The organism is Anaeromyxobacter diazotrophicus, from assembly GCF_013340205.1.
In the GTDB taxonomy this organism is placed as follows: domain Bacteria; phylum Myxococcota; class Myxococcia; order Myxococcales; family Anaeromyxobacteraceae; genus Anaeromyxobacter_A; species Anaeromyxobacter_A diazotrophicus.
This window is the reverse complement of record NZ_BJTG01000002.1, coordinates 335,609-392,290: the sequence shown is the minus strand read 5'-3', so window position 1 is coordinate 392,290 and position 56,682 is coordinate 335,609. Positions and strand designations below refer to the sequence as shown.

Annotated in this window: 48 protein-coding genes and 1 pseudogene (2 of these 49 only partly in view); 7 read left to right on the top strand and 42 right to left on the bottom strand. The window is 75.7% G+C overall.

Annotation, left to right across the window (positions count from 1 at the left end; genetic code table 11):
- The 3 genes from dprA to pgeF all read right to left on the bottom strand — a co-directional run.
- Positions 1–581, bottom strand: the 5' portion of a protein-coding gene (dprA, locus tag HWY08_RS04785; protein ID WP_176063472.1) for a DNA-processing protein DprA. It extends 289 nt beyond the left edge of the window; 581 of the gene's 870 nt are visible here — the first part of the coding sequence; it begins with the start codon at positions 579–581; the stop codon falls past the left edge of the window.
- Between the two features lie 195 nt (positions 582–776).
- The gene (locus HWY08_RS04780) at positions 777–2,033 is read right to left on the bottom strand and encodes a LysM peptidoglycan-binding domain-containing protein (RefSeq protein WP_176063470.1); all 1,257 of its coding nucleotides are present in this window, start codon (positions 2,031–2,033) and stop codon (positions 777–779) included.
- Between the two features lie 94 nt (positions 2,034–2,127).
- Positions 2,128–2,874: a peptidoglycan editing factor PgeF gene (gene pgeF / locus HWY08_RS04775; protein WP_176063468.1), complete on the bottom strand. Its 747-nt coding sequence runs from the start codon at positions 2,872–2,874 to the stop codon at positions 2,128–2,130.
- Positions 2,875–3,007: 133 nt separating this feature from the next.
- On the opposite strand from pgeF, the gene HWY08_RS04770 reads away from it, so the two are divergent.
- Positions 3,008–4,543: a sensor domain-containing diguanylate cyclase gene (locus HWY08_RS04770; protein WP_176063466.1), complete on the top strand. Its 1,536-nt coding sequence runs from the start codon at positions 3,008–3,010 to the stop codon at positions 4,541–4,543.
- Positions 4,544–4,898: 355 nt separating this feature from the next.
- On the opposite strand, the gene HWY08_RS04765 is transcribed toward HWY08_RS04770, so the two are convergent.
- From HWY08_RS04765 to HWY08_RS04745, 5 genes are all read right to left on the bottom strand, one after another.
- Positions 4,899–8,888 (bottom strand): response regulator, encoded by a 3,990-nt coding sequence (locus HWY08_RS04765; RefSeq protein ID WP_176063464.1) that lies wholly within the window; start codon positions 8,886–8,888, stop codon positions 4,899–4,901.
- 171 nt (positions 8,889–9,059) lie between these two features.
- Complete coding sequence (locus tag HWY08_RS04760; protein ID WP_176063462.1) at positions 9,060–9,977, bottom strand: AAA family ATPase; 918 nt, start codon at positions 9,975–9,977, stop codon at positions 9,060–9,062.
- A 494-nt stretch (positions 9,978–10,471) separates the two neighbouring features.
- Complete coding sequence (locus HWY08_RS04755; RefSeq protein WP_176063459.1) at positions 10,472–11,779, bottom strand: MFS transporter; 1,308 nt, start codon at positions 11,777–11,779, stop codon at positions 10,472–10,474.
- An 81-nt stretch (positions 11,780–11,860) separates the two neighbouring features.
- Positions 11,861–14,035 carry an amylo-alpha-1,6-glucosidase gene (locus HWY08_RS04750; protein WP_255499535.1) on the bottom strand — a complete coding sequence of 725 codons (2,175 nt, stop codon included), beginning with the start codon at positions 14,033–14,035 and terminating at the stop codon, positions 11,861–11,863.
- A 49-nt stretch (positions 14,036–14,084) separates the two neighbouring features.
- A complete protein-coding gene (locus tag HWY08_RS04745) occupies positions 14,085–15,134 on the bottom strand; it encodes a glycosyltransferase family 4 protein (RefSeq protein WP_176063457.1) in 1,050 nt (349 codons plus the stop codon).
- Between the two features lie 127 nt (positions 15,135–15,261).
- Here HWY08_RS04745 and HWY08_RS04740 point away from each other — a divergent pair, with 127 nt between their 5' ends.
- Complete coding sequence (locus HWY08_RS04740; RefSeq protein WP_176063455.1) at positions 15,262–16,383, top strand: type IV pilus twitching motility protein PilT; 1,122 nt, start codon at positions 15,262–15,264, stop codon at positions 16,381–16,383.
- Positions 16,380–17,273, top strand: a complete 894-nt coding sequence (locus HWY08_RS04735) for a PilZ domain-containing protein (protein WP_176063452.1) — start codon at positions 16,380–16,382, stop codon at positions 17,271–17,273. The genes HWY08_RS04740 and HWY08_RS04735 overlap by 4 nt, the downstream gene beginning before the upstream one ends.
- A 7-nt stretch (positions 17,274–17,280) precedes the next feature.
- On the opposite strand, the gene prfB is transcribed toward HWY08_RS04735, so the two are convergent.
- From prfB to HWY08_RS04700, 7 genes are all read right to left on the bottom strand, one after another.
- Positions 17,281–18,400 (bottom strand): peptide chain release factor 2 gene (prfB, locus tag HWY08_RS04730; protein ID WP_235969458.1). Its coding sequence is split into 2 segments (ribosomal slippage): positions 17,281–18,330 and positions 18,332–18,400, totalling 1,119 coding nucleotides; the frame shifts between segments, so codons are not numbered across the junction.
- 5 nt (positions 18,401–18,405) lie between these two features.
- Positions 18,406–20,190, bottom strand: a complete 1,785-nt coding sequence (gene lnt, locus HWY08_RS04725; protein WP_176063450.1) for an apolipoprotein N-acyltransferase — start codon at positions 20,188–20,190, stop codon at positions 18,406–18,408.
- A complete protein-coding gene (gene ybeY / locus HWY08_RS04720) occupies positions 20,187–20,756 on the bottom strand; it encodes an rRNA maturation RNase YbeY (RefSeq protein WP_176063448.1) in 570 nt (189 codons plus the stop codon). Before ybeY ends, lnt begins: the two co-directional genes overlap by 4 nt.
- Positions 20,753–23,113, bottom strand: a complete 2,361-nt coding sequence (locus HWY08_RS04715) for an HD family phosphohydrolase (protein WP_176063446.1) — start codon at positions 23,111–23,113, stop codon at positions 20,753–20,755. Before HWY08_RS04715 ends, ybeY begins: the two co-directional genes overlap by 4 nt.
- Before the next feature lie 68 nt (positions 23,114–23,181).
- A complete protein-coding gene (locus HWY08_RS04710; RefSeq protein WP_176063444.1) occupies positions 23,182–24,243 on the bottom strand; it encodes a PhoH family protein in 1,062 nt (353 codons plus the stop codon).
- A 96-nt stretch (positions 24,244–24,339) separates the two neighbouring features.
- Positions 24,340–25,443: a DUF4388 domain-containing protein gene (locus HWY08_RS04705; RefSeq protein WP_176063442.1), complete on the bottom strand. Its 1,104-nt coding sequence runs from the start codon at positions 25,441–25,443 to the stop codon at positions 24,340–24,342.
- A 7-nt stretch (positions 25,444–25,450) separates the two neighbouring features.
- On the bottom strand, positions 25,451–27,484 hold the full coding sequence (locus HWY08_RS04700) for a hypothetical protein (RefSeq protein ID WP_235969457.1): 2,034 nt from the start codon (positions 27,482–27,484) through the stop codon (positions 25,451–25,453).
- A 49-nt stretch (positions 27,485–27,533) separates the two neighbouring features.
- Between HWY08_RS04700 and mazG the strand changes: the two genes are divergently transcribed.
- Entirely contained in the window at positions 27,534–28,343 is an 810-nt protein-coding gene (gene mazG, locus HWY08_RS04695) for a nucleoside triphosphate pyrophosphohydrolase (protein ID WP_176063438.1), read from the top strand.
- Between the two features lie 505 nt (positions 28,344–28,848).
- Positions 28,849–29,127 carry a 30S ribosomal protein S20 gene (gene rpsT / locus HWY08_RS04690; protein ID WP_176063436.1) on the top strand — a complete coding sequence of 93 codons (279 nt, stop codon included), beginning with the start codon at positions 28,849–28,851 and terminating at the stop codon, positions 29,125–29,127.
- Positions 29,128–29,154: 27 nt separating this feature from the next.
- On the opposite strand, the gene lptE is transcribed toward rpsT, so the two are convergent.
- The gene (lptE, locus tag HWY08_RS04685) at positions 29,155–29,688 is read right to left on the bottom strand and encodes an LPS assembly lipoprotein LptE (RefSeq protein ID WP_176063434.1); all 534 of its coding nucleotides are present in this window, start codon (positions 29,686–29,688) and stop codon (positions 29,155–29,157) included.
- 1 nt (position 29,689) lies between these two features.
- Positions 29,690–32,197 (bottom strand): leucine--tRNA ligase, encoded by a 2,508-nt coding sequence (gene leuS, locus HWY08_RS04680; protein WP_176063432.1) that lies wholly within the window; start codon positions 32,195–32,197, stop codon positions 29,690–29,692.
- A gap of 126 nt (positions 32,198–32,323) precedes the next feature.
- On the opposite strand from leuS, the gene asnS reads away from it, so the two are divergent.
- A complete protein-coding gene (gene asnS, locus HWY08_RS04675; RefSeq protein ID WP_176063430.1) occupies positions 32,324–33,628 on the top strand; it encodes an asparagine--tRNA ligase in 1,305 nt (434 codons plus the stop codon).
- Between the two features lie 19 nt (positions 33,629–33,647).
- On the opposite strand, the gene HWY08_RS04670 is transcribed toward asnS, so the two are convergent.
- The 12 genes from HWY08_RS04670 to HWY08_RS04615 form a co-directional block, all read right to left on the bottom strand.
- The gene (locus HWY08_RS04670) at positions 33,648–34,031 is read right to left on the bottom strand and encodes a response regulator (RefSeq protein WP_371869294.1); all 384 of its coding nucleotides are present in this window, start codon (positions 34,029–34,031) and stop codon (positions 33,648–33,650) included.
- Between the two features lie 2 nt (positions 34,032–34,033).
- Positions 34,034–35,146 carry a chemotaxis protein CheB gene (locus HWY08_RS04665; protein ID WP_176063425.1) on the bottom strand — a complete coding sequence of 371 codons (1,113 nt, stop codon included), beginning with the start codon at positions 35,144–35,146 and terminating at the stop codon, positions 34,034–34,036.
- The gene (locus HWY08_RS04660; RefSeq protein ID WP_235969456.1) at positions 35,143–35,994 is read right to left on the bottom strand and encodes a CheR family methyltransferase; all 852 of its coding nucleotides are present in this window, start codon (positions 35,992–35,994) and stop codon (positions 35,143–35,145) included. Before HWY08_RS04660 ends, HWY08_RS04665 begins: the two co-directional genes overlap by 4 nt.
- A gap of 2 nt (positions 35,995–35,996) precedes the next feature.
- Complete coding sequence (locus HWY08_RS04655) at positions 35,997–38,081, bottom strand: HEAT repeat domain-containing protein (protein WP_176063423.1); 2,085 nt, start codon at positions 38,079–38,081, stop codon at positions 35,997–35,999.
- Complete coding sequence (locus HWY08_RS04650; protein ID WP_176063421.1) at positions 38,078–38,641, bottom strand: chemotaxis protein CheW; 564 nt, start codon at positions 38,639–38,641, stop codon at positions 38,078–38,080. The genes HWY08_RS04655 and HWY08_RS04650 overlap by 4 nt, the downstream gene beginning before the upstream one ends.
- Positions 38,638–39,306 (bottom strand): chemotaxis protein CheW, encoded by a 669-nt coding sequence (locus HWY08_RS04645; RefSeq protein ID WP_176063419.1) that lies wholly within the window; start codon positions 39,304–39,306, stop codon positions 38,638–38,640. Before HWY08_RS04645 ends, HWY08_RS04650 begins: the two co-directional genes overlap by 4 nt.
- 123 nt (positions 39,307–39,429) lie before the next feature.
- Positions 39,430–41,685 carry a chemotaxis protein CheA gene (locus HWY08_RS04640; protein WP_176063417.1) on the bottom strand — a complete coding sequence of 752 codons (2,256 nt, stop codon included), beginning with the start codon at positions 41,683–41,685 and terminating at the stop codon, positions 39,430–39,432.
- A gap of 40 nt (positions 41,686–41,725) precedes the next feature.
- Positions 41,726–42,307 carry a peptidase M17 gene (locus HWY08_RS04635; protein WP_176063415.1) on the bottom strand — a complete coding sequence of 194 codons (582 nt, stop codon included), beginning with the start codon at positions 42,305–42,307 and terminating at the stop codon, positions 41,726–41,728.
- A 2-nt stretch (positions 42,308–42,309) separates the two neighbouring features.
- Entirely contained in the window at positions 42,310–42,744 is a 435-nt protein-coding gene (gene nusB / locus HWY08_RS04630) for a transcription antitermination factor NusB (protein ID WP_176063413.1), read from the bottom strand.
- On the bottom strand, positions 42,745–43,233 hold the full coding sequence (gene ribH, locus HWY08_RS04625) for a 6,7-dimethyl-8-ribityllumazine synthase (RefSeq protein ID WP_176063411.1): 489 nt from the start codon (positions 43,231–43,233) through the stop codon (positions 42,745–42,747).
- The gene (locus HWY08_RS04620) at positions 43,230–44,534 is read right to left on the bottom strand and encodes a bifunctional 3,4-dihydroxy-2-butanone-4-phosphate synthase/GTP cyclohydrolase II (protein WP_255499499.1); all 1,305 of its coding nucleotides are present in this window, start codon (positions 44,532–44,534) and stop codon (positions 43,230–43,232) included. The genes ribH and HWY08_RS04620 overlap by 4 nt, the downstream gene beginning before the upstream one ends.
- Positions 44,531–45,187 (bottom strand): riboflavin synthase, encoded by a 657-nt coding sequence (locus tag HWY08_RS04615; protein WP_176063409.1) that lies wholly within the window; start codon positions 45,185–45,187, stop codon positions 44,531–44,533. Before HWY08_RS04615 ends, HWY08_RS04620 begins: the two co-directional genes overlap by 4 nt.
- 248 nt (positions 45,188–45,435) lie before the next feature.
- Between HWY08_RS04615 and HWY08_RS22010 the strand changes: the two are divergent.
- Positions 45,436–46,317: pseudogene (locus HWY08_RS22010) on the top strand (C45 family peptidase); the annotation flags it as partial.
- Positions 46,318–46,375: 58 nt separating this feature from the next.
- Here HWY08_RS22010 and ribD read toward each other — a convergent pair.
- From ribD to HWY08_RS04550, 13 genes are all read right to left on the bottom strand, one after another.
- Positions 46,376–47,557, bottom strand: a complete 1,182-nt coding sequence (gene ribD, locus HWY08_RS04610) for a bifunctional diaminohydroxyphosphoribosylaminopyrimidine deaminase/5-amino-6-(5-phosphoribosylamino)uracil reductase RibD (RefSeq protein WP_176063407.1) — start codon at positions 47,555–47,557, stop codon at positions 46,376–46,378.
- The gene (gene nrdR / locus HWY08_RS04605) at positions 47,554–48,024 is read right to left on the bottom strand and encodes a transcriptional regulator NrdR (protein ID WP_176063405.1); all 471 of its coding nucleotides are present in this window, start codon (positions 48,022–48,024) and stop codon (positions 47,554–47,556) included. The genes ribD and nrdR overlap by 4 nt, the downstream gene beginning before the upstream one ends.
- A gap of 31 nt (positions 48,025–48,055) precedes the next feature.
- The gene (gene glyA, locus HWY08_RS04600) at positions 48,056–49,309 is read right to left on the bottom strand and encodes a serine hydroxymethyltransferase (RefSeq protein ID WP_176063403.1); all 1,254 of its coding nucleotides are present in this window, start codon (positions 49,307–49,309) and stop codon (positions 48,056–48,058) included.
- Between the two features lie 43 nt (positions 49,310–49,352).
- Positions 49,353–49,796 (bottom strand): ribose 5-phosphate isomerase B, encoded by a 444-nt coding sequence (gene rpiB, locus HWY08_RS04595; protein ID WP_176063401.1) that lies wholly within the window; start codon positions 49,794–49,796, stop codon positions 49,353–49,355.
- A gap of 78 nt (positions 49,797–49,874) precedes the next feature.
- On the bottom strand, positions 49,875–51,116 hold the full coding sequence (gene fabF / locus HWY08_RS04590; protein WP_176063399.1) for a beta-ketoacyl-ACP synthase II: 1,242 nt from the start codon (positions 51,114–51,116) through the stop codon (positions 49,875–49,877).
- 91 nt (positions 51,117–51,207) lie between these two features.
- Positions 51,208–51,450, bottom strand: coding sequence for an acyl carrier protein (gene acpP, locus HWY08_RS04585; protein WP_176063397.1), 243 nt, complete (start codon positions 51,448–51,450; stop codon positions 51,208–51,210).
- 44 nt (positions 51,451–51,494) lie between these two features.
- The gene (gene fabG / locus HWY08_RS04580; RefSeq protein WP_371869300.1) at positions 51,495–52,244 is read right to left on the bottom strand and encodes a 3-oxoacyl-[acyl-carrier-protein] reductase; all 750 of its coding nucleotides are present in this window, start codon (positions 52,242–52,244) and stop codon (positions 51,495–51,497) included.
- A gap of 5 nt (positions 52,245–52,249) precedes the next feature.
- Positions 52,250–53,191 (bottom strand): ACP S-malonyltransferase, encoded by a 942-nt coding sequence (gene fabD, locus HWY08_RS04575; RefSeq protein ID WP_176063393.1) that lies wholly within the window; start codon positions 53,189–53,191, stop codon positions 52,250–52,252.
- Between the two features lie 13 nt (positions 53,192–53,204).
- On the bottom strand, positions 53,205–54,185 hold the full coding sequence (locus HWY08_RS04570; protein ID WP_176063391.1) for a beta-ketoacyl-ACP synthase III: 981 nt from the start codon (positions 54,183–54,185) through the stop codon (positions 53,205–53,207).
- Positions 54,186–54,212: 27 nt separating this feature from the next.
- Positions 54,213–55,280, bottom strand: coding sequence for a phosphate acyltransferase PlsX (gene plsX, locus HWY08_RS04565; RefSeq protein ID WP_371869299.1), 1,068 nt, complete (start codon positions 55,278–55,280; stop codon positions 54,213–54,215).
- Positions 55,281–55,307: 27 nt separating this feature from the next.
- Positions 55,308–55,487, bottom strand: a complete 180-nt coding sequence (rpmF, locus tag HWY08_RS04560) for a 50S ribosomal protein L32 (RefSeq protein WP_176063387.1) — start codon at positions 55,485–55,487, stop codon at positions 55,308–55,310.
- A 16-nt stretch (positions 55,488–55,503) separates the two neighbouring features.
- Positions 55,504–55,998 carry a YceD family protein gene (locus tag HWY08_RS04555; protein ID WP_235969455.1) on the bottom strand — a complete coding sequence of 165 codons (495 nt, stop codon included), beginning with the start codon at positions 55,996–55,998 and terminating at the stop codon, positions 55,504–55,506.
- Between the two features lie 222 nt (positions 55,999–56,220).
- Positions 56,221–56,682, bottom strand: the 3' portion of a protein-coding gene (locus tag HWY08_RS04550; RefSeq protein ID WP_176063383.1) for a response regulator. 180 nt of this gene lie beyond the right edge of the window; 462 of the gene's 642 nt are visible here — the last part of the coding sequence; its start codon lies beyond the right edge, outside the window — the gene reads right to left on this strand; its stop codon occupies positions 56,221–56,223.

Below are 56,682 nucleotides of genomic sequence, written 5' to 3'. Positions count from 1 at the left end.
GGCCCGGCGGAGCCCTCGAGCCGCACGTCGCCCGGTACCGCGAACACCGGCACGCCCTGGCGGCGGGCCCAGGCCGCGGTGATGAGCGCGCCGCTCCGTTCCCCGGCGCGGACCACCAGCACCGCCTCGGAGAGGCCGCTCACGAGCCGGTTGCGCTTGGGGAACGTCCACCGATCCCCCCGCTGCCCGTCCTCGTACTCGGAGACGAGCGCGCCGCCGGAGGCGACGATGCGCTCGAAGAGCGGCCGGTGCCCCGCCGGGTAGGCGACGTCGAGGCCGGTGCCCAGCACGGCCAGCGTCCGCCCGCCCGCGTCGAGGGCGGCCTCGTGGGCGGCCCCGTCGATGCCCTCCGCCCCGCCGGACACGACGCAGACCCCGGCCCGGGCCAGGTCGCGCGCGATCTCGCGCGCCAGCTCGAGGCCGTACGGGTCGGGGTGGCGCATGCCGACCAGGGCGACGCGCCGCTCGGTGGGCGGCCCGAGGGAGCCGCGGACGCGCAGCCGCTCCGGCGGCTCGGGGATCGCGGCGAGCCGCGGCGGAAAGCCGTCGTCGCTCCGGTGCAGGGTCCACGCCGCGTCCATAGGGCGGGTCCCTATACTCGCCACCCCCGGTACGGTCAAGCGCGGCTCCCGGCGCCGCACCGGCAAAGCGCTGAAAATCTCGGGGAGTACGCGATCGCCTCGCGCGCGCGTCCGCGCGCACGCGAGGCGGCGAGGTCCTCACCTTCACGCGGAGCGGGCGAGCGCCCGCCCGGTGCCCGGCGGCGCGCGGGCCGGCTAGTCGCCGCCCGCGCCGGCCAGCGGGGCGGCCGCGGCGGCAGCGCGCATCTCGACGTGGTCGCCGACGTAGAGCTCGCGCAGGCTCCGCACCACCAGCGCCGACGACGAGGTCTGCTGGGCGTCCACCACCACCAGCGTGCCCACGTCCTCCACCGGCAGCGCCGCGTCGCGCGTGGGCGCGTTCGGGTCGCGGCCGTAGGGGTCGCCGGAGCGGACGACGGTGAAGACGTTCCCCTCCTCCACCCCGTCCTGGCGCCCCTTGTCGAGGAACACCATGTGGTGCTCGCCGATCTCGGAGACGAGCTGCTGCTGGGTGGCGACGATGACGCCGTCGAGCGCGTGCTGGTTCGGGCGCCGCTGCACCTGCTTCACGAACTTCTGGCTGAAGGGCGCGAGGAGCGCGCCGCGCTCGATCGGCTCGAAGGCCTGCGCGACCTCGAGCGTGACCGCCTTGTCGTCCACCGCCACCACCTTGCCGGCGCCCAGGATCACCGACTGGTAGCCGAAGAGCTCGCCCGTCTCCGGGTGGCGCACCGGGCGCTCGGTCCGGTAGAGGACGTAGGTCTCGCCGCGCTTCACCGGGGCCGCGGTGTTGAACCGTGCGTAGGCGCGGTCCTGCAGGCTGAGGAGCATCTTCTCCTCGAACGCGGCCACGATCGTGCCCGACTCGGCCAGCTCGCGGGGCGTGACGAAGCTGTCGCGGCGCGCGATGAGCCCCTTCGGCGGCACGTAGCCGATCTTGTACGGCCCCACCACGGCCACCTCGTCGCCCTCGCCGAGCTCCTGCGGCTTCTTCATGTCGGCGCGGGAGAGGTCCTCGAGCTCGCGCGGCGCCTCCAGGTCCTCCTCCGCCGGGGCCGGCGCGGCCTTCGCGACGTCGACGGGCTCGACCCGGCCGGGCGCCTGCTCCGCGGACGGGTAGAAGCGGAGCACGTTGCCCGGGTAGATGAAGTGCGGGTTCGTGATCTCCGGGTTGTAGGACCAGACCTTGGGCCAGTACCACGGGTTGTTGAGGAAGCGGCCGGAGAGGTCCCAGAGCGTGTCGCCCGGCTTCACCGTGTACGCGTCGTCCAGCGACGAGCGCGGCGCCGCGGCGGGCGCGGGCGCCGCGGCCACCGGCGCCGCCGGATCGCCCTCGAGCTGCGCCGCGGCCCGGCCCAGGTCGACGCCGGCCGGTTCGACGGGGTCGGCGGGAGGCTCGGCCAGCGCGGCGACCGGCAGCAGCACGGCGAGGAGGAGTCGAGAGGCGCTCATGGGGTACGGCTCCTGCCCCGGGCTCTGGCGCGCGCGCGAGCCGCGCGGCGTCCCGGGGAGACGCACCGGATGTTCCGGCACCGCTGCGGGCGAGTCAAGAAACACAGGGCGGTGAAGGTGCGATGAAGCCCACCTGCCGCCCGGTCCGCCCACGCTCGCGGCGGTGCGAGAAGAACGCGTCCGGCTCGCACGCCGTGCAGCGCCCGAGGACCTCGATCCGCTCGCGGCACAGCCCCGCCTGGCGCAGGACGATCTCGTTCGCGAGCCACAGGTCGAGCCGGGAGCCGCCCCCGCGCGGCTCGGCGACCCGGGCCCCCAGGTCCGCGCGGAACACCTGCGCCAGGTCCGGCGAGACCTCGTAGCAGCAGGGCCCGATCGCCGGGCCGATGGCGGCGAGCAGGTCGCCCGGCTGCGCGCCCGCCTCGCGCCCCAGCGCCGCGACGGCGCGCGCCGCCACGCGCGCGAGCGTCCCCCGCCAGCCGGCGTGGACCGCCACCACCGCCCCGGAGCGCGGGTCCCCGATGAGCACCGGCACGCAGTCCGCCACCGCCACGCAGGCGGCCAGCCCGGGCCGGACCGACACCACCGCGTCGGCCTCCTCGAGCGGCGGCCCGGGCTCGCGGGCCACGACGACGCGGTCGCCGTGCACCTGGCGGACGCGCGCGAACTCGAGGCCGGTGGCCTCCCGCAGCGCGCGCCAGTTCGCCTCGACCGCGGGCTCGGCGTCGCCCACCGCGCCGCCCAGGTTGAGGCTCTCCCATGGGGCGCCGGAGGTGCCGCCGCGCCGGGTCGTGAAGCCGTGCGGGAAGGCGGCGAGGAGCGCGCTCGACAGGAGTTCCATGCGAGTCCCTCCCATGCCGCCGGCGGCGCGCCGATGCAACCTCCACCCGCGCCGGCGCGGGGCCCGCGGGCGGGGCGGCGCCGGCCGCCCCTTGTGGCCGGGCCGCGGCCCCACTACGCTCCTGCGCTCCGCGATGCCCCACCCCCTCCGCTCCCGCATCGGCCGCAAGCTGCTCCTGGCGGTCGGGGTCCCCTCGCTGGCCGTCTCGCTCCTGGGCGTGCTCTGGGTGCGCTTCGAGACGCGCGAGGCGGCGCCGGGTCTGTGGGGGTTCGCCCTCGCGTTCCTGGGGCTGGTCGCGCTCGTCACGACGGTGGTGCACCTCGTCTCGGTGCGGCTCCTGGTGGAGCGGCCGCTGGCGCGCATCGTCGCGTCGCTGAAGCGCGCCGAGCAGGGGGACTTCCTCCTCCGGGCGCCGGTCGAGACGGAGGACGAGCTCGGCGAGCTCGCCAAGAGCTTCAACACCGCGCTCGCCGCCATCACCGACCTCCACTCGCAGCGCATCGAGGACGCGCGGTCGATGGAGTCCCTGCAGCGCGAGCTCGCGCTCAAGGCGCAGGTGGAGTCCCAGGCGCGGCTCCTCGACCAGGCGAACCAGCGGCTCGAGGTGCGCCTGCGCGAGCTGACGCTCCTCGCCGAGCTGGCGCGCGCCAGCGGCTCCACGCTCCGGCTCGACGACCTGCTCGCGCAGATCACCGCCCGCGTCGGCGGCGCGCTCGGATACGAGTCGTTCGCCCTCTTCCTGGCCGACGAGCGGACCGGCGAGCTGGTGGTGACGAGCACCTTCGGCGTGGACGCCCAGGTGAAGGGGACCCGCGTCCCTCCCGGCGAGGGGCTGGCGGGCCTCGCCGCCAGCGAGCGGCGGCTGGTGCTCGTCCGCGACACCCACGGCGACCCGCGCTTCCCGGTGCAGCGCTGGACCGGGGGCCAGCACGGCTCGGTGGCGGCGGTGCCGATGATCGCGCAGGACGCCTGCGTGGGCGCGCTCGACTTCTTCCGGCCCGCCCCGGACGCCTTCGGCGAGGACGAGCTCCGCTTCCTCGAGTCGGTCGCGGGCCAGCTCGCCATGGCGATCGCGAACGCCCGCCTCCACGAGCGGACGGTGGCGCTGTCCTTGACCGACTCGCTCACCGGGCTCCACAACCGCCGCAGCCTCTTCCAGCGGCTGGAGATGGAGCTCGAGCGGTCGCGCCGCTTCGGCCACGGCTGCGCCGTGGTCATGATCGACGTGGATCGGTTCCGGGAGCTCAACGAGGCGCGCGGGCGGCTCGCCGGCGATACCACCCTCAAGGCGGTGGGCGAGCTCCTGGCGGGGGCGCTGCGGCGCGTGGACGTGCTGGCGCGCGCCGGCGGCGAGGAGTTCGCGGCCGTGCTGCCGCGCGCCGACCGGGCGGCGGCGCTGGAGGTGGCGGAGAAGCTGCGGCGGCTGGTGGAGGAGGCGCCGCTCGAGCACCGCGCCGCCCTCCCCGGCGGCCGCGTCACGCTCTCGCTCGGCCTGGCGGTCTTCCCGGACGACGCCGACGACCTGGCGGCGCTCCTCGACTGCGCGGACGCGGCGCTCTTCGCCGCCAAGCAGGCCGGCCGCGACGCCGTGGTGGCCTACGCCCCCGGCATGCGCGACCGACCCGGCCGCCGGCGCGACGTGCGGGTCACGGGCCGCGTCGGGCCCTGAGGGTCTCGCTCCGCGCAGGCCAGGGCGCCATCGTCTTCATCCCCGCCGACAACCTGAGAGTGGCTTGCTGGGATCTCGACGCGGGCGCCGCGACGGCGCGGTACCGGCTCGTGAGCCGATCTCACGGACGGCGCCGCGGACGTGGGGTCGGCGCCTCGCCGGCGCCGCTCGCCGGACGGTGCCCTGGCTCATCGAGGCGGCGACTGCAGGACGGCCACGCACCTCTCGGCCGGCTGGGACGTGCCTAGGGCGACTTGTGGTGAATCATGAGGCGCAGCGGAGAGAGGGGTTGGGGAGAGGGGCCTCGCAACCCCGGCCGAGGCCCGGCCACGAGCCCCGCCCGCCCCGCGGGTGGTCACTTCCCCTCGCTCTCGCGCGCCTCGGCGGCGGCGACGGGCGCCGGCGTGAGCCGCGCCACGTTGCCCGCCTTGAGGCGCTGGAGCTCGAGCTCCGCCACCCGGAGCAGGCGCGAGCGCTCCTGCAGCGCCGCCTGGAGCCGCTGCGCCTCCTGGCCGCGCAGCTCGTCGCGGCGCGCCAGCTCCTCCTGGTAGCGCGCCTGCGCCTCCGCGAGCGCCCGGAGCGCGCGGGCGTCGGCCTCCTTGCGCTCGAGCTGCAGCTGCGCCCTCGCGCGCGCGGCCTCCTCGACCCGCGCCTCGGCCGCGCTCACCCGCTGGGCGGCGTCGCGCTCGGCGCGCGCCCTCCCCTCCTGCGCCTCGCGCAGCGCGGCCTCCAGGGCGCGCGCCCGGTCGAGGTGCTGCGCCTCGGCCGCCGCGAGCCGCCGCCCGGCCTCCTCGGCCGCGCCGGCCTGCTCGCCGGCGCGCGCCAGCGCAGCGTCGGCCGCGGCGCGCAGCGCCTGCTCCGCCTCGGCGCGCTCGCGCCCGGCCGCGGAGAGCGCCGCCTCCAGCTCCGCCGCGCGGCGCGCCAGGGCCTCGCCCCGCTGAGCCGCCTCGGCCCGCTCGGCCGCGCGCGCCGCCTGGGCGTCGCCCAGCCGCGCGTTCGCCTCGCCCAGCCGCGCCTCCAGCCGCTCGCGCGCTTCGCGCTGCCGCCCGAGCTCCGCCTCCAGCGCCTCGAGCCGCTTCTCGCGCGCCTCGAGCTCGGCCGCGTGCTGCTCGGCCGCGCCCTGCTCCCGCCGCTCGGACGAGGAGAGCGCCTCGGCCCGGGCCGCCAGCTCCTTCTGCAGCGCCTCCTCGCGGCGGGCGCGCTCGGCGGCGGCGGCCGCGAAGCGCCGGTCGAGCTCGGCGGCGGCCTCCGTCTTGCGCGCCAGCTCCTCCAGCAGCTCGCCCTCGCGGCGATCGCGCTCGGCCCCGAGCGCCTCGAGCTGCCGGCGCCAGCCCGCCTCGGCGTCGGCGCGCGCCTGGATCTCCTCGGTCAGCTCCGCCTCGACCCGCGCCCGCTCCAGCTCGCGCGCGGAGACGAGCGCGCGCGCCTGCTCGACCTCCGCCACCCGCGCACGGCCGTCGGCCAGCGCGTGCTCGAGCTCGCCCGAGAGCGCCTGCACCTGCTCGCGCAGCTCCGCCCCCGCGCGCTCCGCCTCGCCGAGCGAGGCCGACAGCGCCTCCGCGCGGCCGGCCGCCTCGGCCTGCCCCGCGGTCAGCGCGGCCTCGCGGGCGGCGGCGGCCGCGAGCACCTCCGCGTGGCCCGCCGCCGCGCGCTCCGCCCCGGCGCGCGCCTCGCCCAGCTCGGCCTCGGCCCGCCGCGCGCGCTCGTCGAGCTCCGCCACGCGCCGCTCGGCCTCGCGCGACAGGGCGTCGAGCGCCACGCGGGCGTCGTCGAGGTCGCGCGCCAGCGCCTCGCGCTGCCCGGTCAGGGCCGCCTCGCGCTCCGCCGCCGCCTGCGCGGCCGCAGCGGCCGCGCGGCCAGCGCGCTCGCCCGACTCCAGCGCGGCCGCGAGCTGCGCGGACAGCTCGCCCTCGCGGGCGCGCCCGAGTCGCTGCACCTCGGCCAGCGCCGCGCCGGTGCTCGCCGCCTCGGCCCGCGCCTGGTCGCGCTCGCCGGTGAGCCGCGCCTCGCGCTCGGCCGCCCCGCCGCGCGCCGCGGCGAGCTCCTCCTCGAGCCCGGCCGTCCGCGCCGCCGCCGCCTCCAGGGCGCGGGAGCGCTCCTCCTCCACCCGCGCCGCGTCCGCCCGCGCCTGGTCGAGGAGCTGGGTGAGGCTCGACATCTCGGCCCGGGCGCCCTCCACCGTCTCGGCCAGCCCGCGCGCGCGCGCCGCGCTCTCCTCGGCCTCGGCCGCGAGCCGCTCGCGCTCGGCGAGCGCCGCCCCGAGCTGCCCCGCCAGGTCCTCGCCCCGCGCCTCCGCGGCGGCGAGCCGCTCGGCGCGCTCCCGCGCCTGCGCCTCCAGCCCGTCGATGAAGGCCGCCCGCTCGGCCAGCCGCGCCTCGCGCTCCTCCACCGCCCGGCGGAGCGCCCCGCCGTCGGCCCGCGCGCGCTCCAGCTCCTCGCGCGTCCCAGCGAGCGCCCCGGCGGCGTCGTCCAGGCGCCGCGCCAGCGCCGCCTCGGCCTCCGCGGCGCGCCGGCGCTCGTCGGCCAGCCCCGCCTCGAGCGCGTCGGCCCGGCCTCGCGCCGCCGCCAGCTCCGCCGCGCGCCGCTCGCCGTCGGCCCGGGCCTCCTCGGCGGCGGCCGCCCGCGCGGCGGCGGCCTCGGCCAGCTCCGCCCGCAGCGCCGCGCCCTCCTCGGCGCGGGCCGCGGCGGCGGCCTCCAGCTCGCCCTCGAGCGCGCCCTGCCGCTCGAGCCGCTCCTGCAGCTCGCGCGAGAGCTCGTCCTCGCGCGCGCGCGCGACGTCCCGGAACCCGCGGTACTCGCCGTCGAGGAGCGCGAGCCGGCCGTCGCGCTCCGCCAGCGCCGCCTCGCCCTCGGCGAGCCGGGCGCCGAGCGCCGCGGCCGCCTCGCTCGCGGCCCTGCGCGCGTCCTCGAGCTCCCGGGCCGCGGCGCCGAGCTGCTGCTCGAGCCCGCGCCGCGCCTCGGCCGCCTCCTCCGCGGCGGCGCGGCCGCGCTCCTCGGCCGCCGCCAGGCGATCCGCGAGCTCCGCCGCCCGCGCCTCGGCCCCGGAGAGCTGGGCCGCGTGATCCGCCGCCGCGCGCTGCGCCGCGGCGCGGGCCTCCTCGAGCTCGGCCGCGAGCGCGCGCTGCGCCGCCCCCGCCGCCTCCAGCGCGGCCTGGTGCCGGCGCGCGTCGGCCTCGGCCGCGTCGAGCTCGGCGGCGCGGCGCCGCTCCAGCTCGGAGAGCGCGGCCTCGCGCCCCGACGCCAGCTCCTGCAGCTCCTGCTCGCGCGCGTCGAACCGCTCCGCCTCCGCCTGGAGCCGCCGCTCCAGCCGCGCGATCTCCTCCGAGGCGCCGTCGAGCGCCCGGCGGCGCTTCCCCAGATCCTCGTCGCGCAGGCGCAGCTCGCGCTCGAGCTCGTGGATCTTGCGCTCGTGGGCCGCCACCACCTCGATGAGGTCCTTCTCCTGGCCGAACTTCTCCAGCAGGAGCCCTTCGATGGAGGCGCCGTGCTCGCGCTCCTTCTCCACGAAGAGGTCGCGCGCCTCCGCCAGGCGGCGCAGGAGGTCCTCCACCTGCAGGCGGACGCCCTGGAGCTCCACGTCCTTCTCGTGGAGCCGGTCGTCGGCCTGGGCGAGGTCGCGCTCACGCGCCTCCCACAGCTCCGCCACGCGGGCGATCTGCGCCTCGCGCGCGCGGAGGTCCTCGCGCAGCACCTCCAGCTTGCCCTCGGGGGTCGCGAGGAGCTGGCGCGAGGGCGGCGGCCGCGGCCGGCGCGCCTCGGCGAGGAGGTCGGCGCGGCGCTCCGAGATGGAGCGGAAGGTGCGCTCGAGGAAGAGCCGGTCCTCGTCCCCCACCGCGCTCCGGCGCGCGCGGCGCGGCACGGGGGGCGGCGCGGGGGCGGCCGGCGCCGAGGCGAGCGGCGCGGGGGGCTCGCCCGGCCGCACCTCGGTCGGACCCTCGTCCACGATGGCGTCGTCCGCCGACTCGAGGGACGCGCTCATGACGAGCAGGTTCGACACGAGCTGGCGGAGCGCCCCGGTGTCGAGCGGCATGCCCAGGTAGCCGTTCGCCGCGGCGGGGGTGCGCGCGTGCTCCTCCAGGGCCTCGTGCGAGGCGTCGGACGAGTAGAGCACCACCGGCAGGCCGGGCCGATCGCGGCGCAGGCGCCCGCACAGCGCGAAGCCCGAGGCGTCCGGGAGCTCAGCCCGGGTGAGCACGAGGTCGGGCCGCCGCGCGGCGATCTCCCGCGCCCCGTCCGCGGCGCTCGCGGCGACGGAGGTCTGGTGCCCGTCGTCGTGGAAGAGCGAGGCGAGCGAGAGCGCGAAGCTGCTGTCCGGCTCGACGATGAGGACGCGCTTGGGTTCCATGAGGGGCCTGGGGCGGGGAGTCTAACCCCCATCTCCCGCGGCAATCTAGGCACGGAGGCGCACCGTCACCTTCCCGCCGAGCAGCCGCTCCATGCGGCGCGCCCGGCCGGGGTCGAGCAGCCCGGGATCACGCGCTCCGACATCCCCGCCGCCCCGCGCGGGTCGCGCCGATCACACCCCCGCGCCCGCGAGGACGTCCGCGAGGCGCGGCCGCGCCTTCTCGAGATCCGCCTCGTGCTTCAGCACGAGCGCGAGCGTCTCCGACACGACCCGCTCGTCGAGGGTCTCGGCCCCGAGCAGCGCGAGCGCCCGCGCCCAGTCGAGCGTCTCGGCGATGGAGGGCGCCTTCTTCAGGTCGAGCTGGCGCAGCTTCGCCACCGCCGCCACGGCCTGGCGCGCCAGCGCCTCGCCCACCTCTGGCGCGCGCGCCCGCACGATGGCGAGCTCGCGCGCCTGGGTCGGGAAGTCGAGGTGCAGGTGCAGGCAGCGCCGCCGCAGGGCGTCGGACAGCTCGCGCGCCGCGTTGGAGGTCAGCACCACCCGCGGCGGCGCCGCCGCGCGGAAGGTGCCGAGCTCGGGGATCGTGACCGCGTAGTCCGACAGCACCTCGAGCAGGAACGCCTCCAGCTCGGGATCGGCCTTGTCGATCTCGTCCACCAGGAGCAGCGCCGGGTCGGCGCTCGTCACCGCCTCGAGGATGGGGCGGGGCAAGAGGAAGCGCCGGCTGAAGAAGACGTCCCCCTGGGCGGCGATGCGGTCGGCGGCCTCGGCGAGCGTCGTCGCGCCCTGGAGCGCCGCCCCCACCTGATCGCGGAGGAGCTGGGTGTAGAGGAGCTGCTTCGCGTACTCCCACTCGTAGATGGCCTGGGTGGCGTCGAGCCCCTCGTAGCACTGCAGCCGGATGAGGCGCCGCCCCGAGGCGGCCGCGAAGGCGCGGGCGAGCTCGGTCTTGCCGACGCCCGCCGGGCCCTCGACCAGGATCGGCTTCGCCAGCCGCTCGGCGAGGAAGACCGCGCCCGCGATCTCGCGCGAGGGGAGGTAGCCCGCCGCCGTCAGCGCCTGCGCGACCTCGTCCGGGGTGTGGAACATCGCGCCAATGTAATGGGAGCGGGAGCGGGTGGGCACGCCGCCGGAGAGCCGAAGTGCGTCGACATGCCGCACCCTTACGCGATACGTCAGAAACCTGACACCGTCCGAGATGGGTCACGGACGGCGGGTGCATGCAGACCCCGGTCTCGGCGATGACCCATGATTTACAGCCTCGTCCCGAGAGTGAAACGAGCAAGCGGCCGATTTTTCTCACAGGCGAATCGACCAGGGTTTCGGCACGCCACTTGAAGAGTACCCGAGACGAGTCCTACCGGAGACCGACCAAGGTGACCCCGCCTCGAAACTCCAGCCTCAAACTCGATTCGCGGGACGCCAGCTCCTCCTTCACTTCCAAGTCGATCGTGGTCGGATGATCGACTCCCCCCACCGTGGGGAGCCCCAGCGAGGGCAAGCCACGGAGTTCAAATAGGGCGCCCCGCGCCCAGAGCTGATGAGGCCGCGAAAGCGGCCTCTCGCTTTTTGTGGGGAGCGCGCTACGCCGCGGCGCGGACGGGCTCGTCCGCGACCGGCGCCGAGGCCGGCGCGGCCGCGGCACCGTCGACCGGCAGCGCCCAGGCCGCGGCGACCGCGCCGAGGCGGAGCACCGCGCCCCCCACCAGCAGCGAGCGGAGCGGCCAGCCGCCCGCCGCGTCGGCGAGCGCGCCCCCGGCCGCCGAGGTGAGGGCGAAGGCGGCGCCGCCCGCCCCGGCGACGGCGGCCAGGTAGAACGGGCGCTCGCGCGCCGGCGCGACCTGGAGCGGCAGCGCGAAGCTCGCCACGCCCTGCCCGCCCAGCAGCACGCCGCCGAGCGCGGTCTCGAGCGCGAGCGGCCAGAGCCGCCCCGGCCCGCTCGCGATCCACGCCCACGGCGAGACCGCCAGGCCCGCCGAACAGACGAGCAGCACCCGGCGCGCGCCCGCACGGTCGACGAGGCGGCCCCAGCCGGCGGCGCTCGCGATCTTGGCCGCCGCGAGGCCGGCGCCCTGCGCGGCCAGGAGCGCGTAGCCGGTGCCGAGGTCGCGGAGCAGGTAGAGCCCGAAGAACGGGGCCGAGAGCCCGCAGGCGCCGTTCCAGGCGACGGCATAGGCGAGCACGCGGCGCGCCCTGGGGTCGCGGAGCGGGCGCACCGCCGCGGCGAACATCCAGCGCGCCGGCTCGCGCCGGGCCGGGCCGGCGTGCTGCCGCGCCATGAGCGCCACGCTGGCGGCGCCGGCCACGCAGGCGAGGAGCGCCAGGAGCTGCAGCACCAGCCCGGCCCCGTCGCCCCGGCCGCCGCGGTCGAGCGCGAGGCCGGCCAGGAGCGCGCACGCGCCGCCCGCCACCGTGCAGAGGGCGGTGCGCCGCCCGAAGTAGCGGCCCCGCGCCCGGGCCGGCACGAGCTCGCCCATCCAGGCGTTCCAGGCGTTGTTGGCGACGATGCCCAGCCCGTGGTGCGCGCCGGCCGCGACGAGCAGGAGCGCGCGGCGGCCGTCCGGGCCGAGCGGCAGGAGCGGCAGGAGCGCCAGCGGGAGGAAGGCCTGGCGCGAGAGGGCGATCGCCGCGAGCGCGGTGCGGCGGTGGCCGAAGCGCGCGGTGAGGAAGGCGCCGGCGAGCTGGAGCACCTGCGCCACCACCGGCAGCGCGCCGACGAGCCCCACCAGCTTCGCGCTCATGCCGAGGTGGAGCGCCCACCCGGTGAGCGCCGCCCCGCCGCAGCAGGCGCTCACCACCTCGGCCGCAGCGCCCTCGGCGGTGCAGGCCGCGAGCGAGGTGCGCAGCCGGGAGGGCGGGCGGTGGTGGAGGGACCGATGAGGGGAGGCCACGGCGTCTCGCCGCGGAACTTACCAGCGGCCGGGACGGCGCCTCAACGTGGGGAGATATCGCCGGACGGGCCCCGGGGTCGGTCAGCGGCGCAGGTCGATGCGGACGTGCAGCGGGCCGCCCTCCACCTCGCCGACCGAGACGTAGGTGCCGCTCGCTGTGCGCGTGAACTGCAAGGTCGCGCGCGCCGGGCCGATCGCGAGCCGGTGGAGCGTGAGGTGGTCGAGCCAGTCCGGCAGCGCCGGCGAGGCGATGTGCAGGGTCCGCCGCGGCGCGTCGGGGAAGATCCCGAGGCAGGCGCGGACGAGCAGGAAGATCGCGCCGCTCGACCACGCCTGGGGCGAGCAGGCGACCGGGTAGTGCACGGGGAACTGCCCCGCGTCGCGCTCGAGCCCGCAGAAGAGCTCCGGCAGCCGGAGGTGGCGGAAGTGCTGGAGGGCCGCCCAGAGCCCGTCCAGCACCTGGCCGGCGCCGCGCGTCTCGCCGTAGCAGGCCATGCCCATGGCGGCGAGCGAGTTGTCGTGCGGCCAGACCGTGCCGTCGTGGTAGCTGAGCGGGTTGTAGGCGCCCTGGCCCTTGGCGAGCGTCCGGATGCCCCAGCCGCTCCACATGGCGGGCGCGAGGAGCGAGGCCGTCACCTGGTGCGCCCGCCCCGCGGGCGCGGCCCGGGAGAAGAGGAGGTGGCCGGGGTTGGAGGTGACCGCGTCCACCTGCCGGCCGGCGCCGTCGAGCGCGAGGGCGTAGGTCTCGGGGCCCGGCATCCAGAACCGTGCGTCGACCTGCGCCGCGAGCGCGTCGGCCGCGGCGCGGAGCCGCTCCGCCTCGCCCTCCCGTCCGGCCGCCGCGAGCAGGTCCGCCATCCGGCGGCGCGCGTCGACGGCGTACCCCTGGACCTCCACCAGCGCGATGGGAGGATCGGCCGGGCGCCCGCTCGCGAACGGGACGCCGTCGTGGCTGTCCTTCCAGCCCTGGTTGCGCAGCCCCTTGCGCGTCCGCCGCTCGTAGGCGAGCAGGCCGTCCGGCCCGGACTGGCGCTCCAGCCAGCCGAGCGCCCGCTCGGCGGCGGGGAGGAGCTCGGCCAGCGTCTGCTGGTCGTCCGTCCAGAGCACGTACTCGGAGAGCAGGACGAGGAAGAGCGGCGTCGCGTCGACGGAGCCGTAGTAGGGCGTGTGCGGCACCTCGCCCGCCCGCGCCATCTCGCCGAACCGGATCTCGTGCGGGATCTTGCCCGGCTCCTCGTCGCGCTCGGGGTCGTCCTGCGTGCCCTGCAGCCGCGCCAGGAACCGGAGCGCCTGCCGCGCGACCTCCGGCGTCGAGAGCAGCGCCTGGAAGCCGGTGATGAGGGCGTCGCGGCCGAAGGGGCAGGTGTACCAGGGGATGCCGGCCGAGATGACCGGCTGGTCGTCGTGGAAGACCTGCAGCGCCTTCAGATCCGCCACCGCCTGCACCAGCGCGCGGTCGAAGACCGCGTTGCTGGAGCTGAACCCGGTGCAGCGCTCGGCCCACTCGGCGTAGGCGCGGTGGGCGGTGGTCGCCCGCTCGCCGAAGGGCCTCGGCGGGCGGGGGCGCGCCCCGTCCACGCCCGCGAACACGCTGAAGGCGAGCGCGCCCGACTCGCCGGGCTCGAGCCGCAGCGCCAGCCGCGCTCCGCCGCCGTCGAACCGGTCCACCTCGATGCGCCGATCCGCCTCGCCGTCCAGGTCGAGCCGGACCTCGGTCAGGTATTCGCGCCCGTCGAGGCCCTGGTAACGGAGGAGCACGCGCCGGCCGTCCACCTCGGGCGCGTGGTACCGCCCCCGCCGCGGGCGCCGGGCCCCGCGGACCTCGAAGGCGTCGGCGAAGTCGGCCGCCCACTCCACCTCGAGCCACTGGCGGATGGGCCGCCCCTGGAAGTTCGTCAGCACGAGCCGGTCGACGAAGACGTCGTCGATGAGCTGGTCGCGCCGCAGGTGGACGTAGTTGACCGGCTCCTTCCCGAGCAGGTCGCCCTCGTGCAGCCCGGTGATGGTGAAGTCGATCTGCGAGACGTAGTCGGTCGAGACCTGGGAGGAGAGGCAGAGCGGCGGCCCGCCCTGCACGAGCAGCTGCCAGCCGGAGAGGTGCCGCGTGTCGGTGAGGAAGAGCCCGAGGTCGCGCGCGCCGGCCGGCGACACGTCGCCGAGCCGGTTCGCGACCAGGAAGAGGTTGCTCCGCTTCAGGACGAGCTTGTCGACGCCCGTCGCCTCGGGCTGCTGCGACGGATCGGCGTATCCGAACAGCCGCTCCGGATCGGCGAACCCCGCCGCTCCCGCGAGCGCGCTCCGCGCGTCAGCTGGCGTAGCTCGCCTCCTCCGGCCCGGCGCCGCCGTGGCGCACGGCGGCCGCGCGCCGGTAGAGCCGCTCGTAATCGCGGACCATCCGCCGCGCCGAGAAGCGCGCTTGCGCCCGCCGCCGGCACGCCTCGCGGTCGAACCGCCCGAGGCCCGCCAGCACGGCCGCCATCTCCTCCTCCCCGTCCACCAGGAATCCGGTCACGCCCTCCTCCACCACCTCCGGCGCGGCGCCGCGCGGGAAGGCGATCACCGGCGTGCCGCACAGCATCGCCTCGATCATGACCAGGCCGAACGGCTCCTCCCACCGCAGCGGCATGAGCAGCGCGCGGGCGCCGGCGAGCAGCTCGAGCTTCCGCTCCCCGGCCACCGTCCCCAGGTGCAGCACGCCCGGGCGGGCGAGCGCGCGCGCGAGCACGGCGTGCCAGGCCGGGGTGGCGTCGCCGGCGTGCACCGCGCCCGCCAGCCGGATGGGCAGCCCGGCGCGCCGGGCGGCGGCCACCGCCACGTCGGGCGCCTTGCAGGGCACCAGCCGCCCCAGGAACACGGCGTCGTCCCGCTCGCCCCGGCCCGCCGGGTAGCGGGCAGGGTCGAGCCCGTGGTGGACGACCTGGCAGGCGAGCTCGGGATGGAGCTGCGCCTGCCGCGCCGAGATGGCGACGAACTCGACCTCCGGGTGGCCGGCGTAGGCGGCGGCCAGCCGCTCGTCGCGCGCGTGGTGCAACGTGTAGACGAGCGGGGCGCCGAGCGCGCCGCCGAGCGGCAACAGGGCGGGCGCGTGGGCGTGCACCACGTCGAAGGGCTCCTCCGCGATGGCGCGCGCGGCCGCGGCGCAGTGGCGCAGCTCCGCCTGCGGCTCGGGCGGCCAGACGGCGCGCGGGAAGAGGAAGCGCACATCCGGCCCGCGGGAGTCGCCGGTGGCGAAGAGGGTGACCTGGTGGCCGGCGGCGGCGAGCCCGCGCGAGAGCTCGTGCACGACGAGCTCCGTGCCTCCGTAGCCGCGCGGGGGTACCGCCACGAAGGGAGTCGAGACGAGGGCGATCCGCACGTGGGTGAAGGTAGGGACGACGCGCCGCGCGATCACGGGGCAGGCGGCGCGGCGCGGCCCGGGCGGCCGGGCCGCGGCCGCGCGCTCATCCGCCCGCCGGGCGTGTTCCTGCGCTAGACTCCGCGCCATGGAAGGTCAGACGACGGGCCCCATCAGCGAGGAGATGTTCCACTCGTTCCTGCAGCTGGCGGTGAAGCGGCAGGCGAGCGACGTCCACTTCGAGGTCGGCTACCCGCCCACGTACCGCGTCTTCGGCGAGCTGCTGGCGGCGAAGTATCCGCCGCTCACGCACGAGGACACGGAGGCCATCGCCAACTTCGTGCTGCAGGCGCCGGGCTCCGGCTTCACCCCGCTCGACTTCCGCGAGGTGGACCGCAGCTACTCCCTGCCGGGCGTGTCGCGGTTCCGCGCCAGCATCTTCAAGCAGCGCGGGAGCTGGGGCGCGGTCATGCGCACCATCCCGTTCGCCATCCCCGACTTCGCCTCGCTCAACCTGCCCGAGGTCGTGCAGACCATCGCCGAGGCGCGGCGGGGGCTCGTCCTCGTCACCGGCGCCACCGGCAACGGGAAGTCCACCACCATCGCCGCCATCATCAACCACATCATCCAGCAGGAGCGGCTGCACGTGGTGACGGTGGAGGATCCGATCGAGTTCATCTTCCAGGCCGGGAAGGGGCTCATCATCCAGCGCGAGGTAGGGGCCGACACGGCCAGCTACTCCGACGCGCTGCGCGCCGCGCTCCGCCAGGACCCGGACGTCATCATGGTGGGCGAGCTGCGCGACCGAGAGGCGGCCGACATCTGCCTCAAGGCGGCCGAGACCGGCCACCTCGTCATCACCTCCCTCCACACCCCCGACGTGACGCGCTCCATCGGCCGGGTGGTGGGGCTCTTCCCCGCCGACGAGCAGGACACGGTGCGGGCGCGCTTCGCCGACAACCTGCAGGCCATCGTGTCGCTCCGGCTCTTGCTCCGGGCCGACGCGGCCGGGCTCATCCCCGCGGTCGAGGCGCTCCTCGCCACCTCCACGGTGCGGGAGGCGATCCGCGAGGGCGGCGCGCGCGTCCAGGACCTCCGCAACTACATGGACACCGCCGGCGCCGACCTCGGGATGCACAGCTTCGACCAGTACCTCTACAAGCTGCACGAGGCCAAGCGCATCTCGCTCGACACCGCCCTCGGGAACGCGACCTTCCGCGCCGACCTCGAGCGCCGCATCCTCATCGAGACCGGGGGCCGCAGCGCGTGACGCCGGCCGGCCCGCTCCCCTCGCGCGCGCTCGTCGTCGGCCAGGACGCCGATGTCTGCGCCGCGCTGCACCTGCACCTCGACCGCGCGGGGTGGCAGCTCTTCTGCGTGCCCTCGCAGGAGCTGCTCGAGCCCCTGCTCCGGACGGTGGCGCCGCACGCCCTCATCCTGCTCCTCCCCGCCTCGCCCGACGCGTCGTGGGGCGGCGCCCTGACGGCCGCCGCCAGCGCGGCGCGGGTGGGGGTGCGGGTGGTGGTGGTGGCCCCCTCGCGCGACGTGGTCGAGCCGCTCGCCGCCGTGGCCGGCGCCGAGCGGGCCCTCGCCCGCGCGGAGGTGCTTTCGCGGCCGCTGTCGGTGATCGAGCGGCTGCCCGGCGCCGCGCCGGCCGCGGCCTCACCCTACGCCGCCCCGGCCGCCCGCCCTCCGCCGCCACCCCCGCCCGCCCGCGCCCCCGCCGCGCTGGCCGACGTGGTGCCGCCGGCGCCGCGCCCGCCCGCGCGCCCGAACGTGGACCTCATGGCGCTCATCGACGAGGAGCTGGTCGACGAGCCCCGCAGCCGGCCCAAGCAGACCCGCGTCGAGGTGAACGTGAGCCTCGTCTCGGAGCACAACTTCTACGTGGGGGCGACGCGCCGGGTGGACTCCGGCGGCGTCTTCATCTCCACCATGCTCCCGCCGCCGCTCGGCACGATGCTCCAGGTGCGGCTCGGCCTCGCCGACGGGCGGCGGCTCGAGGTGGAGGGGGTGGTGACCTTCATCCGCGAGAAGAGCGCGATCAGCGGCCGGCAGCCGGCCGGCTGCGGGGTGAAGCTCCACAACCTCCCGGGCTGGGCCGTGGACGCGATCGACCGCTTCCTGCTGGCGCGGCCGCCGATCGTCTACTCGGCCTAGCGCCGGCTCAGTCGTCCACCGCTCGATCCGTCCGGCGGACGCCGAGCAGGTAGGGCTCGACGAACTGGTCGAGGTCGCCGTCGAGCACCTCGTCCACCTTGCCCGTCTCCACCCCGGTGCGGAGGTCCTTCACGAGCCGGTAAGGCGCGAGGACGTAGCTGCGGATCTGCGAGCCGAAGTTGATGTCCTTCTTCTGCGCCTCGGCCGCGTCGAGCACCGCCTGCCGCTTCTTCTCCTCGTACTCGTAGAGGCGGGCGCGCAGGATCTTCCACGCCATCGAGCGGTTCTTCTGCTGGCTGCGCTCGTTCTGCATCGCCACGACGATGCCGGTGGCGAGGTGGGTGATGCGCACCGCCGAGTCGGTCTTGTTGACCTTCTGCCCGCCGGCGCCGGAGGAGCGGTAGGTGTCGATGCGGACGTCGGACTCCTTGATGTCGATGACGATGTCGTCCTCGATCTCCGGCGTCACGTCCACCGCGGCGAAGCTGGTCTGGCGGCGCGCGGCCGCGTCGAAGGGGCTCATCCGGACCAGCCGGTGCACGCCCTTCTCGGCCTTGAGGAAGCCGTAGGCGAACTCGCCGCGCACGAAGAAGGAGGCGGAGGAGATGCCGGCCTCCTCGCCCGCCACCAGGTCGGCGGGCTCGACCTCCCAGCCCTTCCGCTCGCAGTAGCGCGTGTACATCCGGTACAGCATGGCGGCCCAGTCCATCGCCTCCACGCCGCCCGCGCCGCTCTTCACCTCGACGATGGCGCCGGCGCGGTCGTGGGGCCCGGAGAGCATCCGCTCGAACTCGAGCTTCTCGACCAGCTGCGCCGCCGCGCCCGCGTGCTGCGCCGCCTCGGCGCGGGTGGCGTCGTCCTTCGCCTCCTCGCCGAGCTCGTGCAGGACCCGGGCGTCGTCCACCGCCCGCGCGGCGCGGTCGAACCCGGAGACGCTCGCCTCGAGCTGCGCCTTCTCCTTCAGCAGCCCCTGCGCGCGGGCGTTGTCGCCCCAGAAGCCGCCGTCCTCGGACAGCCGCGCGATCTCCGCGGCGCGGTTCCGCTTCCGATCGACGTCAAAGAGACCCCCGCAGCGCCTCCAGGCGCCGGGTCAGATCTTCGAGCAGCTGGTCGGTCGGTGCAGCCATCTGATTCACCCGGTGGAGTCGCGCCGCTTGCGTGGCCCGCGGACCGCCAGCGCCAGCGCGGCGGCGGCCCACGCGCTCGCGGCGTACGCGAAGAGGTCGCCGACTCTAGTGTAGAGGGTACGGCCTCGCAAGAGCGGGACCGACCCCACCAGGAGCCGTGGCGGCTCGGCCGGATCCGGCGCCAGGTCGGGGTCGACCGGCCCGACCGGCAGCGCGCCCGGCTGCACCTCGCCCGTCGGCTCGATGAGCGCGCTCACCCCGGCGTATGCCGGCCGCGCCACGGCCTTGCCCGCCTCGATGGCGCGCAGCTGCACCATGGCGAGGAACTGGTACGGGCCGGACGAGTAGCCGTACCAGGCGTCGTTGGTGGGGTTCACGAGCAGGTCCGGATCCTCCGCGGCGAACGCGACGTTCACCTCCGGGAAGATGGCGTCGAAGCAGATCATGGGCGCGAGCCGCACCTCCCCCGCGAGCGCCGAGGTCGAGGTCGGCACCCCGGTCGCGGTCGCGGTCGGCACCCCGGTCGCGGTCGTGCTCGCGGTCGTGCTCGCGGCCGAGGTCGAGGTCGCGGTCGAGGTCGCGGTCGAGGTCGCGGTCGGCGCGAAGCTGAGCACCCGCAGCGCCGCCCCCGGCCGCTGCGGCACCATCTGCGGCACCACCGACCGCAGCACCGACCCGAGCAGGTCCTGCAGCGGCACGTACTCGCCGAACGGCACGAGGTGGTGCTTCGCGTACCGCCCCTGGACCTCCAGGTCGGGGCGCAGCAGGAACACGCTGTTCGAGCCCTCCGCCACCGGCTTGCCGTCGCGCCCCATCCGCTCGTCGTAGGTGCCGGCGCCGAGGAGCAGCCACGCGTGCTGGAGCGCGGGGAGCCCGGAGCGGCGGTCGGCGAGCGAGTCGGGATCCGGCGGGAGGAGCAGCGGGTAGGCCGCCTCCGGCCAGGCGATGAGGTCGACCCCGCGGCGATCGGCCTCGAGCGTGAGGGGCAGGTAGCGCTCGAGGATGAACGCGCCGTAGCTCATGCGCTCGTTCTTCACCGCCTGGTTCACGTTGCCCTGCACGAGCGCCACCGAGAGCCGGCGCGCCGCCGCGGCGCGGGCGCGGACGGCGCCGAGGTGCGCGGTCCCCCAGGCGGTCACCGCCGCGACGAGGAGCGCGGTCCCGGCGGCCAGCCGCCACGGAGGCCGCCGCCCGTCCAGGCGCGCGCGGACGAGCGCGTGCACGGCGCAGTTCACGAGGACGACCAGCGCCGCGATCCCGTACACGCCGGTGAGGGCGGCGAGCTGCGCCACCGCGAGGTGCCGCGCCTGCAGGTAGCCGAGGTTCGCCCACGGGAACCCGGTGAAGAGGTAGTTCCGGGAGAGCTCGGCGGCGGTCCAGGTGGCGGGGAGGTGCGTCCACCACGGCCAGTTGAGCCGCCAGCGGATGAACCAGGAGGCCGTGAGGGCGGCGGCCCAGTGCGCCGCCATGAACAGCACGAGCAGGCTGAGGCCGAGCAGCGCCACCGGCATCGGCACGCCGCCGAACGCGGTCATCGCGTGGTTGACCCACCAGATGGCGGCGTAGAAGTAGGCGAGGCCGGCGAGGAGCCCGATCCCGAGGGCCGACTTCCAGGTGGTGGCGCGGTCGAGCGCGAGGAGCGCCGGGACCAGCGCCACCCAGCAGAGCCACTCGAGGTGGCCGGCGGGGTCGATCGGGCGCAGGGACAGCCAGGGGAAGCACTGGGGCAGCGCCAGCGCCATCGCGAGGCCGCTCGCGACGGCGAGGAGGAGCATGCGGGGGCGCGTCATGGCATGGCCACCCGCGACCGCGACCGCGACCGCGACCTCGACCTCGACCTCGACCTCGACCGCGAGCTCGACCGCGAGCTCGACCGCGACCGCGACTTCGACCGCGCCTGTGACTCCACCTTCGATCCCGATCCCTCCAGCGCGGCCGCGGTGACCATCCCCTGCCCCACCAGCGCGTCCTCCGCCCGCGCCATGCGGCGCGCGTCGGCGGGGCGCTCGTGGTCGTGCCCGAGGAGGTGGAGGAGCCCGTGCGCGAGGTAGCGGTCGAGCTCGTCCCCGAGCGCGCGGCCCTCCTCCGCGGCGGCGCGGCGCGCCGTGTCGAGCGAGATGACGACGTCGCCGAGCAGCGGGCCCGGGCCGGCGGCCGGGAAGGAGAGCACGTCGGTGGCGCGATCCTTCCCGCGCCAGCGGCGGTTGAGCGACCGGATGGCGCGGTCGCCGACCAGGAGGAGCGAGAGCTCCGCCGACGGGAGCGCCAGCGCCGCGAGGTAGCGGCGCGCCACCCGCGCCAGCCGCCGCGCCGCGGCGGCGCCGCGCGCGTGCTCGCTCCGGGCGTGGACGGTCACGGGCCGCGCCGCTCCGAGCCGAGGAGCTGCAGCCCGCCCGGCGTGGGCTCCGCCGCCGGCGCGGCCTCGTTGTCCCCGTAGCCGGGCCGGTCGTGGTAGACGGCCGCCAGCGCCCCCACCATCGCCGCGGCGATGGCGTTCAGGTCCTTGAGCGTCAGCTCGCAGTCGTCGAGCTGCCCCTCGCTGAAGATCTCGTTGATGCGCCGGTGCACCAGCACCCGCAGGCGCTCCGGGGTCGGATCGGGCAGCGCCCGCGCCGAGGCCTCGCAGGCGTCGGCGATCATGACGAGCGCGATCTCCCGCGTCTGGGGCTTGGGCCCGGCGTAGCGGAACAGCGCCTCGTCGAGCGCGGCGGCCTCGCCGTCGCCCCGCCGCTGCTGCGCCTTCGCCCAGAAGAACGAGACGAGCCGCGTGCCGTGGTGCTGCGGGATGGCGTCCGCCACCGCCCGCGGCAAGCCCCAGTGCCGCGCCAGCTCCAGGCCGTCGGTCACGTGCCGCTTCACGATGAGCGCGCTCATGGACGGGGCGAGCTGCTCGTGGCGGTTCTCGCCGCGCTGGTTCTCCGCGAAGTAGAGCGGGTTCCGGATCTTCCCGAGGTCGTGGTAGTAGGCGCACACCCGGGCCAGGAGCGCGTGCGCCCCGATGCGCTGCGCCGCGGCCTCCACCAGCGACCCCATGATGACGGCGTGGTGGTACGTCCCGGGCGCCTGCACGATGAGGTCCTTCAGCGCCGGGTGGTTCAGGTTGGCGAGCTCGAGCAGCTTCACGTCGGTGAGGTAGCCGAAGGCCCACTCCACGAGCGGCAGGCTCCCGACCGCCACCATGGGCAGGAGCACCGCGCCCGAGGCCGCCGCCGCCAGCGCCGGCGCGACCGCCTCGGAGAGCGCCCGGCCGGTGAAGAGGTGGGTGGCGAGCACGAGCAGCGCCCCCAGCGTCCCCACCGCCGCCCCGACCCGGAAGAGCCCCGCCCGGTCGCGCGCCCGCGCCACCAGCCCCGACGCGGCGACCGAGGTGAGCAGCGCGTGCACCGCCAGGAAGAGCGAGTTGGAGGCCACCAGCCCCACCAGCGCGGCGCTCGCGACGGCGAAGAGCAGCGCCACCTCGGCCGAGAGCACGCTCCGGACGAGCAGCGTGCCGGCGGCGAACGGCACCAGGTAGAAGAAGGTCTCGGGCGAGAAGCGCGGGAAGCGATCGTGCAGCGCGTCGCCGACGCCGAGGCCCGCTGCGGCGAGCGCGGTGGCGCCGAGCAGCGTCACCGCCAGCAGGAGCGCGTCCTTGCGGGTGGGGTGGAAGCCGGCCACGTTGCGGCGCGCGTACCGCCAGAGCAGCACCAGCAGCACGCCCACGAGCAGCCCCGCCCCGAGCCGGACCAGCACCACGTCGGCCGGCCGGGTCTGCTCCCGGATCCCGCGGAACAGGAGCAGGTGCCGGCGCTCGATCACCTCGCCGTCCCCGACGATCTTCTCCCCGCGCCGCACGTGCACCGCCACCGGCTTCACCCGGTCGGCGGCGTCGCGCTGGCGCGCGGCCGTCTCGGCCAGGTCGAAGACCAGGGTCGGCTGCGCGAGCGCCACGGCGGCGCGCCCGAGCGCCGCGCGCAGGCCGGGCGTCACCGGCGCGGGGAGCGCGTCCGCGGCGCGCTGCGCGTCCACCCGCGCCTCGTCGAGGTCCCGGATCACCGCCGGGTCGAGCAGCAGGTGCTCGCCCTGCGCGACGCCGTGGCGCAGCGTGCGCGCCACGATGCCCCGCTCATGGGCCTGCGCCAGCGCGCGGCGGTCCTCCACCACCTTGCCCGAGAGCGCGTGGCCGGCGAGCGCGATGAGCGGCGCCTCGAGCTGGGCGTCGAAGCGCGCGGCGGCGAGCGCCTGGTAGTCCGCGTCGGAGAGGCGGACGCCGAGGCGCGCCTCGAAGGCGGCCCGCTCGGCGAGCGCTGCCCGCTGCAGCTCGCGCGCGCCCTCCCGCCGCCGGCCCTCGCCGTGGCGCAGCCGCGCCTCCGCCAGGCCGTCGCGCGCCAGGGTGAAGGCGTCGCGGATGCGCAGCGCGGCCACCTCCGGCGCGCTCTCGTCCCAGTCGAAGACCGGCCGCTCCGCGGCGACGGCGGCGGCGCGCTGCTCGCGCGTCGCCTCCTCGTCCACCACCTCGTAGTCGCGGGCCGCCTTGTAGTTGCCGAGCGCCGGCGTGCCGAGCGCGTCGTCGCCGGGCGTGCGCTGGGTCAGCGCGCCGGGGGCGAGCAGCCAGGCCGAGCCCCCGGCGAGCAGGGCGACGAGCAGGGCCTCGAGCAGCGCGCCGCCGCGCACGGCGCGGGCGAGCCGCGCCGCCCAGCCGGGGGGCTGCCGCGAGGGATCGGGGTTCTCCACGAGGGCGGGAGCCTCGCACCGGCGGGGGGGAAACGCAACGGCCCCGGTGCGCCGAGGTGGGAGCCGGATCACCCGCCGTCGTCGCTCGCCTCGGCGCCCGCGCGGAGCGCGGCGCGCGCGGCGCGCTCCTGCTCCCGCTGCTCCTTCTGCGCCTTCCGCTCGGCGTCGAAGAGGTCGTACGCGCGCACCACCTCCTGCACCAGCGGGTGGCGCACCACGTCCACCTCGCTGAAGGCGCAGAACGCGATGCCCTCGATGCCCCGCAGCACCTTCTGCACCTCGAGCAGGCCGCTGGCGCGCCCGGAGGGGAGGTCCACCTGGGTCACGTCGCCGGTCACCACCGCCTTCGACCCGTAGCCGAGGCGGGTGAGGAACATCTTCATCTGCTCCGAGGTGGTGTTCTGCGCCTCGTCCAGGATCACGAACGCGTCGTTGAGCGTGCGGCCGCGCATGAAGGCGAGCGGCGCGACCTCCACCGTCCCGCGCTCGATGAAGGCCGACGCCTTCTCGTAGTCCACCATGTCGAAGAGCGCGTCGTGCAGCGGGCGGAGGTACGGGTTCACCTTCTCCGCGATGTCGCCCGGCAGGAACCCGAGCTTCTCGCCCGCCTCCACCGCCGGCCGGCACAGCACGATCCGCTTCACCTTGCGCTCGATGAGCGCGGAGACCGCCATCGCCATGGCGAGGTAGGTCTTGCCCGTCCCGGCCGGCCCGATGCCGAACACGATGTCGTTGTCGCGGATGGCCTGGATGTACCGCTTCTGCCCGAGCCCCTTGGGCGTGATCACCCGGTGGCGCGCCGAGACGTAGACGGTGTCCCCGAAGATCTCCTTGAGCGCGACCCCCTGCCCGGAGAGCTTCGTCGCCTGGTCCACGTCCTCCAGGTAGAGCGGGTAGCCGGACGCGATGAGCTCGTACAGCTCGCGGAGCAGCGCCTCGGCCTGCGCCACGCGCTCCTCGGAGGCCCCGCTGACCACGAGCTGCCCGCCGCGCGAGCCCACCTGCACGCCCAGCCGGCGCTCGATGAGCTTCAGGTGCTCGTTGTGGGCCCCGCACAGCGCCCTCACCCTGTCGTTGTCGTCGAACTCGATGCGGGTGGTCTTCTGCTGCGCCGTCGCGGGCTGACTCAAGCGTTCCTCCGGGCGGGCGGCTGGACCGCGCGCGCCGCACCTATAACGGTCCCCGCGCCGCTGGCGCCAGCGTCGAGACCCCGCGGGTCGCGCGGATCAGGGCAGCGGCGGGAGCAGCACGAACCCGCCGTCCGGGGTCCTGCGGTAATGGTACTCCTCGCGCCAGGGCCAGCGCAGGTCCGCCGGCGCGGCCAGGTCGGCCTCCACCAGCTCCGCGAGCCGCTGCGGGTAGCTGCCGCGCTCGAGCCGCCACACCTCGAGCGCCCCGGCCAGCCGCGCCAGCTGGTGGCGGGCGAGCAGGCGCTGGGCGGCGCCCTCCTCGAGCGAGGGGCCGGCGTGGACGGTCGCGCGGTGCCGCTCGGCGGCGAGCCAGGCGCCGCCCGCCAGCGCCCCGGAGAGGAGCGCGGTGGCGGCCAGCCCGGCCGCGCCGCGCCGCAGCCGCTGGCGCCAGCTCCGCGCGTACGCGCCGACGCCGGCGGCCGCCGAGCGCCGCGGCGCCGGTACCGCCTTGAGGCACCCCATGTTCACCAGCGTGAGGAGCGCCTTGCAGGTCTCGAACTCGCCCAGGCGCGAGAGGTCGACCAGCTTCTCCACCGTCCGGCCCGGCTCCGCCAGGGCGTGGACCCGGCGCTCGGCCGGCCCGGCCGACTCGTCGGCCGGCAGCGGCGCGCGCCGGAGGAAGGTCATCGCCGGGGACGAGATCTTCCGGCGCACCATCGGCCACTCGTCGACCCGCCGGAACCCCTCCATGAGGAGGGCCTCGGCGCGCATGGGCACGACCGTGCCCGCGTCGAACTCCACCGCCCCCGGCTCGAAGTCGTAGGTCCCGCTCTTCCACTCGAAGAGCCGGTAGATCGTCTCGGTGGTCTGGAGGGTCGTCACCTCCTTCAGGTCCTGCTTCGTGACGAGCTCCAGCTCGACCAGGATGTCCCCCAGCCGCCGCAGCGTCCGCCCCTGCACCTGGAGCGCCCGCGCCAGCGCCTCGCGGCTGAGGAGCTCCGCGCGGACCAGCATGGCGCCGAGCCGCTCCTTCTGCTTGCGCCGGGCGGACTCCGCCGAGACCACCGCCCCGTCGGACAGCACGACGTGGATCTCCTCGTCGGCGCTGGCGAGGTGGAGCACGCCGCTCTTCGCCTGCTGCCCGATGAGCTGCAGGATCTCGGCGATCCCGAAGTCCTTGAGCGTGCCGGTGAGCGCCATGGCCTGGTCAGCTCCGGGTCCGGCGGAACAGGTCGCGGACCGAGAGGGCCCAGACCAGCGCGGCGAGCGAGCCGAACAGCGCGAGCTTGGCGGCTCCCGCCCACGGCACCGGGTACGGGGGCGGGGCCACCCCGGCCGAGGAGAGCGCCAGCGCGACCAGGAAGGCGAGCAGGAGCAGGAGCAGCGCGCCGCGCGCCGGCTGGCCTCGCCAGAGGTGCCCCGCGCCGCCGGCGGCGATCCCGAGCGCCCTCGCCGCCAGCCGCTCCGCGCGGGCGTGCCGCCTGACCTGCTGCTCCTTGCGCAGCCGATCGCGCGGGTCGACGAGGTCCTTCTTCACGAAGACGTTCACGCACTGTCCGCAGAGGCTCCCGTCCACCCCGTCGCAGCGGCGGCACACCGCGCGGCCGCACCGCTGGCAGGCGTGGCTCACGCCGGGCCGCCGCCCCAGCCAGGCGAGCGGCCACAGCGCCAGGGCCGCCGCCACCGGCAGCCACGGCCAGCCGGCGGCGGGCAGCGGCCCGGCCAGGCGCACCCGCACGGCGTCCTCCGCGCCGGCGGGCGCGTCGTCGGCCGCCAGGGCGCGGACCTCGGCGAACGGGACCGGCGCGTCGATGAGCCAGCGGTTCTGGCGGAAGTCGTCGTCGGAGCCGGCGCGCGCGACGAGCGCCCCGTCCTCGCCGGCCGCCTTGCGCCGCGCCTCCTGCGCCTGGTCGAGCGCCGACTGCCGCACGAACACCTTCGACAGGTCGTAGTGGGCCGCCGCGAGCGCGGAGAGGTTCCCGATCGCGCTCGCGCGGTCGACGGCGGCGAGGTAGCTCGCCTTGGCGCCGTCGAGGTCGCCGCGCAGGAGCTGCACGTTGCCCATCCCGACCAGCGCCTCGGGGCGGCTGGCGCCCGCCGCCTGGTACCAGCGCAGCGCGTCGGCGAGGTCGCCGCGGCGCTTGTGGTGGTGGCCGAGCGCGAGCAGCCCCGCCGACGGCAGCTCGCCGCGGGCCGCGCGCGCCGCGAGCCGCGCCGCGACGCGGCCGTCGTCGGCGCCGTGCTCGAGCGCGTACACGTCGTCGGCCAGGGTTCCGGTGAAGGCGCCGAGCCGCGCCGTCTCGCCGGCGGCCCAGGGGAGCGCCGCCACCGCGAGGAGCGCGGCCGTCGCGACCGCCCGCTCGGAGCGGCGGAGGTACGGCGCGGCGCAGAGCGCCAGCGCGGCCAGGAACGCCGCGGGCCCGAGCCGCAGCGCGAGGGGCGCCGCCAGCACCGCCAGCGACATGAAGCCCGCCTGGAGCGGGGTGGTGGCGCGGAGCAGCGGCAGGTGGCGGACGTCGTGCAGGAGGAGCCGCAGCCGGCGCAGGAAGAGGAGCGCCACCGCGAGCGCCGCCGCCGCCAGGGCGGCGGCGAGCCCGGCCACGCACAGGTCGGCGACGGCGGCCCGGGCGGTGTGCGGCTCGCGGACGGCGGCGGCGAGGCCGGCCGCGAGGGCGCGCAGCGCCGGCTCGGGGTTCCCGGGATCGCGGGCGAGGAGGGCGCGCGCCAGCGCGAGGTGCGCAGCGGCGCCATCGGGCGCGAGGGCGACCGCCAGCTCCGCCCGCGCGACCGGCTCGGCGGGCACGCGCGCCTCGAGCGCGCGAGCGGAGGCGCGGACCTCGGCGGCGGCCAGCGCGTCCAGGTTCTCGACGCCGAGCTCCCGGCGGAGCTCGAGCAGCCGCCGCTCCGCCGCCTGGGCGCGGGGCAGGTCCTGCTCGCGGAGCGCGGCCCGGCGGTCCTGCCAGGCCTCGAGGAGATCGCCGAACCGCGCCCGCACCGGCTCGATGGCTCGCACCGGCGGCGGCGCGGGCGGCTGGGGCGCGGCGGGGGGCGGCGGCGGGGGCAGCGACTCGGGCTCGGCGGCGGCGGCCGGCGCGGGCTTGGGCTGCGACTCGCGCGCCGGCTCCTCGGCCGGCGCCAGGTCCTCCTCCACCAGCGAAGGCGCGGCGACCTGCCCGCGGGCGGCGAGCGGGGCGCCCGTCGCGAGCGACAGGCCGAGGAGGATGAGGAGCGCCCGGGACACGGCCGCGGCGGATGCTAGCACGCGACCCCTGGGGTACAACCTGTAGGTCATGCCCACACCAGCGGAAGCGATCGAACGACTCCTCGGCATCATGGCGCGCCTGCGCGCACCCGGCGGCTGCCCCTGGGATCGCGAGCAGACCATGGCCTCCTTGCGCCCCTACCTCCTCGAGGAGACCTACGAGGTGCTCGAGGCGATCGACGCCGGGGATCCGCGCGAGCACCGCGAGGAGCTGGGCGACCTCCTCCTGCAGATCGTCTTCCAGTCGCAGCTCGCGAGCGAGGTGGGGCAGTTCGCCTTCGCCGACGTGGCGGAGGCGATCTCGGACAAGCTCGTCTCCCGCCACCCGCACGTGTTCGGCGACGCGCACGTGAAGGACGCCGAGGGGGTGCTGAAGCAGTGGGCGGCGCTCAAGCGCGAGGAGAAGGCGGCCAAGGGGAAGGGCCGGAGCGCGCTCGAGGGCGTGCCGCGCGAGATGCCGGCGCTGGCGCGGGCCGACCGCCTCACGGAGAAGGCGAGCCGGATCGGGTTCGACTGGCCCGACGCCACCGGCGCGCGCGCCAAGGTGCAGGAGGAGCTGCGCGAGCTGGACGCGGCCGTGGCGAGCGGCGACCGCGCCTCGGTGGAGCACGAGCTGGGCGACCTCCTGTTCGCCACCGTGAACCTGGCCCGCAAGCTGGCGGTCTCCCCCGAGGAGGCGCTGCGCGCCACCATCGGCCGCTTCATCTCCCGGTTCGAGCACGTCGAGCGCGGCCTGGAGCGCGCCGGCGTGCCGCACGGACAGGCCACGCTGGAGCAGATGGACGAACTCTGGAACGAGGCCAAGGCGCTCGAGGCCCAAAACAAAAAAACCACCTAGGTCCACACCGCGGACCTCGCCCGACCGCTCTCCACAGATTTTGTGGAAAGTTCGTGGAAAACTTTGTGGCTACCCTCGTGAGAGGCGTGTCGTTGCGGCCCCCCAGCCCCCGTGCTGCACGGCGCCGCAGGGCGCCATCCCTGCAACATCAACGAGTTCGCCCTCTTTTTCGCCGGTTTGCCCACATCCCCCCGATGGAGTCGAGTACCGGGGTCGGCGAATTTTCCCCGCGGTGGATAACTAGGCTCCCATCAAGGTCGTTCGAGGCCGCGCGGCGAACGGTGATGCGCCGCACGCGCGCGGCGCGGCCTACGGCCGCAAGGGTCCGCCAGCGACGTCGCGCGGGCAGCCTCACGGCCGTAGCGGTTGCGCGTCACCTGCTCCGGGCGCGCCCGCGCCACGCGCCCGCGCCGCGCGGTGCGCTCCCGCGCGGCGCGGCGCTTGACTCTCCCGGCCATGGGCGATAGAGAACGCCGCTTTCCAACCGAAGATCCGGAGAGTTCCGTTGGCGAACACCCGCTCCGCTGAGAAGCGCAACCGGCAGGCCCAGAAGCGCCGCACCCGCAACGTGCAGGTCCGCACCGGCCTCAAGTCCGCCGTGAAGAAGGCGCGCGAGGCCATCGTCCAGGCCGACCCCGCCGCGGCCAAGCAGGCCGTCGCGACGGCCCTCCGGACGCTCGACAAGGCCGCGTCGAAGGGCATCATCCACAAGAACGCCGCCTCGCGGCGCATCTCGCGCCTCGCCAAGGCGGCCGCCAAGGCGGCCCAGCCGAAGTCGGCCTAGCGGCGCGCCGCCTCCGGGCGGCGCTCGCTACGGCAGCTCCAGGCGCTCCACGATCTCGCGCGCGACCGCCTCGGCCGCGTGGCGCAGCGCGAGCCGTCGCCGGCCTTCGCTCTCGAGGGGATCCTGGCCGGCGAGCCAGTCCTCGGAGCGCACCGATCGCTGCTCGCTCGCGACCTTCCCCGCCACCACCAGGCGCGCGGAGACGGTCAGGGTCAGGCGGTAGATGGCGCCGTTCGGGCTCGCGGCGCCGAAGCCCACCCCCTCCACCGCCCCCTCGAGCTTCGCCGGCGCGCCCGGGCCGGCGTCCGCCCCGCGGCGCGCCAGCTCGCGCCGGAGCGCGGCGGCCACCAGCGCCCCGGCGTCCGCGTCGGTGGTGCGGTTCTCCAGCGCGCGCACGAACACCTGGCGGGCGTCCTCCGGGAGCCGGCCGGGGGCGTGGACGGCGTAGCCGCAGGAGGCCAGCGCGACGAGCGCGCCCGCGAGGGCGGCGCGCGGGCCCCCGCCCCGCTCCCCCGCCCTCGCCCTGCGCCGTCCGGCGAGGGGGCGCGCGCGCGCGGTCACGTCAGCTCACCACGAAGTTCACGAGGCGCTTCGGGACGTAGACCACCTTCCGGACCGTCTTGCCGGCGAGGTAGCCCTTCACCTTCTCCTCGGACTCGGCGAGCGCGCGCACCTCGGCCTCGGTCGCGGCCGCCGCCGCCCGCACCTCGCCGCGCAGCTTCCCGTTCACCTGGACCGCGATGCTGACCGTGTCGGCGGCCACCAGGGCCGGGTCGAACGCCGGCCAGGGCTGGTCGGCCAGGAGCGCGCCCTCGACGGCCGGGCCGCCCACGGCGTGCCACAGCTCCTCCGCGACGTGCGGGGCGAAGGGCGCGAGCAACGTGGCGAGGGCCACCAGCGCCTCCCGCACCGCGGCCCGGTCCGGCTCGGAGGCCGGCTCGAAGGCGTAGAGGTCGTTCACGAGCTCCATCAGGCCCGCGATGCCGGTGTTGAACTTGAGATCGCCCTCGAACCCGTCGGTCACCCTCTTGATGGTCCGGTGGGTCCGCCGCCGCAGCTCCAGGGCGGCCCCGGCGGCCTCGCCGAGCGCCGCCTCGCCGGCGCCGAAGCAGGCGTGGCGCGCGTGGAAGATGCGCCACACGCGCGACAGGAACCGGAAGAGCCCGTCCACCTGCTCGTCGGACCAGTCGATGTCCTTCTCGGGCGGCGCGGCGAAGAGCATGAACATGCGCACCGTGTCGGCGCCGAACCGCTTCACCATGGGCCCGGGCGCGACCACGTTGCCCCACCGCTTCGACATCTTGCGGCCGTCCGGCCCGTTGACGATGCCCTGCGTCACGAGGCGCTTGCACGGCTCGTCCACCGGCACGAGGCCCAGCTCGCGCATGACCCGGTTCCAGAACCGGAAGTAGAGCAGGTGCATCACCGCGTGCTCCGGGCCGCCGACGTAGACGTCGATGGGGAGCCAGCGGTCCGCCAGCTTCGGGTCGAACGGCTGGCGGTCGTCCTTCGGCGACAGGTAGCGGGCGTAGTACCAGGACGAGTCGACGAAGGTGTCCATCGTCTCCGTCTCGCGCCGGGCGGGCTTGCCGCAGACCGGGCAGACGGTGTTCACGAACTCGGGCACCTTGGCGAGCGGCGGCTCGCCGGTGCCGGTGATGATGGCCTGCTCCGGCAGGCGGACCGGCAGGTCCTCCACCGGCACGGGCACCGCGCCGTGGTCGGGGCAGTAGATGATGGGGATGGGGGTGCCCCAGTAGCGCTGCCGGGAGAAGCCCCAGTCGCGCAGGTGGTAGCGGACGTTGGCCTCCCCGAACCCCTTCGCCTTCGCGTCGGCGCTCATCCGGAAGCGGGCGTCGGCGCTCGGGAGGCCGGTGTACGGCCCCGAGTCGGCCAGCACGCCGTCCTCGGTGGTGGCGGCGCCGAGCTGGTCGCCGGGCGGCGTGCGCTCGCCGTGCGCCGGCTGGATGACGGTCCTCACCGGGAGGCCGTACTTGCGCGCGAACTCGAAGTCGCGCTGGTCGTGGGCGGGGACGCTCATGACCGCGCCGGTGCCGTACTCGGCCAGCACGAAGTTCGCGATCCAGACCGGGACCCGCGCGCCGGTGAACGGGTTCACCGCCTCGGCCCCGGTGAAGACGCCCTCCTTCGGCGCGCCCTCGCCCGTGCGCGCGGCCGCCTCGGTCCGGCGCATCCGCTCCACGAACGCGCGCACCTCGGCGAGCCGCTCCGGCCGCGTCACCGCCTCCACCAGCGGGTGCTCCGGCGCCAGGACGACGTAGGTGCAGCCGTAGATGGTGTCGACGCGGGTGGTGAAGACCTCGATCTTGCGGTCGGTCCCCTCCACCGGGAACTGGACCTGGGCGCCGACGCTGCGGCCGATCCAGTTGCGCTGCATGGTGGTGACGCGCTCGGGCCAGGCGCCGAGCTGATCCAGCCCCTCGAGCAGCGCGTCGGCGTAGGCGGTGATGCGGAAGGCCCACTCCGGGATGACCTTCTCCAGGACCGGGGACTGGCACCGCTCGCAGGTGCGCTGGCCGTCCTGCTCGAGCACCTGCTCGTTGGCGATCACGGTCAGGCAGCCGGTGCACCAGTTGGCCTTGCCCTGGCGGCGGTAGACGAGCCCCCGCTCCAGCATCTTCACGAAGAACCACTGGTTCCAGCGGTAGTACTCGGGGTCGGCGGTGACGATCTCGCGGTCCCAGTCGAAGGCGTAGCCGAGCGAGCGCATCTCGGCGCGGAACGAGACGATGTTCTCGCGGGTGCGCGCGGCCGGGTGCTTGCCGTCCTTGAGCGCCGCGTTCTCGGCCGGCAGGCCGAGCGCGTCGAAGCCGATGGGGTGCAGCACGTCGTGCCCGCGCATGCGCAGCCAGCGCGCGAGCGCGTCACCGATGGTGTACACGCGCGCGTGGCCCATGTGCATGGCGCCCGACGGATAGGGGAACATCTCGAGGACGTACCGCTTCTCGGCCCCCGGCCGGTTGCCGGCGGAGAAGGTGTGGGCGGCGGTCCAGCGGTCCTGCCAGCGCGGCTCGATCGACTGCGGCTCGTAACGCTCGTTCATGGGCATGGCTGAGCCGGGCATCCTAACCCGGCCCGGCGGGCGCGTCATGCCCGGCGGCGGCGCGCCCGGCCGCGACGGAGCCGGGCGAACCCGCTATATTTCGCGCCCGCTCGACGACCCGGAGAGACCGCCATGTTCCCCCCCGTCTACATCGCCGACATCGCCGCGCACGAGGGCCAGGAGGTCACGCTCCACGGCTGGCTCCACAACCGCCGCTCCTCCGGGAAGCTGCACTTCCTGCAGGTGCGCGACGGCACCGGCGTCATCCAGTGCGTCGTCTTCAAGGGCAACGTGACGCCCGAGGTGTTCCAGGAGGCGGATCACCTGCCGCAGGAGACCTCGCTCGCGGTCACCGGGCTCGTGAAGAAGGACGCCCGCTCGCCCATCGGCTTCGAGCTCGACGTGAAGGACCTCCGCGCGCTGGCGAAGCCGGCGCGCGAGTTCCCGCTCGGCCACAAGGAGCACGGCGTCGCCTTCCTCATGGAGCAGCGCCACAACTGGCTGCGCTCGCAGCGGCAGGCGGTGATCCTCCGGGTGCGCCACAGCGTGGTGAAGGCCATCCGCGACTTCTTCGACGGGCGCGGCTTCACGCTCGTGGACGCGCCGGTCTTCACTCCCAGCGCCTGCGAGGGCACCTCCACGCTCTTCGAGGTCCCCTACTTCGACCTCGGCAAGGCGTACCTCACGCAGTCGGGCCAGCTCTACATGGAAGCGGCCGCCATGGCGCTCGGCAAGGTCTACTGCTTCGGCCCCACCTTCCGGGCCGAGAAGTCGAAGACGCGCCGCCACCTCACCGAGTTCTGGATGGTGGAGCCCGAGGTCGCCTTCATGGATCTCGACGGCGACATGGAGCTCATGGAGCAGCTCGTCGCGCACGTGGTCCAGGCGGTGCTCGCGAAGCACGAGCGCGAGCTCAGGGACGTGCTCGAGCGCGACGTCTCGAAGCTCGCCAACGTGAAGGCGCCCTTCCCGCGCATCACCTACACCGAGGCGGTGGAGGTCATCCAGAAGGCGGGCCACCCGATGAAGTGGGGCGACGACATCGGCGGCGACGAGGAGACGGTGGTCGCGTCGGCGTACGACCGCCCGGTGATGGTGCACCGCTACCCGGCCGCGATGAAGGCGTTCTACTTCAAGAAGGACCCCCAGGACGCGAACGTCGCGCTCGGCTGCGACGTGCTCGCGCCCGAGGGGTACGGCGAGATCATCGGCGGCGGCCAGCGCGAGGACGACCTGGCCGTGCTCGAGGCCTCCATCGCCCAGGCCGGGCTGCCCAAGGAGGCGTTCGAGTGGTACCTCGACGTGCGGCGCTACGGCTCCGTCCCGCACGCCGGCTTCGGCATGGGCGTCGAGCGGTGCGTGGCCTGGATCTGCGGCCTCCACCACGTCCGCGAGACCATCCCGTTCCCGCGCATGATGGAGAGGATCACGCCGTGACGCGCGCCGCGCGGCCGCGTCAGGCGGCCCGCGCGGCCTCGAGGAGCTGCTTCACCAGCTCCGTGACCTGCTGGCTCTGCACCGGCTTCACCAGGTAGCCGTTCGCGCCGAGCGCCTCGGCGCGGCGGCGGTCCGCCTCGGCCGCCTCGGTCGTGATGACGACGATGGGGGTGCGCTGGTGCCGGCCGCCGGCGCGGACGAGGCCGGTGAGCTTGAGGCCGTCGAGCAGCGGCATGTTGATGTCGGTGAGGATGATGTCCACCGGCGTGTGCTGGAGCCGGCGCCAGGCGTCGGCGCCGTCCTGCGCCTCCACCGGGTCGCCCCCCATCCGCTGCAGCGCTTGCACCAGCTGCTTGCGCATGGCGGGGCTGTCGTCCACCACCAGCGCCCTGAAGCCTTCCATCGTCATCGTCCTTCCCGTGCGAACCTTCGCAGCCGCGCCACGATGCCGTCGAGCGGCAGCACCTCGTCCACGAGCCCGGTCTCGGCGGCCTGCCGCGGCATCCCGTAGACCACCGCCGAGGCCTCGGACTCGGCCAGCGTGACGCCGCCCGCCTCCTTGACGCGCGCCACCCCGCGGCGGCCGTCGTCGCCCATCCCCGTCAGCACCACCGCGCAGAGGTCCTGGCCGCACGCCTCGGCGGCGGAGGCGAACAGCACGTCGACGCTCGGACAGTAGCCGTGTCCGCCGGGGCCGCCGCGCGGTCCGGGCTCCTCCAGGGCGGCGCGCACCGGCGCGAGCGGACCGCCCGCGCGCACCAGCCGCAGGTGGCGGCCGCCGGGCGCGATGAGCACCCGCCCCTCGGCCAGCGCCTCGCCGTCGCGGGCCTCGCGCGCGTCGAGGCCGGTGGCGCGCGCCAGCCGCTCGGCGAAGGAGCCGGTGAAGCGCGCCGGCATGTGCTGCGCGACGGCCCAGGCGAGCGGGAGCCCCGGGGGCATGGCGGTGAGCAGCCGGACCAGCGCCCCCGGCCCGCCGGTCGAGGCGCCCAGCACCGCGACGCGCAGGCCGCGGGCCTGCCCCTCCGCCGCGCCGCGGGGCGCGCCGGCCTCGGGGGCCCGCTCCGCGGCGGCGGGGCGCGCGCCCTCGCCCGCGACGAGCGCGCGGGCGGTGGCCAGCCCGGCGCGGAGCCCCGCCTCGAGCGCGGTCCGCTCGGCCGCGCCGGCCGGCGTGGCGACCACGTCGAGCGCGCCCGCCTCGAACGCCCGGAAGACGTCCTGCTTTCGCACGCCCGCGCGCGCCACCACGAGCACCTGGGTCGGCTGGCGGCGGGCGAGGAGCCGGACGAAGGCGAGCCCTTCCAGCGGCCGCGGCGGCAGCTCCAGGCACACGCAGTCGGGCCGCAGCTGGAGCGCCAGCCGCAGCCCCTCCGGCACCGACCGGGCGGCCCCGGCGAGCTCGGCCCGCGGCGCGGCCGCCAGCGCGGCCGTCAGCCGGTCGCGCCCCGCCTCGTCGGCGGCGACGGCGAGGACGCGCAGGAGGGCGGCCGGGGGCCGCGGCGCTGGCGTGGGCGAGGTCACGGGAGGGCGAGCGGCTTGCGGTAGACGAGGTCGTGGCGGAGGTGGAGGATCTCGAAGTCGGCGGTGACGTTGAGCAGCGACTCCGAGTGGCCGAGCAGCAGGTAGCCGCCCTCGCGCAGCTTGTCGCGGAAGGTGCGCACGACGCGCTTCCGCGCCGCCACGTCGAAGTAGATCATGACGTTGCGGCAGAAGATGACGTCCACCGCGCCCACCAGCCCCATCATCGAGTCGTCGAGCAGGTTCAGGTGGCCGAAGCTCACCAGGCGCCGCACGTCCTCCTTCACGTGCCACCGCTCGCCCTCGGCGCGGAACGAGTCCCGCAGGGCGTCCGCCTCCGGCGTCCGGAAGGCGCGCGGGCCGTAGACGCCGGCGCGCGCGACCGCGAGGACCCGCCGCGCGATGTCGGACCCGAACACGTCGAGGTCCCAGCCCTCGAACAGCCCGCTCCGCGCGAGCAGGATGGCGATGGTGTAGACCTCCTCGCCCGTCGAGCAGCCGGCGCTCCAGATGCGGAGTCGGCGCGCGCCGCGGTTCTCCTGCGCCAGGGCGGGCAGGATCTCCTCCGAGAAGGCGCGCAGCTGGTGCGGCTCCCGGTAGAAGTAGGTCTCGTTGGTGGTGAGCACCTCCACCGCGATCTCGATCTCGGCCCGGCGCGACGGGTCGAACCGGAGGAAGCGGTGGTACGCGCCGAAGTCGTCGAGCCCGTGGTACTGCAGCCGCGGCGCCAGGCGGCGCTCCAGCAGGTACCGCGTCTCGTCGCCGAAGCTCAGCCCGGAGTGGGCGTAGATCAGCTCGCGGAGGAGCCGGAACTCCTCCGGGGTCATCGCCGGCGCGGTGGCGAGCGGCATGGTCAGCGCGCGGCGCGCGCCTCCAGCCGGCGCAGCGCCGCCCGCAGCCCCTCGGCGACGAGCGGGTCCTGCTCCGCCTGCGCCAGCCGCCGGACCGGCTCGGCGAGGCCCGGCTCCGCCCGCGCGCCCAGCGCCGCGGCCGCGGCCCGGCGCACGTCCCAGCGGCGGTGCGACGCCGCCGCCAGGAGCATCCCGGTCACCGCCGCGCCGGGCACCGCCGCCGCCGCGCGCACCGCCTCCTTCACCACCTCCGCGTCCGGGTGCGCGAGCGCGTTCGCCAGCACGCCCGGATCGGCCGCCCCCATCTCGGCCAGGGCGTGGAGCGCCGCCGCCGCGGCCTCGGCGGGCGCCTGAGGGTCGATCGCCAGCGCCGCCAGGTGCGGCGCGTACTCGGCCGCGCGGCAGCGGCCCAGCGCCAGCGCCGCCATGGCGCGCACCACCCCCTCCTCGTCCCGGAGCGCCGCCGCCAGCGCGCGGGTCGCCTCCCCCCAGGCCGGCGCCTCGGGGCCGGCGGGGGCCGCACCCGGGCCGCCGGCGAGCGCGCCGATGGCCTGCGCCGCGGCGGCGCGGACCGCCGCGTCGGCGTCGTCCAGGGCGTCGAGCAGCTCGGGCACCTCGGCGCCCACCAGCGCGGTGCGCGCGCCGAGCGCCGCCAGGGCCCCCGCCGCGGCCACCCGCGTGCCGCGGTGCCGCCCGCGCAGCCCCTCGCGCAGGGTCACCACGTCGCGGGCCTCGCCCAGCCGCCCCAGCAGCCGGTAGGCGGCGGGGCGCGGGCCGGCGGCCCGGCAGGCCTCCAGGACCGCCGCGCGCGCGGCCTCGCCGCGCTCCGCCAGCTCGGAGAGCCCTGCAACCGCGGCCGCGGCCACCAGCGGATCCTCGGCCAGCAGCGCCGCCATGGGCCCGGCGGCGCGCGGGTCGCCGAGCTGGCCGAGCGCCTCCAGCGCGGCGCCGCGCAGCGCGGCGTCGTGGCTCCCCAGCGCGGGGATGAGCTCGGGCAGCGCGCGGGCGTCGCCCTGCCGCGCCAGCGCCGAGAGGGCCAGGACGCGCGCCCCCGGCGTGAGCGCGCCGAGCGCGCCCGCCAGCCCGGCGGCGGCGCGGGGGCCCAGCTCGGCGAGCGCCTCCACCGCCAGGGGCCGGAGCTGCTCGTCCTCCCCGGCGGCGGCCAGCGCGGCGGCGTGCTCGGCCGCGGCGGTCCACTGGAGGACCGCGATCGCGCCCGCGCGGACGAGCGGCTCGGCCGCCTCGAGGTGCTCGGCCGCGGCCGCGGCCAGCTCCGGGGCGCGCACGGCCGCCGCCTGCACCGCCGCCGCCAGCGCGGCGGTCAGCTCGACCGGGGTCTCCGGCCGCAGGCGCTGCAGGCCGATCCCGGTCAGGGCCGCCTCGCGCACCGCCCGCGACGGGTCATCGAGCCCGGCCGCGAGCAGCGCCAGCGCCGCAGGCTCGGCGCTCGCGCCGGCCAGCCGCAGCGCCGCGCGCCGCGAGCCGCGGTCGCTCATGAGCTCCGCCAGCACCGGCGCGGCCGGCGGGGCCCGCAGCTGCACCAGCGCGTCCAGCGCCGCCCGGCGCAGCGGCAGGTCGCCGCCCCCGAGCGTGCCGTGCAGCGCCGCGACGGCGTCCGCCCCGCCGACCTTGCCGAGCGCCTCGGCCGCCGCCGCGCGGGCGTTCGGGTCCGGGTCGGCGAGGCAGCGCGCGAGCGCGGCGGTGGTGCGCCGGTCGCCGATGCGCCCCAGGATCTCGAGCACCGCGGTGCGCAGCTCGGCCGCCGGGCGCTCGAGCTCGGGGAGCAGCGCGGGCACCGCCGCGGCGCCGAGCTGCTCGAGGGCCGCGGCCGCGGAGTTGCGGCTCCCCACCGCCAGGTCCGCCGTGAGCGCCACCACCAGGCCGGGCAGCTTGCGCGCCGGCTCGACCCCGCCGAGCCGCTCGACCACCGCCGCCCGCACCCGCCAGCTCGGGTCGGCGAGCGCCTCGAACAGGCGCGCGAGCGTCTCGGGCGCCTCGACGTCGAGCTCGAGGACCGCCCGGTAGCGGCGCTCCTCCTCGACGCGCTCCGCGCCGGGGTCAGACGAGCCGTCGGCGGGGCCGCTCATGCCGGGTCCGGGTGGCCCGGGCGCGGGCGCAGGGCGGCGGCCTCGCGGGCGACGCCCGGCTCGAGCAGGGCCTTCACGTTGAGCAGCAGGCGCAGCTTGCGCGCCGCGGGCCGGGCGCTCCCGGCCCCGCGCTCGCGCGGCGCGCAGACGCCGAGGTACAGGCGAGGACCCGCGTCCCCCCCGAGCGGCGGCGGCCCGATGGTGGCGCGCGGCAGCCGCATCACCTCGAGCACCGCGTCGACCACGAGCCCGAGCACCCGGCCGGCCACGTTCACGACCAGCACCTTGGCGCGCGCGGCGCCGCTCACGGGGAAGCCGAGGCGGCGCCGCACGTCCACCACCGGGATCACCTCGCCGCGCAGGTCCATCACCCCGTCCAGGAACTCGGGGCCGCACGGCACCGGCGTCACCGGGAGCGGCTGGACGATCTCGCGGACGCGGCGCAGGTCGATGGCGTACTCCTCCCCTCCCACCTGGAACGCGCACAGCTCGACGAGCTCGCCCGCCCCCGCCGCCTCGCTCGCGCGGGGCTCCGGCCCGCCGAGCGGGAGCGCCTTCACGCCTCCTCCCCGGCGGCGCCGTCGCGCAGCACCGCGTCGAGGTCGAGCTGGATGAAGAGCCGCCCGCGGTCGCGCCCCAGCGCGAGCACGGCGCCCGAGGCCGACGCGCCCACGCCCGGCCGCCGCTCGATGGCGGAGGCAGCCAGCCGCACCACCTGGGAGACGCCATCGACGAGGAGCCCGCAGGGCTCGCCCGCGACGGCGCAGACCAGCACGCGCGAGAGCCGCCCCGGGGCGACCGGCGGCAGGCCCAGCCGCCGCCGCGGGTCGAAGACCGTGACCACCTCGCCGCGCACCATGATGATCCCGAGCACGTGCGCCGGCGAGCGGGGCACCTCGGTGATGGCCGGCGCCTTCAGGATCTCGCGGACCTGCCCCACCTCGAGCGCGTACTCCTCGGCGCCCAGCGAGAAGGTCAGCCACTCCTCGCGCGACTCCTCGATCGCCGGCGAGGCCGGCGCCGCGGCCAGCGCGGTCAGCCGCGGGAGCGCGGGCGCCCGCTCGTCCTCGCGCCAGAAGAACTCGTCGAGCGGATCGGCGGCCGCGGCGCGGGCCAGCGCCAGCTCGGGCCGGAAGGCGGGCGCGGCGGCGCCGGCGGAGGCGAGCTCCGCCCGCAGCGCGTCCTCGATCCGCTCCAGGTCCTCGGGCTGCAGCTCCGCGTCCATCGGCCGCCAGTCTACCGCGAGGGCGCCGGTCTCACCGAGCGCCCGACCGCCGGGCCGCGCCGGCCGCGAGCACCCCGGCGCCGGAGGTCGGGCGGTGTGGCCGCGCCTCCCACCGGCGGCGGCCTAGCCGGCCGCCTCGGCCAGCGCCTCGCCGTGGAGGACCTCCTCGAGGAGGGCCGCCACGTCGAGCACCAGCACGGTCTTGCGGTTGCCGAGGTCGGTCGCGCCGGCGATGCCGCGCACCCCGGCGAGCGCCTTGCCGAGTGGCTTCACGACGATGTCCTGCTGGCCGACGAGCGCGTCCACCGCCAGCCCGAGGCGCTCCTGCGCCAGCCCCACCACCACCACGAACAGCGGCCCCTCCGGCGCGGGCGCATCGTGCCCCAGGAAGCGCGACAGCCTCGCGAGCGGCACCGTCGCGCCGCGCAGCGTGAGCACCTCGCGCAGCTCGACGGTGCGGAGCTCTCGGGGGTCGACGGTCACGATCTCGAGCACGCTGTTGAGCGGCACCGCGTAGGTGCGGCCGGCCGCGCTCACCACCAGCGCCCGGATGATGGCGAGCGTGACGGGCAGCGTGATGTCCACCCGCGTCCCGCGGCCGACCTCCGTCTGCAGGTCGACGATGCCGGAGAGCGCGGCGATGTTGTTCTTCACCACGTCCATCCCCACCCCGCGGCCCGAGAGCGCGGTCACCTCGCGGGCGGTGGAGAAGCCGGGCGTGAAGATGAGGTTGAGCGCGTCGCGCCGGGAGAGCTGCGCCGCCGCCTCGGCGGTGAGCAGCCCGCGCTCGACCGCCACCTGGCGCACGCGCTCCTCGTCGATCCCTCGGCCGTCGTCCGCCACCGAGACCACCACGTGGTTCCCGCGCTGCTGCGCCGAGAGCACGATCCGCCCCACCTCCGGCTTCCCGGCGCGGCTGCGCTCCTCCGGCGCCTCCAGGGCGTGATCGAGGGCGTTGCGGATGAGGTGCATGAGCGGATCCGACAGCTCCTCCACGATGAGCTTGTCGAGCTCGACCTCGCTCCCCCGCACCTCCAGCTCGGCGCGCTTGCCGATGTCGCGGGTGAGCTTCCTCACCATGCGGGTGAGCTTGTCGAAGATCTGGCCCAGCGGCACCATCCGGACCTCGAGGATGCCGCCCTGCAGCTCGTTCAGCTTGCGCTCCAGCCGGCGGCCCTCGCGGTGCAGCTCGAGGCTCACGGTGGCGGGGTCCTCGCCGGCCCGCAGGCGCTCGGCGACGCCGAGGAGGCTGGTCTTCACGAGCACCAGCTCGCCCACGAGGTTCATGAGCGTGTCGAGCTTGTGGATGTCGACGCGGACCGCCTGCGAGACCGAGCGCAGGGAGGCGTCCACCTCGAGGACGCCCGGCGGCGCGGGCGCCGCGAGCGCCGCCGCCGGGGCGGCGTGCCGCTCTGCGGGCTGGCGCGGAGCGAGGGCGCTGGACGGCGCGGGCGTCGCGGCCGGAATCGTGGTGGAGGCCGGGGTCGCGGCCGGCCTCGAGGTCGAGGCCGCGCCCGTGTTCGCGGTCGAGGTCGCGGTCTTGTTCGCCGTCCCGGTCGAGGTCGAGGTCGCGGTCGTCGTCGAGGTCGAGGTCGCGGTCGGGCCGCTCCGCCCCCCCGCCCCACGCCGCCCGATCGCCTCCGCCCGCGCCGGCGCCGCGGCGGCCCGCACCGCGGCCTCGGGCTGCGCCGACCCGAACAGCACGTCGAAAGCGATCGCGTCCGGCTCGCTCGGCTCCGCCGAAGGCAGGGTGGAGATGACCTCCCCGGCCGGCTTCAGCCGCTTCTTCAGGTCCTCCAGCCCGGTGTCGAAGCTCGCGAGGTCGAACGAGGCCTTGACCCGGTACAGCCCCGCCCCCTTCTCCACGTTGGCGCGGAGCCGGTGCTCCTCGTACTCGGTGAGGACCGACCGCACGGAGGGGTCGAGCGCGAGCGCGTCGAGCGGATCGCGCGCCGCCGGCGCCTCGGTGGAGGCCGCGTCCCGGAGCCGCGCGGCCAGCTGGGCGGCGGGCTCGAGCGTGGCGGCCGCGCCCGGGGGCGTCTGCGCCGCCTCCTCGCCCACGATCCGCCCGAACAGCGCCGGGGCGGCGAGCAGCAGATCGAGGCAGCCGGCGTCGAGCGGGCGGCGACCCATGCGCAGGTCGTCGAGCCGGTCCTCGAGCGCGTGCGCCAGCGCCGTCATGCGCTCCACCCCGAACATCGCCGCGAGGCCCTTCAGCGAGTGGGCGGCGCGGAAGACCGCGTTCAGGGTGTCGGGATCGGCCTCCTGCCCATGGCGCGTGTCCTCCAGCCGGAGGAGGTCCTTGTCGAGCGCCTCGACGATCTCCTGCGCCTCGGAGAGGAAGTCCGAGAGGGCTCTCTGGGATGGGCGGTCCGCCATGTAGGCGTCTCTGCCCAAAAAACCCAGGGCGGAGGCGGACTTATCGTACCACGGCGCCGGGTCGGGGCAAGCCGGGGGGGCGCGGCAGCTCGACCCGCGAGACCGGGGCCAAGAGCTCCACCTCGGTCGCGCGCAGCGCCTCGCGCCCCTGCGAGAGCTCGCGGTGCAGCGCGCGCGCGTCTCCGAGCAGCACCAGCCGGCCCGGCGCCACCGGCAGGAGCGCCTCGAGGAAGAGGCGGCCCCAGGGCGCCTCGCCCGCGGGGAACGGCGGGAGCGCGCCGGCCCAGCTCTCGCTGCGGGCCTTGTGCATGGCCTGGCAGAGGTGCGCCACCTGCGTGGCCCAGGCGGCCGCGTCGGGCGGGGCCGCGGGGGCGCCGAAGCAGAAGATGCGCGGCACCGCGAGGCGCCCGCCGGAGGGGCGCAGGAGCGCCTCGCCGGTCTCCGGCCGGTAGCTCTCCTCGCGGATGGCGCGGGAGATGAGCCCGCACAGCCGCCAGTCGGCGAACCCGGCCAGCCCCTGCAGCGGCCGCTCCGGGCCCACCAGCACCGCCAGCGCGTCGACGTCGAGCGCGTCGAGCGCGGGCAGGCCGAGGTCGTGGAGCTCGAGGCGCAGCGCGGCCACGCCTACCCCTCACCGCGGCGCTTGGGCGGCAGCCCGGCCGCGAGCCGGTCGAGGACCCCGTTCACGAACGCCCCCGAGCTCTCGCTGCCGTACTTCTTGCCGAGCTCGATGGCCTCGTCGATGACGACGTTCACCGGCGCGGCGCTCTGGTGCGCCAGCTCGAACGTCGCCAGGCGCAGGATGTTCCGGTCGACGCGCGCCATGCGGTCGAGGCGCCAGTTCTCCGAGACCGCCTCGATGGCGTCGTCGATGGCGCGCCGGTGGCGCGCCACGCCGCGGACCATCTCCTCCGCCATGGCCATCACCTCGCGCTCGACCGGCTCGAAGCTCTTCCAGAAGCGCGAGAGCGCCTCGTCGAGATCGGTGGAGGCGACGTCGATCTGGTACAGCGCCTGGAGCGCGCGCTCGCGCGCCTTGGTACGCCTTCCGGAGCTCATCTAGTCCGCCCGCTTGCCGGCGCGGGCCACCACGGCCTTGAAGGCGTTCGCCTGCTCGATGGCGGCGGCGGCCGCCTCGGCGCCCTTGTTGCCGGCCTTCACGCCGGCCCGCTCCAGCGCCTGCTCCATGGTGTCGCAGGTGAGGACGCCCATCGCCACCGCGCAGCCCGCCTCCAGCGCGACGTGCGCGACGCCCTTGGTGGCCTCGCCCGCGACGTACTCGAAGTGGGGCGTCCCGCCGCGGATGACGGCGCCGAGCGCCACCACCGCGTCGTAGCGGCCGGAGAGCGCCACCCGCTTCAGGAGCGCCGGCAGCTCGAAGGTGCCGGGGCAGCGGTAGACGTCCACCGCCGCCTCGTCGGCGCCGTGCCGCTTGAGCGTGTCGAGCGCCCCCGAGAGCAGCTGCTCGGTGACGAGCGAGTTGAAGCGCGCGACCACCACCGCGAAGCGCAGGCCGGTCGCGACGAGCGACCCCTCGTAGACGTTCATCGCTTTTTTCCTTTCGCGGGGGCGCGCCGGGGGAGCCCCTTGGCAGCGGCGCGGGACGGGCGAGGGGCGACCAGCGTGAGGAGGTGCCCCATCTTGTCGCGCTTGGTCGTGAGGTAGGCGCGGTTGCGGCTGGTGGGCACCATCTCGATCGGCACGCGCTCCACCACCTCCAGGCCGTACCCCTCGAGCCCGACGATCTTCTTCGGGTTGTTGGTGAGGAGCCGCATCTTGCGCACGCCGAGGTCGCGCAGGATCTGGGCGCCGATGCCGTAGTCGCGCAGGTCGGGCTTGAAGCCGAGCTTCACGTTCGCCTCGGCGGTGTCGAAGCCCTGGTCCTGCAGGTTGTAGGCCTTGAGCTTGTTGACGAGGCCGATGCCGCGCCCCTCCTGGTCGAGGTAGACGAGCACGCCCTTCCCGGCCGCCTCGATCTGGCGCATCGCCGCCTGGAGCTGAGGGCCGCAGTCGCACCGCTCGGAGCCGAACACGTCGCCGGTGAGGCACTTCGAGTGCACCCGCACCAGCACCGGCTCGTCCTCGCGCCACTTCCCCTTCACCAGCGCGACGGCCTGGTGGCCGTCCACCTCGTTCTCGTAGGCGAGCGCGGTGAAGCCGCCGTAGATGGTGGGCAGCGGCGCCTGCGCCGCCCTCCGCACCAGCGTGTCCTTCATCATCCGGTAGGCGATGAGGTCGGCCACCGAGACGATGGGGATGTCGAACTGGGCGCCCAGCTTCTCGAGCTCCGGCAGCCGCGCCATGGTGCCGTCGTCGTTCATCACCTCGCAGATGACGGCCGCCGGCCGGAGGCCCGCCAGCCGCGCCAGGTCGACCGAGCCCTCGGTCTGCCCGGCGCGGACCAGCACGCCGCCGTGGCGCGCGCGCAGCGGGAAGACGTGCCCGGGCCGCGCCAGGTCCTCGGGGCGCGCGTCGTCCTTCACCGCGGTGAGGATGGTGTGGGCGCGGTCCTTGGCGCTGATGCCGGTGGTGACGCCGCGGGCCGCCTCGACGCTGACGGTGAAGGCGGTCCCGAAGTTGCTCGTGTTCGCGCCCTCGTCCACCATGAGCGGGAGGCGGAGCTGCCGCACCCGCTCCTCCGAGAGCGCCAGGCAGATGAGGCCGCGCCCGTGCTTGGCCATGAAGTTGATGGCCTCGGGGCTCACCTTCTCGGCGGCGATGCAGAGGTCGCCCTCGTTCTCGCGATCCTCGTCGTCGACGAGGACGATCATCCGCCCCTGGCGGAAGACCTCGATGGCCGCGTCGATGCGCTCGAGCGCGTGCCTGGCGTGGTCGATGGAAGGGGTCACGCCGCGCTCCCGCCGTAGCCCCACCGCGCGAGAGCGCCCGCGTCGAGCCCTCCCGGCGCGAGCCCGAACTCCGCCAACCTCGCCACGTGCCGCGCGACCACGTCTGCCTCCAGGTTCACCCGCGTGCCCGGCCCGGCCGCGCCGAGCGTGGTGCGGGCGAGCGTCTCGGGGATGAGCGCCACCTCGAACCGGTCGCGGTGCGCCCGGGCCACGGTGAGCGAGATGCCGTCGATGGCGATGGACCCCTTCTCGGCGACGAGCGGCGCGAGCGCCGCCGGCAGCGAGACGGTGAGCCGGGCGCCCTGCCCCTCCGCGGCGCGCGCCAGGACCTCGGCGACCGCGTCCACGTGGCCGGCCACGAGGTGCCCGCCGAGCCGGTCGGAGAGCGTCAGCGCCCGCTCCAGGTTCACCTGCGTGCCCGGGCGCCAGGCGCCGAGCGTGGTGCGGGCGAGCGTCTCGGGGACGGCGTCGAAGGACGCGAGCCCGCCGCCGCGCTCCACCACGGTGAGGCACGCGCCGGAGCAGGCCACGCTCTCGCCCAGGGCGAATGCGTCGACCTCGAGGGTCCTGGGGCGGAGGGTGAGCCGCGCGCCGCCCTGCCGGGGCACCACGCGCTCGACCGTCCCCACGTCGGAGATGAGACCGGTGAACATCGGGAGCGGAATCCTACCGGCAAGCCTGGAAAAGGCCAAGGTGATCCGGGGTGTTCCACGCAACTCCCCGTCGCCGCGTGGGCCGTGATGGCGCCGCACGGTTCAGGTGACGCCTGCGATGGGGGGTGTTTGCGGGGGGAGAGTTCTCCCCCCGCAAGTGAGGCGCCGCAGGCGCCGGAACCGACCTCATGGCGGGGCGGTGCCGACGCGATCAACTCGAGCGAGCGCCGCCATGAGATGCTCCCCCCGTGCCGCTGACCCTCCTCGACGCGGACGCGCGCGACGGCTGGGCCGCCGCGCTGGGCGGCTCGCGCGAGGCGGTCCGGGCGCTCCTCGACGGCTTCGACGCGCAAGCGCGCGCGCAGGCCGCGGCACAGCTCGGGCCGCTCGGCGGGCCGGCCCTCTGCGCGCTGCGGGCGCTCCAGGACCTCCTGCACCGCGCCCGCGGCCGCCGCCACGGCGCCGAGCTCGACCGGGTGGCGGCGCTCGCCGGGCGCGCACCCGCCGAGGTGCTCCTCGCCAACCTCGCCTACGAGCACGGCTGCTCCACGTTCCTCCGCGACGGCCCGGGGGGCCCCCTCCACGCGCGCAACCTGGACTGGCCCTTCCCGGGCGGCCTGCTGCGGCGGCACGGGTGCGTGCTGCGCGTCCACGGGGCGCCGGCGGGCGGGTACGCGGTGGTGGGCTGGCCGGGCCTCCTCGGCGCACTCACCGCGGTCGCGCCCGGCCGGTTCACGGTGAGCGTCAACTACGTGCGCCACCGCCGGGGCGGGCTGGCGAGGCTGCTCGCCCGCGCCGCGGGCGGCGCGCTGCCGGTGGCGTGGGCGGTCCGCGAGGCGCTCGAGCGGTCGGGCAGCTTCGCCGACGCGGTGGAGCGGCTCCGCGCCGCGCCGCTCCTCGCCCCGGCGCTCCTCGCGCTGGCGGGCCCGCGCCGCGGCGAGGCGGTGGTGGTGGAGCGCACCCCCCGCGGCGGCGCCCTGCGGCGCCTCGAGGAGGGCGCGCTCTCGGTCGCGAACCACTACGAGGCGGCGGGGCTCGCCGGGCAGTGCGTCGACTACGACGCGGGCGGCTCGGCGGCGCGCAAGGCGATCCTGGTCCGCGGCCTCGCTCGCGCGGCCCCGCGGGACGCCCGCGCCGCCCTCTGGCTGCTCGCGCCGGCGGTGCGGCCCGAGACGCAGCAGCAGGCCGTCATGCGCGCCGGCGACGGGCTGCTCGTGGTGCGCGCGCCGGGCGAGCGCGCGCGGCGGATCGACCTGTCCCCGCTCGGCGCGCCGCGCCCGCCGCGGCGAAGTCCGGCCGGCCCTCGATCGCGAGGTCGCCGCCGAGACGGCGCACGCTGACGTCCACCAGCGGGAGCGCGTCCGCCATCCGCGCCGGCCCGGGGCCCGACAGCCAGTCCTTGCCGCCGCCGAGGATGCGCGGCGCCAGGTGGACCAGCACGCGGTCCACGAGCCCCGCGGCGAGGAACGCCGCGTGGAGCTCGGCGCCGCCCTCGACCAGGAGGTGGGTGAGGCCGAGGGCCCCGAGCCGCGCCAGCAGGTCGTCGAGATCCACCCGGCCGCCGCGGCCGGCGCAATGCAGCACGGTCACCCCCGGCCCGTGCCGGCCCTCCCCGCCGCGGGCGAGGGTGGCGACCAGGGCCGGCGCCTCGGAGGCGACCGTGAACATCCGCAGCGTGGGCGGCAGGCGGAGCCTGGCGTCGAGCACCACCCGCACCGGATCGTGACCGCGTCCTCCCGGCAGCCGCGTGTTGAGGATGGGATCGTCCTGCCGGGCGGTGCCGGCGCCCACCAGCACCGCGTCGACCTGGTCGCGCAGCCGGTGCACCTCGCGCCGCGCCGCCTCTCCCGTCACCCAGCGCGCGTCGCCGCCGGCGGTGGCGATCTTGCCGTCGAGCGTGACGGCGGCCTTGAGGGTGACGAACGGCCGGCCGGTCTCGATGAAGCGCAGCCACGGCGCGATGAGCGCGTCGCAGGCGGGGCGCGCCACGTCCTGCACGACCTCGACCCCGGCGCGCCGCAGCCGGCGCACCCCTCGCCCCTTCACGAGCGGGTTCGGGTCGCGCGAGCCGACGAACACGCGCCGGACGCCCGCCGCGAGCAGGGCGCGGCTGCAGGGCGGCGTCTTGCCGAAGTGATCGCACGGCTCGAGCGTGGTGTAGAGATCGGCGCCCCGGGCGGCGGCGCCCGCGGCGCGCAGCGCCACCACCTCGGCGTGCGGGCCGCCGGCCCGGGCGTGGTGCCCGCGCGCCACCACCCGGCCGGCCTTGACCAGCACCGCGCCCACCGGCGGGTTGGGGTGCGTCCGGCCGAGGCCCTTCGCCGCCTCGCGCAGCGCGAGGCGCATGAACCGCTCCGGCGCGTCGCTCATGTGGACCCGCGACCGGGGCCCCTGGCCAGCCCCTCCAGCTCGCTCATGAACTCGCCCACGTCGGTGAAGGCGCGGTAGACGGAGGCGAAGCGGACGTAGGCGACCGGGTCGAGCGCGCGCAGCTTCTCCATCACCGCCTCGCCCACCACGTGGCTCGCCACCTCGCGCTCGCCCAGCTCCTGCACCCGCCGCTCCACCGCCGAGACGAGCTCGTCGATCTGCTCGCGCGAGACCGGACGCTTCTGGCAGGCGCGCTGCAGCCCGTCCACGATCTTGCGCCGGTCGAACGGCTCGCGGCGGCCGTCCTTCTTCACCACCTGCGGGAGGACGTCCTCCACCCGCTCGTAGGTCGTGAAGCGGCGCCCGCAGGCGAGGCACTCGCGCCGGCGGCGCGTGACCTGCCCCTCCTGCGCCTCGCGCGAGTCGACGACCCGGTCCTCGGGGTGACCGCACCAGGGGCAGCGCATGCAGGGTCGACCGTCCTCCCGGGCTCCGGGGCTAGTACATCCCGGCGTACATGGGGAAGTGCGCGCAGAGGTCCTTCACCTCGCCGCGCACCCGCGCCAGCACCGCCGCGTCGGCCGGCGCGTCGAGCACCCGGCCGATGAGCGCCGCCACCAGCGTCATCTCGCGGGCGCCCATCCCGCGCGTGGTCAGGGCCGGCGTGCCCACCCGGATCCCGGAGGTCGTCATCGGCTTCTCCGGATCCCACGGGATCATGTTCTTGTTGACGGTGATGCCGGCCTTCCCGAGCGCCTCCTCGGCCACCTTGCCGGTGAGCTTCTTCGGGCGGAGGTCGACCAGCATGAGGTGGTTGTCGGTGCCGCCCGAGACGAGGCGCAGCCCGGCCCGGACGAGCCCGTCCGCCAGCACCTGCGCGTTCTCGAGGATGCGGCGCTGGTAGTCCTTGAACTCGGGCCGGAGCGCCTCGCCGAACGCGACCGCCTTGGCGGCGATGACGTGCTCGAGCGGGCCGCCCTGGATGCCGGGGAAGATCTGGCTGTTCAGCACCTTGGCGTGCTGCTCCTTCGCCAGGATGAGCCCGCCGCGCGGCCCGCGCAGCGTCTTGTGGGTGGTGCTCGTCACGATCTCGGCGTGCGGCACCGGCGACGGGTGCAGGCCGGCCGCGACCAGGCCCGCGATGTGGGCCATGTCCACCACCATGGACGCCCCGACGCTCCGCGCGATCTCGCCGAACCGCGCGAAGTCGAGGGTCCGCGGGTAGGCGCTCGCGCCGACGACGAGGACCTTCGGCCGGTGCTCCTTCGCCAGCCGCGCCACCTCGTCCATGTCGATGGTCTCGTCCCCCTGCCGGAGCCCGTAGGGGACGATCTTGTACAGCTTGCCCGAGAAGTTGACCGGCGAGCCGTGGGTGAGGTGCCCGCCGAAGTTGAGGCTCATGGCGAGCAGCGTGTCGCCCGGCTGCGCCAGCGCGAAGTAGGCCGCCATGTTGGCCTGCGACCCGGAGTGTGGCTGGACGTTGGCGTGGTCGGCGCCGAAGATCTGCTTGGCGCGGTCGATGGCGAGCTGCTCGACCTGGTCCACCACCTCGCAGCCGCCGTAGTACCGCTTCCCGGGGTAGCCCTCGGCGTACTTGTTGGTGAGGGTCGAGCCGAGCGCCTCCAGCACCGCCGGGGAGACGAAGTTCTCGCTGGCGATGAGCTCGAGGCCCTCGGCCTGGCGGCGGGTCTCCTCGCGGATGAGCCGGGCGACGGCGGGATCGGCCTCGGAGAGACGCTGGGTGGGCATCATGAGGGACTCCTCGGGAGGGGTGATTCCAATACCGCCGTCGGACCTACTTTTCCAGCGCGCCGATCTTGTCGACCCGCCGCTGGTGCCGGCCCCCCTCGAACGGCTGCGCCAGGAAGGCGGCCACGACCGCCGCGCCCAGGCCGAGCCCGAGCACCCGCTCGCCCAGGCAGAGCACGTTCGCGTCGTTGTGGGCCCGCGCCATGCGCGCCTCGAGCTCGTTCCCGCAGTGGGCCGCGCGCGCGCCCTTCACCTTGTTGGCGGCGATGGACATGCCGATCCCGGTCCCGCAGACGAGGAGGCCGAAGCGCGCCCGGCCGGCGGCGACCGCCTCGGCCACCTGGCGGGCGTAGTCGGGGTAGTCGACGCTCTCGCCCGAGAACGGCCCGAGGTCCTCCACCTCGAAGCCCCGCTCGCGCGCGACGCGCACCGCCTCGGCGCGGAGCGCGAGCCCCGCGTGGTCCGATCCCGCCACGATCCGCTCCGCCATCACCACCTCCGAAAGGCGCGCGGCCGGCCCAGGATCCCGGACCGGCCGCGCCGAGAGAAGAGAGACCGCGCCGGGCCGCTAGACGCGCTTGAAGCAGAGCACCGCGTTGGTGCCGCCGAAGCCGAAGCTGTTCGACATCACGGCGTCGACCCGCTTCTCCCGGGCCGTGTTCGGCACGACGTCCAGATCGCACTCGGGGTCCTGCTCCTCGACGTTGATGGTCGGGGGGATGACGCCCGTGTGCAGCGCCAGCACGCCGAAGACCGCCTCCACGCCGCCGGCCGCGCCGAGCAGGTGGCCGGTCATCGACTTCGTCGACGAGATGACGAGCCCGCGCTTGGCCCAGTCGCCGAAGACGCGCTTGATGGCCTGGCACTCGGCGATGTCGCCCTTGGGGGTCGAGGTGCCGTGCGTGTTCACGTAGCCGACCTGCTCCGGGGAGAGGCCGGCGTCCTGGAGCGCCATCCGCATCGCCCGCTGCCCGCCCTCGCCCTCCGGCGCGGGCTCGGTGATGTGGTGCGCGTCGGCGCTGGCGCCGTAGCCCGAGAGCTCGCAGTAGATGCGGGCGCCGCGCTTCCGCGCGTGCTCGTACTCCTCGATCACGAGCAGGCCGGAGCCCTCCCCGGCCACGAAGCCGTCGCGGGCCTTGTCGTACGGCCGGCTCGCCTTCTCCGGCGCGTCGTTCCGCTCCGAGAGGGCGCGGGCGGCGCAGAACCCGCCCACGCCGAGCGGGGTGATGGTCGCCTCGGCGCCGCCGGTCACCATCACGTCGGCCATGCCGCGCTCGATGAGCATGAGCGCGTCGCCGATGGAGTGGTTCGAGGTGGCGCAGGCGGAGACGGGCGAGTAGTTCGGCCCCTTGAGGCCGTACTTGAGGCTCACCTGGCCCGGGGCCAGGTTCACGATCAGCGAGGGGATGAAGAACGGGCTGACCCGCTTCACGCCCTTCTCGAGCAGGACCTTGTGCGTCTCCTCGATGGTGGAGAGCCCGCCCAGCCCCGCGCCGATGACGGCGCCCACGCGTTCCAGGTTCTCCTTCGCGAGGTCGAGGCCGGAGTCCTTCAGGGCCATCTCGGCGGCGGCCATGGTGAACTGGATGAAGCGGTCGTTCCGGCGCGCCTCCTTCTTCTCCATCCACTTCTCGGCCTCGAAGCCCTTCACCTCGCCCGCGATGCGGGTGGGGAAGGTCGAGGCGTCGAACTGCGTGATGGGCCCGATGCCGCTCTTGCCCGCCACGATGCCGCGCCAGGACTCCTCCACCCCGATGCCCACGGGGCTGACGATCCCGAGCCCGGTGACGACGACGCGCCGTCTCGACATGTTGCTCACCTCCTGCTCCTTCCCCACTGCATGAAGAGCTTCGACCGCCCCGGCCCACCTCGGGCGGGGCGGCGCGACCTGCCGCGGACGCCTACTTCTTGTGGGTGTTGATGTAGTTGACGGCGTCCTGGACGGTCTTGATGTTCTCGGCCTCCTCGTCGGGGATCTCGACCTCGAACTCCTCCTCCATCGCCATGACGAGCTCGACGATGTCGAGCGAGTCGGCGCCGAGGTCCTCGATGAAGCTGGAGGTGATCTTGATCTCCTCCTCCGAGACGCCCAGCTGCTCCGCGATGATGCCCTTGACCTTCGACTCCACGTTGGTTGCAGTCACGGTCGTTCCTTTCGTTGGGGACGCACTGTGGCCGGGGGATCCGGCTACATGTACATGCCGCCGTTCACCCGGACCACCTCTCCGGTCACGTACGACGCTCGGTCGCTCGCCAGCCAGGCCACGGCGTCGGCCACTTCCTTGGCCGTCCCGAGCCGCGCGAGCGGAATCATGTTCAGCATGCCGGTCTTCGCCGCCTCGGGCAGCCCGGCCGTCATGTCGGTGTCGATGAAGCCCGGCGCGACCGCGTTGACGCGGATGTTGCGGCTGGCGAGCTCGCGGGCCACCGACTTGGTCAGGCCGATGAGGCCGGCCTTGGTGGCGGCGTAGGCGGCCTGGCCGGCGTTGCCCATCTCGCCCACCACGCTGGTGAGGTTCACGATCGCGCCACCGCGGGCCTTCATCATGGGGCGGGTCGCGGCCCGGATGAGGTTGAAGGCGCCGGTGAGGTTCACGTCGAGCTGGCGCTGCCAGTCGTCGTCCTTCACCCGCATCACGAGCTGGTCCACCGCGATGCCTGCGTTGTTGACGAGCACGTGCAGGCCGCCGAAGGCGCCCACCACCTCGTCCACCGCCGCCGCGCAGGCGGCCGGGTCGGACACGTCGAACTTCAGGAGCTTCACCGCGGCCGCGCCCGCCTGCGTGCAGAGCGCCGCCGCCTCCTGGGCCGCGGCCTCGTTGCCGGCGTAGTTGAGCGCCACCTTCGCCTTGCCCTCGGCGAGCGCGATCGCGACCGCCCGGCCGATGCCGCGCGAGCCGCCGGTGACGAGCGCCGCCTTGCCGCCGAAGTCGTACATGCCGGTCATCCCTTCAGCACCGCGAGCGCCTTCTCCAGCGACGCGGGGTCCTCGACGTTCACCACCTCGACGCCCTTGGCGATGCGCTTCACGAGGCCGGAGAGCACCTTGCCCGGCCCCACCTCGACCATCCGCGTCACGCCCAGCCGGGCCAGCTCCTCGACGCACTCGAGCCAGCGCACCGGCGCCGACACCTGCTCGAGCAGCAGCGGGACGATCCGGCCCACCTCGCGGTTGGGCTTCGCCTCGACGTTCGTCACCACCGCCACCCGCGGCTCGCGCCAGGCCACGCCGCGCAGCACCGGCTCGAGCCGCGCCTTGACCGGCTCCATGAGCGCGCAGTGGAAGGGGGCGGACACGGCGAGCGGCAGCACGCGCTTCGCGCCGGCCGCCTTGAGCTCGGCGCCGGCCCGCTCCACCGCGGCCGCGGCGCCGGCGATGACGGTCTGGCCCGGGTCGTTGTAGTTGGCCGGCGAGCAGACGAGCCCGGTGGCCGCCTCGACCGACTCGCAGATGGCGCGCACGCGGCCCGGCTCGAGCCCGAGCACCGCCGCCATGGCGCCCTGCCCGGCCGGCACGGCCTCCTGCATGAAGGTGCCGCGGGCGCGCACCGCCTTCGCCGCCTCCGGCGCCGTGAGCGCGCCGGCCGCGACCAGCGCCGAGTACTCGCCGAGCGAGTGCCCCGCCACGAGGTCCGGGACCACCCCGTGCTCGGCCAGCACCGCCGCCGCCGCCGCCGAGACGGTGAGGATGGCGGGCTGGGTGTTGGCGGTGAGCTTGAGCTGCTCGTCGGGCCCCTCGAAGCAGAGCTGCGACAGCTTCTCCCCCAGCGCCGCGTCCACCTCGTCGAAGACGCGCCGCGCGGCCGGGAAGGCCTCGGCGAGCGCCTTGCCCATGCCCGCCGCCTGCGAGCCCTGCCCCGGGAAGATGAAGGCCAGCTTGCTCATCGGTCGCGCGCTCCTACCAGCGGATGAGGCCGGCGCCCCAGGCCATGCCGGCGCCGATGGCGGTGGTGAGGATGAGGTCGCCGGGCTTGAGCCAGCCGGCGCGGTTCGCCTCGTCGAGCGTCATGGGGAGGCTGGCGGACGAGGTGTTGCCGTACTTCTCGAGGTTCATCCAGCACTTCGACTCCGGGATCTCCAGCCGCTCCAGGGTCGAGTCGAGGATGCGCTTGTTGGCCTGGTGGGCGCAGACCCAGGTGACGTCGCTCGGCGAGAGCTCGCTCGCGGCGAGCGTCTCGCGGCAGGCCTCCTCCAGCGCGCGCACCGCGAACTTGTAGACCTCGCGCCCGTTCATGAAGAGGTGGTGCTTGCCCTGGGCGTACATCTCGGCGGTGAGCGGGTTGCGCGAGCCGGGGCCGGCCTGGTGCAGCATCTGCCAGGCCGAGCCGTCGGCGTGGAGGTGGATCGACTGGATGCCGCGCTTCTCGTCGGTGCTGGGGGCGAGCACCATGGCGCCGGCGCCGTCGCCGAACAGCACGCAGGTGTTGCGGTCCTTCCAGTCGACGATGCGGGTGAGCAGCTCCGCGCCGATGACGAGCGCGCGCTTCGCCACGCCGGTCGAGACGTAGCGATCGGCGATGGAGAGCGCGTAGAGCGACCCGGCGCAGGCGGCCGAGACGTCGAAGGCGAACGCCTTCTTGTTGCCGAGCCGGCCCTGCAGGAGGGCGGCGGTGGAGGGCCACGGGTAGTCGGGCGTGATGGTGCCCATCACGATGAGGTCGAGGTCCTTCGGGTCGACCTGGGCCATCTCGAGGGCGCGCTTCGCCGCCTCGATGGCGAGGTCGCTCGTCGCCTGCTCCGGCGCGGCGATGTGCCGGGCGCGGATGCCGGTGCGCTCCACGATCCACTGGTCGTTCGTGTCGACCAGCTTCTCCAGGTCGGCGTTGGTGAGCACCTTCTCCGGAGCGTACGAGCCGGTACCGACGATGAGCGAGCGCATGCTTTCGAGTCCCTTTCGACCGCGTTGTCAGGCTTCGGGCGCCGCGCCGGGGCGGCCCTGCTGGTGCGTCCCGCCGGCCGCCTGCGCCGCCGCCGCCGCCAAGAGCGCCTCGGCCTGGCCCGCGGCGCGGGCGATCTCGTCGGTGGCGTGGGCGTCGGCGGCGGCCTGCACCCGGCGCACGGCGTTCTGGATGGCGAGCGCGTCGGAGCTGCCGTGGGTGATGAAGCCCACGCCGTCCACGCCGATGAGCGGCGCGCCGCCGATCTCCCGCCAGTCGACCTTGCGCTTCATCGCGCCGAGGGCGCGCTTCGCGAGGAGCCCCCCCAGCATGGCCACCGGGGTCGAGCGCAGCGCCCCCTTGATGAGCTCGCCGATGACCTTGGCGGTGCCCTCCATGGTCTTCAGCGCCACGTTCCCGGTGAAGCCGTCGGTGACCACGACGTCGAAGTCGCCGGTGAGCAGGTCGCGCCCCTCGCAGTAGCCCCGGAAGTCGACGGGGGCCAGCCGCAGGGCGGCCGAGGCGGCGCGGGTGAGGTCGGTGCCCTTGGAGGCCTCCTCGCCGTTGGCGAGGACCGCCACCCGCGGCCGCGCCACGCCGAGCACCCGGCGGGCGTACACCTCGGCCATGAGCGCGAACTGGACGAGGTGGATGGGGCGGCACTCCACGTTGGCGCCCGCGTCGACGAGCAGCGGGCGCCCGGTGAGCGCCGGCAGGACCGACATGATGCCCGGCCGCTCCACGCCCTCGAGGCGCCCGAGCACGAACACGCCGCCCGCCATGACCGCGCCCGAGTTGCCGGCCGAGACCATGCCGCAGGCCTCGCCCCGCTTCACGAGCTCGAAGCAGACGCGGATCGAGTTGTCCTTCTTGCGCCGCATCGCCTGGCCGGGGTGGTCGTCCATGGCGACCACCTCGGAGGCGTGCCGGACCTCGATGGGCAAGCCTCCGGCGTCGCACCGCGAGAGCTCGCGGCGCACCACCTCCTCCGGGCCCACCAGCACGACCCGGAAGCCTTGACGCGCCGCGGCGACGGCACCCTGCACGATCGCTGCCGGGGCGTGGTCACCCCCCATGGCGTCGACGGCGACGGGCAGCGCGCGCGCTTCGGTCATCAGGACGGGCTACTCGCCCGGGGTGATCTGCTCGCCCTTGTACGTGCCGCAGGTCGGGCAAGCGCGGTGCGAGAGCACGGGCTCCTTGCACTTCGGGCACTTCGTCACGTTGGCCGGCTTGATCTTGTAGTTGGCGGCGCGGCGGCGATCGCGGCGCATGCTCGACGTACGCTTCTTGGGAACACCCACGGCGTGACTCCTCTCGTTACTTCTTCTTGAGCTTCTCGAGCCCCGCCCACCGCGGGTCGGGCACGTGGCGATCGCAACCGCAATCGCGCTCGTTCAGGTTCGCTCCACACACGGAGCAGAGTCCCTTGCAGCTCTCCTGGCAGACCGGGTACCGGGGCAGCGCGAGCAGGAGCTGCTCGCGGACCGCCGGATCCAGGTCGATCACCTTGCCGGAGTAAGTCTCCTCGTCGGCGCTCTCCGCGGCGAAGCTGCCGGCCACCCGCGTCGCCGCGTGATCGCCGCCCTGCTCCCCCGTCGCCGCCTCCTCTTCCGCCTCGTCCGCCGGCACGTAGGTGAGCTCGAACTCGAGCGGCACCTCGAGCTCGACCGGCGTGAGGCACCGGCCGCACGGCGCCGTCAGCGCCGCCTCGCCCCGGGCGTCGAACAGGACGCGCCGCTCGACCTTCCGGAGCCTGGCGTCCACGTGCAGCGGTGCCCGGGCGCGGTAGGCGGCGGGGTCGCCCTGCACCATCTCGTCTACGGTTTCCCGTGGGAGGTCCCAGGCTCGCTCGAGCCCGCCCTCCTTGATTTCGTCAATGTTGACGCGCATTTGCGCCGACTTTTTGGCCGAAGAAAGGGGCTCATTATAGGGGGGCGACCTCCCAAGTCAAGGCGTCCCAGGTCATGGGCGCCCGCGGCGGGAGCCGCCTCGGCGTGTCCTCGGCGCCGCCGGCCCTGCCGGCGGGGGCCTGCCTCAGGGCTTCACGAGCCCGCGCGCCACGGCGATGAGCGCCGCCTCGGCCTTGGTCGAGACGTCCATCTTCTCGTAGATGCGCTTCACGTAGGTCTGGACCGTCCCCTCGGCGATGCCGAGCGCCTGGGCGACGTCGGCGTAGGTGTGGCCGTGGACGAGCAGCTCCAGCACCTCCAGCTCGCGCTTGGAGAGCGCCGGGCCGTTGCGCTGGTCCGGGGGATCGCCGCGCAGCTCGCCGAGCAGCACCTTGGCCGCGCGGGGGCTGATGGGGGCCGCGTCGCCGGAGAGGACCTCCTCGACGGCGCGGGCCAGCTCCGAGGCGTGGAACGGCTTCAGGATGTAGCCGGCCGCCCCCGCCCGCAGGGCGCCGAGGACCCGGGCCGGGATGTCGACGGCGGTGAGCGCGATGCACTTCGTCTTCGGCAGCTCGGTCTTGATGGCGCCGATCACGTCCTCGCCGCT

Excerpts from the sequence above, each read along its gene's own strand:
- HWY08_RS04780 (WP_176063470.1), bottom strand. The coding sequence starts at position 2,033 with ATGAGCGCCTCTCGACTCCTCCTCGCCGTGCTGCTGCCGGTCGCCGCG.
- pgeF (WP_176063468.1), bottom strand. The coding sequence starts at position 2,874 with ATGGAACTCCTGTCGAGCGCGCTCCTCGCCGCCTTCCCGCACGGCTTC.
- HWY08_RS04770 (WP_176063466.1), top strand. The coding sequence starts at position 3,008 with ATGCCCCACCCCCTCCGCTCCCGCATCGGCCGCAAGCTGCTCCTGGCG.
- HWY08_RS04765 (WP_176063464.1), bottom strand. The coding sequence starts at position 8,888 with ATGGAACCCAAGCGCGTCCTCATCGTCGAGCCGGACAGCAGCTTCGCG.
- HWY08_RS04760 (WP_176063462.1), bottom strand. The coding sequence starts at position 9,977 with ATGTTCCACACCCCGGACGAGGTCGCGCAGGCGCTGACGGCGGCGGGC.
- HWY08_RS04740 (WP_176063455.1), top strand. The coding sequence starts at position 15,262 with ATGGAAGGTCAGACGACGGGCCCCATCAGCGAGGAGATGTTCCACTCG.
- lnt (WP_176063450.1), bottom strand. The coding sequence starts at position 20,190 with ATGACGCGCCCCCGCATGCTCCTCCTCGCCGTCGCGAGCGGCCTCGCG.
- HWY08_RS04705 (WP_176063442.1), bottom strand. The coding sequence starts at position 25,443 with ATGGCGCTCACCGGCACGCTCAAGGACTTCGGGATCGCCGAGATCCTG.
- mazG (WP_176063438.1), top strand. The coding sequence starts at position 27,534 with ATGCCCACACCAGCGGAAGCGATCGAACGACTCCTCGGCATCATGGCG.
- leuS (WP_176063432.1), bottom strand. The coding sequence starts at position 32,197 with ATGCCCATGAACGAGCGTTACGAGCCGCAGTCGATCGAGCCGCGCTGG.
- asnS (WP_176063430.1), top strand. The coding sequence starts at position 32,324 with ATGTTCCCCCCCGTCTACATCGCCGACATCGCCGCGCACGAGGGCCAG.
- HWY08_RS04670 (WP_371869294.1), bottom strand. The coding sequence starts at position 34,031 with ATGGAAGGCTTCAGGGCGCTGGTGGTGGACGACAGCCCCGCCATGCGC.
- HWY08_RS04660 (WP_235969456.1), bottom strand. The coding sequence starts at position 35,994 with ATGCCGCTCGCCACCGCGCCGGCGATGACCCCGGAGGAGTTCCGGCTC.
- HWY08_RS04655 (WP_176063423.1), bottom strand. The coding sequence starts at position 38,081 with ATGAGCGGCCCCGCCGACGGCTCGTCTGACCCCGGCGCGGAGCGCGTC.
- HWY08_RS04645 (WP_176063419.1), bottom strand. The coding sequence starts at position 39,306 with ATGGACGCGGAGCTGCAGCCCGAGGACCTGGAGCGGATCGAGGACGCG.
- HWY08_RS04640 (WP_176063417.1), bottom strand. The coding sequence starts at position 41,685 with ATGGCGGACCGCCCATCCCAGAGAGCCCTCTCGGACTTCCTCTCCGAG.
- nusB (WP_176063413.1), bottom strand. The coding sequence starts at position 42,744 with ATGAGCTCCGGAAGGCGTACCAAGGCGCGCGAGCGCGCGCTCCAGGCG.
- ribH (WP_176063411.1), bottom strand. The coding sequence starts at position 43,233 with ATGAACGTCTACGAGGGGTCGCTCGTCGCGACCGGCCTGCGCTTCGCG.
- HWY08_RS04615 (WP_176063409.1), bottom strand. The coding sequence starts at position 45,187 with ATGTTCACCGGTCTCATCTCCGACGTGGGGACGGTCGAGCGCGTGGTG.
- ribD (WP_176063407.1), bottom strand. The coding sequence starts at position 47,557 with ATGAGCGACGCGCCGGAGCGGTTCATGCGCCTCGCGCTGCGCGAGGCG.
- nrdR (WP_176063405.1), bottom strand. The coding sequence starts at position 48,024 with ATGCGCTGCCCCTGGTGCGGTCACCCCGAGGACCGGGTCGTCGACTCG.
- glyA (WP_176063403.1), bottom strand. The coding sequence starts at position 49,309 with ATGATGCCCACCCAGCGTCTCTCCGAGGCCGATCCCGCCGTCGCCCGG.
- rpiB (WP_176063401.1), bottom strand. The coding sequence starts at position 49,796 with ATGGCGGAGCGGATCGTGGCGGGATCGGACCACGCGGGGCTCGCGCTC.
- fabF (WP_176063399.1), bottom strand. The coding sequence starts at position 51,116 with ATGTCGAGACGGCGCGTCGTCGTCACCGGGCTCGGGATCGTCAGCCCC.
- fabG (WP_371869300.1), bottom strand. The coding sequence starts at position 52,244 with ATGTACGACTTCGGCGGCAAGGCGGCGCTCGTCACCGGCGGCTCGCGC.
- fabD (WP_176063393.1), bottom strand. The coding sequence starts at position 53,191 with ATGAGCAAGCTGGCCTTCATCTTCCCGGGGCAGGGCTCGCAGGCGGCG.
- HWY08_RS04570 (WP_176063391.1), bottom strand. The coding sequence starts at position 54,185 with ATGCGCTCGCTCATCGTCGGTACCGGCTCGTACGCTCCGGAGAAGGTG.
- HWY08_RS04555 (WP_235969455.1), bottom strand. The coding sequence starts at position 55,998 with ATGGTGCAGGGCGACCCCGCCGCCTACCGCGCCCGGGCACCGCTGCAC.